The following is a 49801-nucleotide window of genomic DNA, read 5'->3' as shown; positions in this document are numbered from 1 at the left end:
GGCAACGACCCGAAGGGCGAGGCGCAACGCGCCGAGTAATCCTTCCCCCACCACCATCACTTCCCTGCAGTACCTCAGCAAAATCAAATTATCAAAACCGTCTTAGTTAGCTCTTTTATTTCTCCAGAACTGATTCTGTATTTCTGCCATATGTGCCCCGCCGGGAGCAGACCGCACAAATGAAAAACCCTGCCGCAGCAGGGTTTAGCTTTACTCGAAATAGAATTAGCGACGGGCGCGTACAATCTGGTATTTGCGCGTCAGGTACTCCACCGGCGCGCTCCAGATATGCACCAGACGGGAGAACGGGAACAGCACAAACAGCGTCATGCCCAGCACCAGGTGAACGCGGAAAATAAACGCCACGCCGTCCAGATGCTGCGAAGCCCCGCCGTGGAAGGTCACCACCGACTGCGCCCAGCCGACCAGCTTCATCATTTCGCTACCGTCCATATGCTGAGCGGAGAACGGAATAGTCAGCAGGCCCAGGGCGCACTGCACCATCAGCAGGGAGAGGATCAGAATATCCGCTCCGGTGGTGGTGGCGCGCACGCGCGGGCTCAGCAGACGACGTTTCAGCAGCAGCAGACCGCCCACCAGCGTCATCACGCCGCAGGCGCCGCCCGCAATCATCGCCATCTTCTGCTTCACGTCGACCGGCAGGAAGGATTCGTACATCCAGTGCGGCGTCAGCATACCGAGAAAGTGACCGGCAAAGATCCCCAGAATCCCGATATGAAACAGGTTCGAAGCCAGATTCATCCCTTTACGGTCCAGCATCTGGCTGGAGGCCGCACGCCAGGTATACTGCCCGTAGTCATAACGCAGCCAGCTTCCCACCAGGAACACCGTACCGGCGATATACGGATAGATGTCAAAGAAGAACATATTCAGGAAGTGCATTATTGCTGTCCTCCGTTAGAGATATTCAAATATTGCGGGGCAACGGCTCCGGCAAAACGACGCTGGTGAGCGGAGATCTCCGACTCGCCGCAGCCCTGATCGGCAAAGAATTTCACCTGTTCTTCTTCCCAGACGGCGTCCAGCGCCTGCGGCGTATCGTCGCGGGCTTCATCGGCGATTTTTTCCGCCACTTTCTGGCTATCGACCTGCGCGTTAGCCAGCTTGAGCAGCAGCTCAAACAGCGCCGCGTAGCCGCTCTCGCGCTGCTGCAGGCGAGCGCTGAGCAGGCCGAGAATCGGCGCGACGTCCTGCAATCCGCCGAGCGCTTCCGCTTCCGGCAGCTGCGCCAGATACTCCAGGTACAGCGGGAGATGATCCGGCAATTCGCGGCTATCCAGCTGCAGACCGTGGCGTTCATACTGCGCCATCAGGTCAACCATCGCCTGGCCGCGATCGCGGGATTCGCCGTGCACGTGCTCAAACAGCAGCAGCGAGGTCGCGCGGCCGCGATCGAAGAGTTCGCTGTAGCGAGACTGCGCGTCCAGCACATCCTGAGCGGTCAGGTCACGCAGGAAAACGCTCAGCTTATGGGCATCCTCCGGCGCGAGCTTTTCCGAAGCGGCGATAGCGTCAAACAGCTCCTGCTGATGCTGCCATAAGGCAGCGTCAGGGTACTCGAGAAGGCGCGACACAATGACGAGTTCAATCATGGGTGCGGCTCCGTTTTGCTGGTGACGTCGATAGCATCGATACGGCGGCTGTTAAACAGATTGAACTGGCTGTCAGAACCGTGGCAGCCGTCGCCGAAGGTAAAGCCGCAACCGTTTTTCTCAGGGAAGGCGTCGCGGGCCTGCTCGCGGTGGCTGCTCGGCACCACGAAACGGTCTTCGTAGTTAGCGATAGCCAGATAGCGATACATCTCCTGCGCCTGCGCCTCAGTGAGGCCTACCTCTTCCAGCGCCCGGGTATCCAGTACGCCGTCGACGGTTTCCGCGCGTTTGAAGTGGCGCATCGCCAGCATGCGTTTCAGCGCCAGCAGCACCGGCTGGGTATCGCCCGCGGTCAGCAGGTTGGCCAGATACTGAACCGGGATACGCAGGCTTTCCACGTCCGGCAGAATACCGTTGCTGCCCAGTTCCCCCGCGTCGGCGGCCGACTGAATCGGCGACAGCGGCGGCACGTACCAGACCATCGGCAGGGTGCGATATTCCGGATGCAGCGGCAGCGCCAGCTTCCAGTCCATCGCCATTTTGTACACCGGCGACTGCTGGGCAGCGTCGATAACGCCCTGCGGCACGCCGTCTTTCAGCGCTTGCTCAATCACTTTCGGGTCGTTCGGGTTGAGGAACACGTCCAGCTGACGCTGATACAGGTCTTTCTCATTCTCCGTGCTGGCGGCATTTTCAATGGCGTCCGCGTCGTACAGCAGCACGCCGAGGTAGCGAATACGCCCCACGCAGGTTTCCGAGCAAACGGTCGGCATCCCGGATTCGATACGCGGGTAGCAGAAGATGCACTTCTCCGATTTCCCGCTCTTCCAGTTGAAGTAGATTTTCTTGTACGGACAGCCGGTGATGCACATACGCCAGCCGCGGCACTTGTCCTGGTCGATCAGTACGATGCCATCTTCTTCACGTTTGTAGATGGCGCCGCTCGGGCAGGTCGCCACGCACGCCGGGTTCAGGCAGTGCTCGCACAGGCGCGGCAGATACATCATGAAGGTGTTTTCGAACTGGCCGTACATCGCCTTCTGCATGTTCTCAAAGTTCTGGTCTTTGGCGCGTTTCTCGAACTCGCCGCCCAGAATTTCTTCCCAGTTTGGACCGCTGGTGATTTTATCCATCCGCTGACCGGTGATCAGCGAGCGCGGACGGGCGATCGGCTGGTGTTTGCTTTCCGGCGCGTTGTGCAGGTTCTGGTAGTCGTAGTCAAACGGCTCGTAGTAGTCGTCGATGCCCGGCAGATGCGGGTTAGCAAAGATTTTACCGAGCAGCATCGCGCGGTTGCCCATGCGCGGCTGCAGCTTGCCGTTGATCTTACGGATCCAGCCGCCCTTCCACTTTTCCTGATTCTCCCAGTCGTTCGGGAAACCAACGCCCGGTTTACTTTCAACGTTGTTGAACCATGCGTACTCCATACCCTCGCGGCTGGTCCAGACGTTTTTACAGGTGACCGAGCAGGTATGACAGCCGATGCACTTATCGAGATTCAGCACCATGCCGACTTGTGAACGAATTTTCATTTTACGCTCTCCTGTACCTGGTCGTTACCTTCGCCATCTAACCAGTTAATATTCTTCATCTTACGTACCACCACGAACTCATCGCGGTTCGACCCTACCGTGCCGTAGTAGTTAAAGCCGTAGGCCAACTGGGCATAGCCGCCGATCATATGGGTCGGCTTCGGCGTAATACGGGTCACGGAGTTGTGGATCCCGCCGCGCTGCTCGGTGATCTCGGAACCCGGCAGGTTTACGATACGCTCCTGGGCGTGGTACATCATGGTCATCCCGGCCGGCACGCGCTGGCTGACCACCGCGCGGGCGGTCAGCGCGCCGTTGCTGTTGAACACCTCGATCCAGTCGTTATCCTTAATCCCCAGATCTTTGGCGTCCGCTTCGCTCATCCACACAATCGGGCCGCCGCGCGACAGCGTCAGCATCAGCAGGTTGTCGCTGTAGGTGGAGTGGATACCCCACTTCTGGTGCGGCGTCAGGAAGTTCAACGCCTTCTCCGGGTTGCCGTTGGATTTCGCCCCCATCACCGTTTTCACCGAACGGGTATCAATTGGCGGACGATAGACCAGCAGGCTTTCGCCGAAATCGCGCATCCACTGGTGATCCTGATACAGCTGCTGGCGGCCGGAAAGCGTACGCCACGGGATCAATTCATGAACGTTGGTGTAGCCGGCGTTATAAGAAACGTGCTCATCTTCGAGTCCGGACCAGGTCGGGCTGGAGATAATTTTGCGCGGCTGGGCCTGAATATCGCGGAAGCGGATTTTTTCCTCTTCTTTATTCGTCGCCAGGTGCGTATGGTCGCGACCGGTAAACTCGCTGAGCGCCGCCCAGGCTTTCACCGCCACGTGGCCGTTGGTCTCCGGCGCCAGGGTCAGGATCATCTCTGCCGCATCAATCGCAGTGTTAAGCATCGGCTGGCCTTTCGCCGGGCCGTCCGCTTTGGTGTAGTTGAGCTTGCGCAGCAGATCCATTTCGCTCTGGGTATTCCAGGCGATGCCTTTACCGCCGTTGCCGATTTTCTCCATCAGCGGGCCGATAGAAGTGAAGCGTTCGTATGTCGCCGGATAATCGCGCTCGACGGTCAGAATGTGCGGCGCGGTTTTCCCAGGAATCAGGTCACATTCGCCTTTTTTCCAGTCCTTAACGTCCAGCGGCTGCGCCAGTTCGGCGGCGGAGTCGTGCTGGATAGGCAGCGTCACCACGTCGGTCTCTTTGCCGAGGTGCCCCACGCAGACTTCAGAGAATTTCTTCGCGATATCTTTGTAGATATCCCAGTCGCTTTTCGATTCCCAGGCCGGGTCGACGGCGGCTGACAGCGGATGAATAAACGGATGCATATCCGAGGTATTCATGTCGTCTTTTTCATACCAGGTGGCGGTCGGCAGCACGATGTCGGAATAGAGGCAGGTGCTCGACAGACGGAAATCGAGTGTCACCACCAGATCCAGCTTGCCGTCGAGACCGTTGTCTTTCCACTCCACTTCTTCCGGCTTCACGCCGCCCTGCTTACCGAGATCTTTGCCCTGAATACCGTTTTCCGTACCCAGCAGGTACTTCAGCATGTACTCGTGGCCCTTACCGGAAGAGCCCAGCAGGTTAGAACGCCAGATAAACAGGTTGCGCGGATGGTTTTTACCGTTTTCCGGCTGCTCTGCGGCAAAGCGAATGGAACCCTCTTTCAGGGATTTGACGGTGTAATCGACCGGCGTCATGCCCGCTTTCTTCGCCTCTTCCGCGATGCGCAGCGGGTTGGTGCCCAACTGCGGCGCCGACGGCAGCCAGCCCATACGCTCGGCGCGCACGTTGAAATCAATCAGGTGGCCGCTGTACCGGGATTTATCCGCTAACGGCGACAGCAGTTCCTGCGCGGTTACGGTTTCATAGCGCCACTGGCTGGAGTGGTTATAGAAGTACGACGTGCTGTTCATATGGCGCGCCGGACGCTGCCAGTCGAGAGCAAACGCCAGCGGCTGCCATCCGGTCTGCGGACGCAGTTTTTCCTGGCCGACATAGTGCGCCCAGCCGCCGCCGCTCTGACCGACGCAGCCGCAGAAGATCAGCATATTGATAAGACCGCGATAGTTCATATCGAGGTGGAACCAGTGGTTCAGACCGGCGCCGACAATGATCATCGAACGGCCGTGGGTCTTATCGGCGTTATCGGCAAACTCCCGCGCGGTACGGATAATGTGCGCCCGGGAAACGCCGGTGATTTTCTCCGCCCATGCCGGGGTATACGCTTTGACGTCGTCGTAGCTGCTGGCGCAGTTTTCATCGCCAAGACCGCGATCCAGACCGTAGTTCGCCATGGTCAGGTCGTAGACGGTGGTGACCAGCACGCTAGAGCCATCGGCCTTCTGCAGGCGTTTGACCGGCAGTTTGTGCAGCAGCACATTTTCCAGCTCGACTTTATTAAAGTGCTCGGTACCTTCGCCGCCAAAATACGGGAAGCCGACGTTGGCGATATCGTCGTGGCCGCCCAGCAGGCTCAGGCGCAGCTCAACGTCTTCACCGGTTTTGCCGTCGCGCTGTTCCAGATTCCACTTGCCTTTGTCGCCCCAGCGGAAGCCGATAGAGCCGTTCGGTACGGTGATTTCGCCCTTCTCATCAAAGGCGACGGTTTTCCATTCCGGATTCGTTTCCTGACCTAATGCGTCCACCAGATCAGCCGCGCGCAGCATGCGGCCCGCGGCGTAATAGCCGTCGCGCTCTTCGAGCATCACCAGCATCGGCATGTCGGTGTAGCGGCGCACGTAATCGGTGAAATACTGGCTCGGTTTGTCGAGATGGAACTCGCGCAGCATGACGTGGCCCATCGCCAGCGCCATCGCCGCATCGGTACCCTGCTTCGGCGCCAGCCACAGATCGCAGAGCTTGGCGATTTCGGCGTAGTCAGGGGTGATGGCAACGGTTTTGGTACCTTTGTAGCGCACTTCGGTAAAGAAGTGGGCATCCGGGGTACGGGTCTGCGGAACGTTGGAGCCCCAGGCGATAATATAGCTGGAGTTGTACCAGTCGGCGGATTCCGGCACGTCGGTCTGTTCGCCCCAGGTCTGCGGTGACGCAGGCGGCAGGTCGCAGTACCAGTCGTAGAAGCTCAGGCAGGTGCCGCCGATCAGCGACAGATAGCGCGCGCCGGAGGCATAGGAGACCATCGACATCGCCGGAATAGGCGAGAAGCCCGCCACGCGGTCCGGGCCGTAGGTTTTGACGGTGTAGACGTTAGAGGCGGCAATCAGCTCGTTCACTTCCTGCCAGGACGAACGCACGAAACCGCCGCGGCCGCGCGCCTGCTTAAAGCTTTTCGCTTTGTCGGCGTCTTCAATAATAGAGGCCCAGGCATCCACCGGATCGCTGTGCTGAACTTTCGCTTCACGCCACATTTTCATCAGGCGTTTGCGCATCAGCGGATACTTCAGGCGGTTGGCGCTGTAAAGATACCAGGAGTAGCTGGCGCCGCGCGGGCAGCCGCGAGGCTCGTGGTTTGGCATATCCGGACGGGTGCGCGGATAGTCGGTCTGCTGGGTTTCCCAGGTAACCAGACCATTTTTGACATAAATCTTCCAGCTGCACGAACCGGTGCAGTTGACACCGTGGGTGGAGCGCACAACTTTATCGTGCTGCCAACGTTGACGGTATCCATCCTCCCAGTCCCGGTTGGTTTTTAGAAGCTGGCCGTGCCCATCGGAAAAGGTTTCACCCTTCTGTTTGAAGTAGCGAAACCGGTCCAGGAATTTACTCATCGGGTCTCTCCTGTGTGGAGCCTGACGGCTCTCTGATAAATCGACATTGCTGGATTTGCAGCGAAGGTAACGCTATGAAAGAGGGAGAGAATTGATAACGATCAAGACGATATGGCTTATAAAAACGGGTTAACACAGTAATTACCACCAAAGTGGTATTTATTTCTATTTTTTATTTTATTGATTAACAAAGATATTTTGCATAAAAGCCTGCGGAAAATAAGGATTAGCGATTCGCCATGGTATTAAGGGGTAGATACCCCTTAAGTCATTTTTTCTGTGACTTCAGGGGGCTTTTAAAATTACCCCACACCATTAGTATGTTGTAACTAAGAAATAAATACTAAAAAGGGCGCAAATACCGTTGCGCCCTTTGCAGAAACTCAGAAAGAAATATTATTTCTGCTTGCGTCCGTAGACTGCCCAGGTAATCACCACGCAGGCGATATAGAACACCAGGAAGACCTTCATGGCGCCGGCCGGTGAGCCGGTTAAATCCAGCGAAATACCAAACGCTTTTGGAATAAAGAAGCCGCCAATCGCGCCAATCGCCGAAATAAAGCCCAGCGCCGCCGCCGTATCGGTCGCCGCTTCACGCATGGCCTGCGCTTCGCTGCCGCCCTGCGCCTTAACGCGATCCATGGTCATTTTGCGGAAGATAACCGAGATCATCTGGAAGGTAGACGCGCTGCCCAGACCGGCGGTCAGGAACAGCACCATAAATACCGCGAAGAAGGCAATAAAGTTGCCGCCCTCGCCGTGGGTCGGCAGCGTCAGGAACAGCAGGCCGCAGAAGATAGCCATAACCACGAAGTTCACCAGCGTCACGCGAGTCCCGCCGAGGCGGTCGGAGATCGCCCCGCCGGTCGAGCGCGCCAGGGCGCCGATAAACGGCCCGAAGAACGCATAGTGCAGAATCTGCACATCCGGAAACTGGGTCTTCGACAGCATGGCGAAGCCCGCCGAGAAGCCGATAAACGAGCCGAAGGTGGCAAGATAGAGCAGCGCCATAATCCACAGATGGGCGCGCTTCAGTACCGGTAGCTGCTCGCTCAGCGACGCCTTCGACGCCGACAGATCGTTCATAAAGAACCACGCCGCCAGGGTGAAGATAATCAGGAACGGCACCCAGATCCACGCCGCGTTTTCCAGATACAGCATGGAACCGTCCGGCTGCTCGCTGCCGGTACCGCCAAAGACGGCGAAGATCGACAGCGAAACCACCAGAGGGGCAACCAGCTGCATTACGCTGACGCCCATGTTCCCGAGGCCGCCGTTGATGCCCAGCGCGCCGCCCTGCTTCTGCTTCGGAAAGAAGAAGCTGATGTTAGCCATACTGGAAGCAAAGTTCGCCCCCGCAAAACCGCAGAGCAGAGAAATAATCACGAAAACGCTGAAGGGCGTAGAGGTATCCTGTACCGCGAAGCCTAACCAGACGCAGGGCACGATCATGATCCCGGTACTGAACGCGGTCCAGCGACGTCCGCCGAACAGCGGTACCATAAACGCGTAAGGCACGCGCAGCAGCGCGCCGGAGAGCGCCGGGAGCGCGGTCAGCATAAACAGCTGGTCGGTGGTAAACTGAAAGCCGACTTTATTCAGGTTGACGGCAACGGCGCTGAACAACATCCAGACGCAGAATGCCAGCAAAAGACACGGAACGGAGATCCACAGATTGCGGCTGGCGACGCGATGACCGCGCTGCTGCCAGAATTCAGGATCTTCAGGACGCCAGTCGCTAATGACTGAACTGTTAGTCTTCTCCGGGATTGAAGAGTGACTCATAGACACCTCTAATAATTCATATTAACCCTGGCTACCTTATGGGTTACAGGCGGCGGTAAGTTGATATAAATCAAAGGAAAAGTTGGCGCTAATTTGGCTAAAAAAAACGCATCACCCGAAGTGAGTAGCTATTTCTGCGTAAAAAAGTGTGGTTTTTCACGTCAGTGCTGGCATTGCCCGAACGTCTGCCACCAATCCATCACACCCTGACAATTAAGGGGTAATCCTTTAGGGGTATGGGTATACTCCAGGGGATGTCCGAGAATAAGCGCCACTCCCGGATGATTTGCCGGTCAGGAGCCTCATACCCCATGTTGAAACGTCTTTTTACGCCGCTAACGCTGGTTAATCAACTCGCGTTAATCGTTCTGTTAGCCACGGTCATCGGCGTCGCCGGAATGGCGATCTCTTCTCGCCTGGTGCACGGCGTTCAGGGCAGCGCGCATGCGATTAACAAAGCCGGCTCGCTGCGCATGCAGAGCTACCGCCTGCTGGCGGCAGTACCGCTGGGCGAAAGCGATCAAAAGCTGCTCGATGAAATGACGGCAACCGTTTTTAGCCCGGAACTGCAGTACGCCGCTCGCCATGACGATCAGCAGCGCCAGCTTCAGGCGTTACAGCACTACTGGCAGCTGGAGCTGGCGCCGGGGATGCGCAGGGCGCAAAATCAGGCCTCGGTCGCGACGGATGTCGCCGGCTTTGTCGATCGCATCGACCAGCTGGTGACCGCTTTCGATCACACCACTGAGGAGCGGATTAAACACGTGGTCTGGATCCAGCGCATCATGGCCGTGGGGATGGCGCTGCTGCTGGTGTTTACCATCGTCTGGCTGCGCGCCCGCCTGCTACGCCCGTGGAAACAGCTGCTCGGCATGGCCCGAGCGGTGAGCCGTCGCGATTTTACCCAGCGCGCGCAGATTAGCGGACGCAACGAGATGGCGACGCTCGGTATGGCGCTGAACAATATGTCTGAAGAGCTGGCGGAGAGCTATTCGGTGCTTGAACGCCGGGTGCAGGAAAAAACCGCCGGTCTGGAGCAGAAAAACGAGATCCTCGCCTTCCTGTGGCAGGCCAACCGCCGACTGCACTCGAACGCGCCGCTCTGCGAGCGCATTTCGCCCGTTCTTAACGGGTTACAGGGGCTAACCCTGCTGCGCGATATTGAAGTTCGCGTTTACGATATGGAAGATGAAGACAACCATCAGGAGTTTTCCTGCCACTCCGATATTCAGTGCGACGACAGAGGCTGCTATCTGTGTCCGCGCGATCTGCCGCCGCTGCCGGATACCGGCACCACCTTAAAATGGCGGCTGTCGGATGCCCATAATCAGTACGGTATTTTGCTGGCCACCCTGCCCACCGGGCGGCATCTGAGCCACGATCAGCAGCAGCTGGTGGATACGCTGGTTGAACAACTCACCGGCACCCTCGCCCTCGATCGCCATCAGGAGCGCCAGCAGCAGCTTATCGTGATGGAGGAGCGCGCCACTATCGCCCGCGAGCTCCACGACTCCATCGCCCAGTCGCTCTCCTGTATGAAAATGCAGGTTAGCTGCCTGCAGATGCAGGGCGACGATCTGCCGGAAGCGAGCCGCCAGCTGCTGGGGCAAATCCGTAATGAACTCAATACCTCCTGGGCCCAGCTGCGCGAACTGCTGACGACCTTCCGGCTACAGCTCACCGAACCGGGGCTGCGCCCGGCGCTGGAGGCCAGCTGCCGGGAATACAGCGCCCACTTCGGTTTCACGGTACGCCTGGATTATCAGCTGCCGCCGCGTTTTGTTCCATCGCATCAGGCCATTCATCTGCTGCAAATCGCCCGGGAAGCACTCAGCAACGCGCTGAAACACGCCAATGCCACCGATGTCAGCGTTACCGTGGCGTTGCGGGACAATCAGGTCCGGCTGACGGTGGCCGATAACGGTCGCGGCGTGCCGGATCACGCGGAGCGCAGCAACCACTACGGCCTGATTATCATGCGCGATCGCGCGCAGAGCCTGCGCGGGGACTGTCAGGTTCGGCGTCGGGAAACCGGCGGTACCGAAGTGGTGGTCACTTTTATCCCTGAAAAATCGTTTTCAATCCAATAAGGAGAACTTCATGAGTCAACAGGAACGGGCAACCATCCTTCTCATCGACGATCACCCGATGCTGCGCACCGGCGTCAAACAGCTGATCAGCATGGCCCCGGACATCCAGGTTATCGGCGAAGCCAGCAACGGCGAGCAAGGGATTGCGATGGCGGAATCATTAGATCCCGATTTGATTCTGCTGGATCTCAATATGCCGGGCATGAACGGTCTGGAAACCCTCGACAAGCTGCGCGAAAAGTCGCTTTCCGGCCGCGTGGTGGTATTTAGCGTTTCCAATCATGAAGAAGATGTGGTGACCGCCCTGAAACGCGGCGCCGACGGCTACCTGCTGAAGGATATGGAACCGGAAGATCTGCTGAAGGCGCTGCAGCAGGCCGCAGCAGGCGAAATGGTGCTCAGCGAAGCGTTAACCCCGGTGCTGGCTGCCAGCCTGCGCGCTAATCGCGCCACCTCGGACCGCGACATCAGCCAGCTGACCCCGCGCGAGCGCGATATTCTCAAGCTGATTGCCCAGGGCCTGCCGAACAAAATGATCGCCCGCCGTCTGGACATCACCGAAAGCACCGTCAAAGTCCACGTCAAGCATATGCTCAAGAAAATGAAGCTCAAATCGCGCGTGGAAGCGGCGGTTTGGGTCCATCAGGAGCGCGTATTCTAGGGCAGATGCTGCCACGACACGCCCTCGGCCGGTACGCGTACCAACGGCTCAGTCAGCGCCAGTGCGATCTCATTGGATGAGACGCGCTGACCCGTTTTATCCTCCACCACCAGCGAAAGATGCCAGCGGTTGCTCGCCCCGGCTTCGCTGCTCCAGCGCGGCATAATCACGGTCCAGCCGTCCGTACTGTTCGCCTCAATTGGCGATGTCAGGCTTAGCGCCTGGGTGTCCCCCTGCCAGCTCAGCGACTTAATGCCGTGCAGGCTGCGAATCTGCAGTTTTAGCTGCACCGTTTCCCCGGGTTGAAGATCCCAGGGCGGCGTCGCCAGATAAACCGACAGCGTTTTACGCTGCCGATATTCAACGACCGGCAGGTTATCCCGTTCCGGGCTGTCGTAGCGGCTGCCGCGAAGCGATCGGCTAACGGCGACTTCATCGGCCGCCAGCTGCTGCTTCAGCGGGACGCCGAAGCGATAGTTCAGCTTCAGCCCGACATCATTTTGGCTGACGCCGCTCTCGCCCTGCTTATGCTTAGCCGTGACCGTCACCAGCGGAACGGGAGTGTAATTCAGCCCCACCGACACCGCGACCGGGTTATGGTAGCCGGTACCCGAATGGAACAGATCGACGCTATCGCCAAAATACTGCTCCACGCTGACGCTGGTATTAATGTGCTGATAAAACGGCAGCCGCGCCTGGGCGGTCACATCGTAGCCGCTCGCCATACGCTGCTGCTGGGTCAGGCTACTCCCCTGCTGCCAGCCGCCGAGCGGCTGGTAGTAGTTCGCCGACAGGCGCAGCGACTCGCCCCAGGCTTCGGCCCCGACGCTGCCGCGCGCCATCCGATCGTCCAGGGCTTTATCGTAGAAAGAGTTGTAGCCCAGCAGCCAGGAGCCCATCCGCCAGCGCTGGCCGAGACCAATATTGCCGACCAGACCCGTATCCCGCTGGGTGACCGAGTACTGATTCCAGGTAAGGTAGTCGCCGTTATCCTGCAGAGGGACAAACCAGCTCCCTTTGCTGCCGGTAAAATTGCCCTCTTTATCCACCAGCAGATCGACGTTGGCGTTGCCCCACGGCGAAAGCCAGCTCTCCAGCTGGTGGCTGACCTCGTTCCCCAGTTTACCGATGGCAAATACTCGCGCCTGTTCGCTGGTTGTCAGCCCGTTATCGCTCATACTGGCTTCGCCAAATTTCTTCGCCATCTCGGCAAAGTGCTTTGCGTCGTCGTCGACCTGCGGCGCCAGGCCGAGGTCAGGTAAGCTCTCAGGCGCGCCGGAGAACGCCTGATTATCCTGCAGCGCGCGGGCGGGCGCGCCTGCCAGCAGCAGGAGAAGCGGTAAATACGGGGTTATGCGGAACGACAAAGAGCTCAAATCGGTTACGTCTACTCACGAAGTGGTGGCGGCAAAACCTAAGTTTATCGTTTTTTCCCCGCCCTCGCAGCCTCTCGCGCGATTCCAGGAATATGCTGAATCTCAGGCCTCAACCTGCTTCGCCGCCAGCAGCGCCTTAAGCTCCGGGAGACAGGAACCGCAGTTGGTGCCGCATTTGAGTTTCGCCCCCAGCGCGGCAGGCGTACGGCAGCCGCTGGCAATCGCTTCGCCTATCGCCCGTTCGCCCACGCTAAAGCAGCTGCAGATAATGCGCCCGCGCGGCATCTCATCGCCGCCTTTTCTGCCGCTCAATAGTGCATGGCGCCGGGCGGCGTTCTGCGGCGGGGTGCGAAACGCGGCGTGAATCCACTCGGCATCAATAGCCGGCTCGCTGGCGTCGCTCCACCAGCCGAGCATCAGCTCTCCCCCCTGCCACGCCAGCAGGTTCCAGACGTTGCCGCCTTCGGCTACCTGCATCTGCCATCCCTGCCGCTGACACCAGCCCACAAGCCAGTCGCGGGAGCGGGTATCCCCCGCCAGCGAAAGATGGATAACGCCCTGCGCCGCCCGCCGCCGCCAGTGCAGCGAGGCGGGGAGCGGAACCGGCTGGCGAGCAAAAAGCTCGCCTTTCCACGCCGGCAGCCAGGCGGCTATCGCTACCGCCGCCTGTTTACTCTCCGGCTGCCCGGAGTGCGGGTCGGTGACCGCCCTCAGCAGGTTATTCACCCGTCCCTGGCGAGCATACTGATTATTCCAGTGCATCGGCACAAACAGCGATCCGGGACGCTGGCCAGCACTGATTGTCACTTTTGCTACCATCACCCCATTCGGTGAGTGGACCCGAGCCAGTTCACCTTCCAGCAGCTGATAGCGCGTCGCGTCCGCTGGCGCGACTTCCACCACCGGTTCGCTAATATGCTGCATCAGACGCGGCACCGCGCCGGTGCGGGTCATAGTGTGCCACTGATCGCGGATCCGCCCGCTGTTGAGGATCAGCGGATAGAACGCATCGGTGACCGCCCGAGTGGGCTGTGGGGTCACCGGGACCATGCGCAGTTTGCCGCTGCGGTGCCACCCCTTGAGCAAACCCCAGCTTGCATGGCTGCGGCTCACCGGCCAGCGCACCGGTTCCAGCGCATCCCACGCTTCGCGGCTGAGATCCGCCAGTCCGCCGATGTCAAACGCCCGCTGGCCATCGTTTTCATATCCTGAAAGCGCGGCGTGTTCGCTGAACACCTCGTGCGGATGCTGCCAGGCAAAGGCGGAGCCGAAGCCCAGCGCCTGGGCCACGCGGGCGACGATCCACCAGTCGGCTCTGGCCTCCCCCGGCGGCGGCATGAAAGCGCGCTGGCGTGAGATCCGCCGTTCGGAGTTGGTTACCGTGCCGCTCTTCTCTCCCCACGCCAGCGCGGGAAAGCGGATATGGGCAAAGCGTCCGGTATCGGTAGCGGCGGCGACGTCGGAAACGATGACCAGCGGGCAGGCCGCCAGCGCTTCGCTTACCGCATGGCTGTCCGGCAGCGACACCACCGGATTGGTGCCCATAATCCACACCGCTTTCACCTCGCCGCGGCCAATGGCGGCGAACAGATCCACCGCCGTCAGCCCCGGCGTTTGCGCCAGACGTTCGGTCCCCCAGAAGCGCGCCAGACGCCGTAAATCATCGGTTTCAAAATTCATATGCGCCGCCAGCATGGTCGCCAGCCCACCCACCTCGCGCCCGCCCATGGCGTTAGGTTGTCCGGTCAGCGAAAAAGGCCCACAGCCCGGGCGGCCAAATTTCCCGCTCGCCAGGTGAACGTTGATGATAGCGTTGCATTTATCGCTGCCGCTGGCGGATTGGTTAATCCCCATGGTATAGAGCGTGATGGCGCGCGGAGCGGCGATAAACTCGCTATAGAAATCGGCGACCTGCTGTCGCGGCAGGCCGCAGAACTGCGCTACTTTGTCGAGGTCCCAGTTCCGGGCAATAGCCAGCGCCTGCGGCGCATCGCTAAAATCACCGCTGATGGCGCCGCTGGCGGCAATGGCGTTCAGCAGGCCGACAAACAGCCCGCCGTCGCTGCCGGGAGCCAGCGCCAGATGCCGGTCCGCGATATCGCAGGTGGCGGTCCGACGCGGATCAATGACCACCACCCGCATCTGCGGATTGTCGCGCTTCGCCTGCGCCAGCCGCTGATAGAGTACCGGATGCGCCCAGGCGGCGTTCGACCCGACCAGCACCACCAGATCGCTGTTTTCCACGTCCTCATAGCTGCACGGCACCACATCAGCGCCCAGCGCCCGTTTGTAGCCGGTAACCGCTGAAGACATGCACAGCCGCGAATTGGTATCGATATTTGCCGCGCCGATAAACCCCTTCATCAGCTTATTCGCCGCGTAGTAGTCCTCGGTCAGCAGCTGGCCGGAGGCATAAAACGCCACCGCCTGCGGCCCGTGACGGTCGATAACCTCCCGCAGGCGCGAACCCGCCGCCGCCAGCGCCTGAGTCCAGGTTGCGCGCTCGCCGTCGACTTCCGGGAAGAGCAATCTTCCAGCCAGGCCGACGGTTTCGCCCAGCGCCGCCCCCTTCACGCACAGGCGGCCAACGTTTGCCGGGTGCTGCTCATCCCCGCGTACGGTAACCTGGCCATCGGCATTCAGGCTGGCGATAACGCCGCAGCCGACTCCGCAATAGGGACACGTGGTCCTGGTTTCCGTCATCAGGAAGCCTCCGCGCGCGCCAGCAGCTGCTGGTTGCCAACCCACACTTTACCGTTCTCCACTTTGACCGGCCAGGCGCGTACCGCCAGTTCGCCGCCGTCGCACTGGCGGCCATCGCGCAGGCGGATACGCTGCTTATACAGAGGTGAAATCACGATCGGTTCGCCGCCCGCATCGCCAAGCAGGCCGCGCGACAAAACGTTGGCCTCGCTGCCCGGCTCGAGGTTATCGAGGGCATACACCTGGTCGCCGAAGCGGAACAGCGCAATCTGCCGCTCGCCGAGCCGCGCGCCAATCCCCGCCTGCTGAGGAATGGCGTCGAGATCGCAAATGGCCTGCCACGGGCGGGACGGCAGCGCCGGTTCGGCCTGCGCCGCGAACGGGGCCAGCTGTGGCTGGCCGCGCAGGGTTTGCCGCTGTACGCTTTCGTCCGGCTCATCGCTGTTCACGTAGGAGCGGAACAGCGCCAGCCGCTGCGGATCGTTAAGGGTGGTTTGCCATTCGCACTGGTAGCTCTCGACCACCCGCGCCATCTCCTGCTCCAGCTCTTCGCCGATGCCGAGGCTGTCTTCGAGGATCACGTCGCGCAGATAGTCGACCCCGCCCTCAAGGTTATCCATCCAGGTACTGGTGCGCTGCAGGCGATCCGCGGTACGAATGTAGAACATCAGCAACCGATCAATACTGCGAATAAGGGTGGCTTCATCAAGATCGCTGGCGAACAGGTCGGCATGGCGCGGCTTCATGCCGCCGTTGCCGCAAACGTACAGGTTCCAGCCCTTCTCCGTGGCGATAACCCCAATATCTTTCCCCTGGGCTTCCGCGCATTCGCGGGTACAGCCGGAGACGGCCATTTTAATTTTGTGCGGCGCGCGCAGCCCCTTGTAGCGATGTTCGAGGGTGACCGCCAGGCCGGTGGAATCCTGGACGCCGTAGCGGCACCAGGTCGAACCGACGCAGGATTTCACCGTCCGCAGGGATTTGCCGTAGGCGTGGCCGGTTTCAAATCCCGCCTCGGCCAGCTCGCGCCAGATTGCCGGGAGCTGCTCCAGGCGCGCGCCGAACAGGTCGATACGCTGGCCGCCGGTCACTTTACTGTATAGCTGATAGCGTTTGGCGATCTGGCCGATCGCAATCAGCCCGTCCGGCGTCACCTCTCCCGCCGCCATGCGCGGCACCACCGAATAGGTGCCATCTTTCTGAATATTGGCGAAGTAGCGATCGTTGGTGTCCTGAAGCGGCAGATGCGCCGGCTTCAGCAGATATTCATTCCAGCAGGAGGCCAGCACCGAGGCCACCAGAGGTTTACAGACTTCACAGCCGTGGCCGTGTCCATAGCGGGCAATCAGCTGTTCGAAGGTGCGGATATGGTTGACGCGTACCAGGTGATAGATCTCCTGCCGCGACCACGGAAAATGCTCGCAGATATCCTTTTTGACTTCAACGCCCTGCCCGGCAAGCTGGTACTCCATCACCTGTTTCACCAGCGCGCTACAGCCGCCGCAGCCGGTCGCCGCTTTAGTGCAGCTTTTTATCGCCGCCATATCGCCCGCGCCGCCGCTCACCGCCTGGCAGATATCGCCTTTGCTGACGTTGTGACAGGAGCAAATCTGCGCGCTGTCCGGCAGCGCCGCTACCCCGAGCGCTTTTGGCGCGCTGCCCTCACGCGCCGGAAGGATCAGGCTTTCCGGGTGTTTGGGTAAAGCCATCCCGTTAAGCATCATCTGTAGCAGCGTGGCATAGTCGCTGGCATCCCCGACCAGCACCCCGCCGAGCAGTTTTTTGCCCTCCGCGCTGACCACGATTTTTTTGTAGATCTGCTGCGGCCCATCAGTCCACTGATAGCTCTGACAGCCCGGCGTGCGCCCCTGGGCGTCGCCGAACGAGGCGACATCGACGCCCAGCAGCTTAAGCTTAGTGCTCATATCCGCGCCGCTAAAGCAGCCCGCCTCACCCGCCAGGGTGGCCGCCGCGGCCCGCGCCATCTGATAGCCGGGCGCCACCAGACCATAAATTTTGTTCTCCCACAGGGCGCATTCGCCGATCGCCAGTACGTCCGGGTCGGAGGTACGGCACTGGTTGTCGATGCATATGCCGCCGCGTTCGCCTACGTTCAGTCCGCCGCTGCGCGCCAGCGCGTCCTGGGGGCGAATACCTGCGGAGAATACCAGCATATCAGTCGCCAGCGAGCTGCCGTCAGCGAAGTTCAGCTGCAGCCCCTGCTCATTGCGAACAATTTCCGTCGTCGCCTTGCTGGTATGCACCCCGACGCCCAGTTGGCTGATTTTTTCCCGCAGCATCGCAGCGCCGCCGTTGTCCAGCTGCACCGCCATCAGGTTCGGCGCAAACTCGACAACGTGAGTTTCCAGCCCCAGCTGCTTCAGCGCGTTGGCCGCTTCCAGCCCGAGCAGGCCGCCGCCGATCACCACACCCCGTCGGGCGGTTGCGGCGCGGGCGGCAATCTGGTCGAGGTCGTCTAGCGTACGATAAACAAAACAGCCCTCGAGATTATGACCCGGCACCGGCGGAACAAACGGGTAAGACCCCGTCGCCAGCACCAGCTTATCCCAGTGGGTTTCGTGGCCGAAGGCATCGCGCACCACCCGCGCTTCGCGGTCGATGCTGGCGACCGATTCGCTCAGGCGCAGCTCAATACCGTGCTGAGCGAAAAAATCGCCCTCAACCAGCGACAGCGATTCCGCGCTGCGTCCGGCGAAATATTCAGTCAGATGAACCCGGTCGTAAGCGGCATAGCGCTCCTCGCAGAACACCACAATCCGATACTGTTGATGAAGGTGACGGTCGACGCATTGCTCAAGAAAATGGTGGCCGACCATACCGTGTCCGACCAGCACTAATACAGGTTTTGTCATCGTAGTTTGTCCCGCAGCGCGCGGCTGCATCGTTGAAGAGGGATCGAAGAGCCACTCTGCCGGCGCCGGCGCATGCGCCCCCAGCAGAGCGGTGAGGGGCGCGGCGCTGCTGCAATCGCCCAGCAGCAGTACGCCGCGCAGCTTGCCGTCGCGCAGCAGCAGGCGACGGTAGTGGCGGTCCAGCGGATCCCAGCTGGTATATACGTCATCCTGTTCGGCGGCCCGCAGCTCGCCGGCGCTGAAGAGCTCAATGCCGGTGACCTTCAGGCGAGTGCCGCTGTCCTGCCAGCTGAAATCCTCGCCAGGGGTCGCGCACAGGCGGTCCGCCAGCACCTCCGCCTGGCGCAGACATGGCGCCACCAGCCCCCAGGTCTGACCGTCGATTTCACAGCACTCGCCGATGGCGCTGACGCCCGGCTGCGCGGTTGCCAGCTGGCGGTCAACGAGGATGCCGCGGGCGCAGGCCAGCCCGCTGCGCTCGGCCAGCCGTTTGTTCGGCTGCACGCCGGTCGCCAGCACCACCCGCGAGGCGGCAAACGCGCGCCCGTCCTCCAGCCGCACCTGATGTTCATCAATGGCGGCGATACGGCTCTCCATCACGCAGCGAATCCCGCGCTCGGCAAGCAGCATTTGCAGCTGCTCGCCGGCAAAAGCATCGATTTGCTGCTCCATCAGCCCGCTTCCGCGATGGAGTAAAGTGACACTGTCACCATGACACCGCAGCGCCGCGGCGGCCTCTACGCCGAGTACGCCGCCGCCAATGACCACCGCCGGGCCGTCGATGGCCAGGATGCCCTCAACGTCCGCCAGGGTGCGGAAAGCAAAAACGTGCGGCTGGGTGATGCCCGGCAGCGGCGGCAGAAACGGCAGTGAGCCGGTGGCGAACACCAGCTCATCCCAGCCCAGTTCGCCTGCGGTGGTTTGCAGCGTACGGGCCGCAATATCCACCGCCGTAACCGTTTCACCGGCGCGTACCGTCACGTTATGCCGCGGATACCATGACGCGGGCAGCAGCAGCGTCTCGCTTGCCGCTTTTTCGGCGCCAAGCACCGGCGACAGCTGAATGCGGTTATAGGCCTGGCACGGCTCATCGCCGATGAGGGTGATGCTAAACCGCTGCGCATCGCGCTCCACCAGCGCCTGCGCCAGGCGCGTGGCCGCCATACCGTTGCCAATAATCACCAGTTGCCGCCTCATCGCCGCCCCCTATGCCGCTTTCGGCTGTTTTTCATAGAGGAAGTGCAGGATCTGCTGGCGCAGATGGTGATAGCGGCTATCGTCCGCCAGCTGCACGCGATGGCGCGGTCGCGGCAGATTGACGTCGAGGATCTCCCCGACCGTCGCCGCCGGACCGTTGGTCATCATCAGCACCCGGTCGGAAAGCAGCACCGCTTCATCAACGTCATGGGTAATCATGACGATGGTGGTATTCAGCGACTGCTGGATCTGCATCACCGCGTCCTGTAAATGCGCCCGCGTCAGGGCATCAAGGGCGCCAAAGGGTTCATCCAGCAGCAGCACTTTCGGTTTCATCGCCAGCGCCCGGGCAATGCCAACGCGCTGCTTCATGCCGCCGGAGATTTCTCCCGGGCGCTTGTGCAGGGCGTGCCCCATCTGTACCCGCTCGAGGTTGTGCTCAATCCACTCTTTGCGCTCGCCTTTGCTCATGCTGCGGCGAAAGACCTGATCCACCGCCAGCGCCACGTTGTCAAAACAGGTCAGCCACGGCAGCAGGGAGTGGTTCTGAAACACCACCGCGCGTTCCGGCCCCGGCCCGGCGATTTCACGGTTGTCGCACAGCAGGCCGCCTTCCGTCGGCAGGGCTATCCCGGCTATCAGATTCAGCAGGGTTGATTTACCGCAGCCGGAGTGGCCGATCAGGCTGATGGTCTCCCCTTCGTAGATGTCGAAGGAGACGTTCTGCAATGCCAGGAATTCGCCGCTGGCGGTGTTAAAACGCTGGCTGACGCCCTGGACCTGAATTAATGGTTTCATCTGCGACTCCCTATTTTTCCTGCCAGCTAAAACGACGGGCGAGCAGCATCAGCCCCTGTTCCAGCAGCAGCCCGACCACGCCGATAATGACGATGGCGATGATGATGTTTTCGACGTTGAGGTTGTTCCACTCGTTCCAGATCCAGAAGCCGATCCCTAAGCCGCCGGTGAGCATTTCGGCGGCGACAATCACCAGCCAGGCGATACCGATGGAGAGACGAACCCCGGTCAGCACCGCGGGCAATACCGCCGGAAAGAGGATCTTGCGCATCACCGTCCACTCCGACAGCTGCAGCACCCGGGCGACGTTGAGGTAATCTTCCGGAATGCGCCGCACGCCCTCGGCGGTGTTAATGACCATCGGCCAGATCGAGCAGATAAAAATGGTCCAGCTGGAGGCGGGTTCCGCTTTCTGGAACAGCAGCAGGCCGATGGGCAGCCAGGCCAGCGGGCTGACCGGGCGCAGCAGCGCGATCAGCGGGTTAAACATGCGGGCGAAAAACAGCGAGCGGCCAATCAGGAAGCCGAGCGGAATTCCCGCCAGCGCGGCAAGGCCAAATCCCACCGCCACCCGCTGCAGCGACGCCAGCACGTTCCAGCCGATGCCCATATCGTTCGGCCCGTCCTGATAAAACGGGTCGGCGAAAAGGGTTAGCGCGGAATCCAGCGTGCTGAGCGGCGTCGGAAAGCCTTTGCTGTTCATCGCCGCCAGCTGCCAGCCCAGCAGCAGCAATCCCAGCCCGAGCAGCGGCGGCAGAAGACGTTGGGTGACATCCCGCAGCCAGCGGCTGAGCGAAGGCGTGGTTTTGCGCACCTGCAGCGGCGGCAGGGTAATGACTTCGCCGGGCGCGCTGTCGGCGCCGGCCTGCGGTTGCGGTTTATATGCGTGTTTCATCTCATGCCCCCTTACGTTGAATCGCGAAACTGCGGGCGTAGCCTTCCGGATCGGCCCCATTCCAGACCTTGCCATCGATCAGCGTGCTGCTGCGCATCGCCTGCGTCGGCGCGCTGATGCCGCCGACCGCCTGCGCGGCCTCTTTCCAGACGTCAATCCGGTTAATGCGCTGGGCCACCGCCAGATAATCCGGTGCCGACTTCAGCAATCCCCAACGGCGGAACTGGGTCAAAAACCACATGCCGTCCGAGAGCCACGGAAAACTCACTTCTCCCCGTTCGTAGAAGCGCATCGGGTGCGCGTCCTGCCAGCGGCGGCCGATACCGTTGTCGTATTCGCCGAGCATGCGCCCGCTGAGGTACTGCTCTTTGGTGTTCAGCCACGCGCGTCTGGCGAGAAGGCGCGCCGTTTCGCGGGTGTTCTCGGCGGATGCGTCAATCCAGCGCTGGGCCTCTATCAGCGCCGCCACCAGCGCGCGCGCGGTGTTGGGATGACGCTCAACCCATTCGCTGCGGGTGCCGAGAATTTTTTCCGGATGCTCCGGCCAGATATCCTGCGAAGTGGCGGCGGTGAAGCCGATACGATCGTTTATCGCGCGCGCGTTCCACGGTTCGCCAACGCAAAAGCCGCTCATATTGCCGATGCGCATGTTCATTACCATCTGCGGCGGCGGCACCACGACGGTGCGAATATCGTCAAAGGGATTAATTCCACCGCTCGCCAGCCAGTAGTAGAGCCACATCGCGTGGGTGCCGGTTGGGAAGGTGTGGGCGAAGGTGTAGCTGCCCGGCGCCTGCTGGTCGATCAGTTTTTTCAGCCCGCCCAGGTCGGTGACGCCCTTCTCCTGCAGCTCGCTGGAGAGCGTTATCGCCTGACCGTTGCGGTTAAGGGTCATCAGATTGGCCATCGCCTGCGGTTTACTGGCGATCCCCAGCTCAAGGCCGTAGAGCATGCCGTACAGAATGTGCGCGGCGTCCAGCTCCCCGGCAACCAGCTTGTCGCGCACCGCCGCCCAGCTGGCCTCCTTGCTCGGGACGAGGGTGATGCCGTACTTTTTATCGAATCCCTTCAGGGAAGCGATGGCTAAGGGGGCGCAGTCGGTCAGCGGAATAAAACCGACCCGCACGGTAGTCTGTTCCGGCTTATCCGACCCTGCCGCCCATGCCGCCTGCATCATGCCGGGGAGCAGCATCGCGCCGCCCAGCGCCGCCCCCGCCTGTAATAAACGCCGCCGTGAAATTGAAAACGTATCGCCCATACCCGCTCCAGAAACGCGCAAAAAAAAAGCGTCCGGCGGTGCTTACGCACCGCTGGACGCCTTTATCCTTAGACATACGTGCCGCCGTTGGCCCGCTGCCCAAAACCTTTATTCACTTGTTTTATTTAATGCAAAGCCAATGCCAGATTTGCGGAGGCCCGGTTCACGCGCGTTGGCTCATTTGCCGGGGGCGTTTGAGGCAAAAACTGCACCGTCGGCTGGCAACATATGCCCACTGATTGTGCATCTACTCCTTAGGTGGTACTTGCCATAGCGACTTCACCGTCAGCAGCGCGCGGGCTATCTCAACCATGCGCTGATTTTTGTCCATCGCCATTTTACGCAGCGCCTGCCAGGCCTGCTCCTCCTGCATTCCCTGGTGGGTCATCAGCACGCTTTTGGCTTTTTCAATCAGCTTGCGCTCTTCAAGCGCATCTTTTAAGGACGCGAGCTGGGCGGAGAGCTGCTGTAGCTCATGGGCCTGCTGGCGCACCAGCGGCAACAGCTGCTTATCCAGCCGCAGGGCTATACCGTCCTCCTGCCAGTCGGCGGGCGGCACCTGGACCTCCCGATCGTCTCCCTCCAGCAGCGCATCGGCCGCGTTAAGCAGGTCTGCGATCAGCCGCTCTTCCACGCCGCGCAGCTGCTCAAGACGCTGGGTCTGAACGCAAAACCAGCGCAGAGCCGTTTCTCCCTCGTCCGGCGGCGGCTGGCGGGTGCAGGCGACCCGCCGCAGCTGTTCAATTTCCAGACCGGCCTGGCACTGTTCAACAAACAGAACGGTTTGCGGCGAACTGGCTAAAGCCTGAAAAGTGTCAAAACAGGGCTGCTGGCCGTCAATGCGGTCCACCAGCTGCTGGCGCAGCTCATCGCTGAACTGTCCGCGAGCAAAGCCCAGCGCGCCCAGCGCGCGCTCCTGTCCGACCAGCTCTTTCCCCTGCATAAAGCTGTAAAGCGCGACCATCCGCCCGGCGATTTGCGGATCGTCGATACTGTCGTTGAGCTGCGGAACGATATTCAACAGGTGGCGGATAATGCGGCTAAACTGCCCGGTGGCCTCTTCTGCGGCAATCTCCAGGCCGCGCACGCGTTTACGCAACGCGACAAGCTGCGTCAGATACCACACCGCGCAGGCAATTCGCCAGCAGAGCGCGCTGCTGGCGGCATCGCGGGCAGGTTCCAGCGCCGCATAAAACCGCGTGAGCTGCTCATCAACCAGCGCCGCGCCCGCCCGGCACTCCGCCGCGTATAGTCTGCCGCCCGAGCATAGCCAGATATTTGACGCGCCGCGCTCGCACTGCAGCATATGCACCAGCGCGCTTATCTGGCCTGCCAGCGCCCCCTGCTGCGCCAGCTGGTGCAGCTGCCGCTTCTGTAAGCGACGCGCGCGCGCAAACCAGTCGACCACCTCAGGTGTATTACCCGCCACATTATTCATACCCTTCCCCCGGGTTAACGCTTTATACTTCAGCCAAGCAATAACCGTGCCTTATAGAAGGAGTCCTTATGCAACGTATTGTGATTATCGCTAACGGTGCCGCCTACGGCAGCGAATCCCTGTTCAATAGCCTGCGTCTGGCTATCGCCCTGCGCGAGCAGCAGTCTGACCTCGAACTGAAATTATTTTTAATGTCTGATGCGGTGACCGCCGGCCTGCGCGGACAGAAGCCAGCGGAAGGCTACAACATTCAGCAGATGCTGGAGATCCTCACCGCGCAAAACGTGCCGGTGAAGCTGTGTAAAACCTGCGCTGACGGCCGGGGGATCGGCGCGCTGCCGCTGATTGATGGCGTGGAGATTGGCACCCTCGTCGAGCTGGCGCAGTGGACGCTGGCGGCGGATAAAGTCCTGACCTTCTAAAAATCCGCCATTCAACGGGATTAAATATTAAGCTGGCGGCGTTTGTTAACCGAAAACAATGTCAGCTGAATGCTTTCAGGCACAACGTCATTTTTGTTTAATCTTTATTCCTTTTTTTGATCAAAATCAGCATCTGCCCCCCTCCCCTTTGGTGTTATGCACAGAGCAAAGTGTGAACAATATCACGCGGGTTAATGGGCTGGCAGGATGCTGTAGACAGAAACGGGGTCGAGATTAAATGGCAATGGTAAAAGCAAGTTTAACGTTGTTTGGCGGTGATACGTTGGTGGTGCGTTGTTCCGAACGCTGCCACATTCACCTGATGAGCGCCAAAGTGCCTGGCGATAGTCATGCGGATATTCTGAGTGTGCAGGACAGAGATAGCGCGTATCTGACCGTGCCTTACAGCGGCACCTGGAACGTTCTCATCGACAGCCACAGCCAGTCGCTGGAGCACTCCATCAGCTACGTTCCCGCCTGATAGCAAACGCCCGGGGAAACCCGGGCGATATACTCTTAAGCCAGCCCGGGCTGGCTGCTTTCCCCCAGCAGATGACGCACCTTGCCGACTAAATCGTCGAGGCAGGCATCGTACATCCCGAGTTTCCGCAGCTCCTGATCGAGCGAGAACAGATACTGAGCGTTGGTGCCAAGCGGGCCGCTGGCGCGGGCTATCAGCGGCGCAATCACCTGCGCGCTGGTATCCGCCTCAAACAGCGGATGACGCGGGTCCATAATAAAAACTAATGCATTGACGGTGCGGCCATCGTCCAGATCCAGCTTGCACCAGGTCGGCAGGTAGCAGCCGGTGATCATCTCCCGCTTCCACAGCAGGGTCAGCTCTTCTTCGAGAGTGTCATCAGGCAGGCGGTAGGCAACCCCGGTGGTGCGCCCGCCCTCTTTCAACGCCAGCATTCGACCCGGCTGAGTGGCGCTACCGCGCCCGGCGGTGAGCCGCAGGCAAAACGCGCGGTGCCAGCCCGGTAGCGTACCGGTACAGGACTCGCGATACTCCAGCGCCGGATTCCACATCAGCGAACCGTAGCCAAAGATCCACACCGAGCCATCGTCCGGACGACAGGCCAGGGTCGCCGCCAAAGAGGCTGCCCGCTGCTCTGCCGACCAAAGAAGCGATTCCTCAATAGCGCCAAACGCCGTTTTACAATCCGCATTCAGTAAGAAATCACGCGTTAACACTTTCTACTACCTCCGCCACTGCCCGCTTCCCGGCGATTATCTGGTGCCATCCGTGAAGTATTGCCGAATTATTATCCAGCTTTATTTGACAATAAGCAATGAACGAGCCGCGGGCAAGGGCTCAGGCAGCACATGACGTAGCAAAAGCGATTACTTCTTCTTATGCCACTTATCATCATCGCCTTTTTGGTACTCATTTTTCACCGCCGCCCAGGCGACTTTGTGCGCCGTCTCTTCACGGCTGGCGTCATCGCGTCGGTCTTCTTTATGCTTATACTGGCCCCAGGCGCTGTTAAAGGCCTCTTTGTAAATCTCCTGGGCATGCGCAGGCAGAACGTGCTGAACGCTGTCGGGTAATACACTTTTGTTGCTATAGGGCATGGCGACCTCCAGATTTAGGGTGAATAGTCAGTTTGTCAGGCGATTTACCGGCTGGCAAGGCGATGGATAAATGAGAAAGATGTTTTAGTAATTATCTGAATAATAAATACAAAACGAGAGTAACCGCAGTTTATGGCAATCTACCACTTTTCCATGGCCAGAGTGGTAAATTTAAGTAAAAAAACAAAGTAGTTCGATCAATGTCTGTTATTTTATTAACTTACAGTATCTATAATTATAACACCTGCACACCTGGAGATAATTCATGACCGATGCACATGAGGCGGTGAAAACCCGCCACAAGGAGACCACCCTCGCCTTTCCGGTTCTGGCGCTGGCGGTGCTGTTTTTCTGGGGAAGCAGCCAGTCACTGCCAGTGGTCGTTGCCATTAATATCCTGGCGCTGGTCGGGATCCTGAGCAGCGCGTTCAGCGTTGTTCGCCACGCCGACGTTCTGGCGCACCGCCTTGGCGAACCCTATGGTTCGTTAATTTTAAGCCTTTCAGTGGTTATTCTCGAAGTCAGCCTGATTTCCGCATTAATGGCCACCGGCGACGCCGCGCCGACCCTGATGCGAGATACGCTTTATTCAATCATCATGATTGTTACCGGCGGGCTGGTAGGTTTTTCTTTATTGTTGGGCGGGCGCAAATTCGCCACCCAGTATATGAATCTGTTCGGCCTTAAACAGTACCTCATCGCCCTCTTTCCGCTGGCGATCATCGTCCTGGTCTTTCCCATGGCGCTGCCCGGGGCTAATTTCACCACCGGCCAGGCGCTGCTGGTTGCGCTGATCTCCGCCGCCATGTACGGCGTGTTCCTGCTGATTCAAACGAAAACGCACCAGAGCCTGTTTGTTTACGAACACGAGGATGACGGCGACGACGATGACCCGCATCACGGCAAACCGTCGGCCCATAGCAGCAAGTGGCACACCGCCTGGCTGCTGGTACACCTGGTTGCGGTTATCGCCGTGACTAAAATGAACGCCAATCCGCTGGAGACGCTGCTGACCAGCATGAATGCCCCCGTCGCCTTTACCGGCTTCCTGGTCGCGCTGCTGATCCTCTCTCCGGAAGGCCTTGGCGCGCTGAAAGCGGTCCTGAACAATCAGGTCCAGCGGGCGATGAACCTGTTCTTCGGCTCCGTGCTGGCCACCATTTCCCTGACGGTACCGGTGGTGACGCTTATCGCCTTCCTCACCGGCAACGAACTGCGCTTTGGCCTTGGCGCGCCGGAAATGGTGGTGATGGTCGCCTCGCTGCTGCTGTGCCAGATATCGTTCTCTACCGGGCGTACCAATGTGCTGAACGGCGCGGCGCACCTGGCGCTGTTCGCCGCCTACCTGATGACCATTTTTGCCTGAACCTCCCCCGGCGGCGTCATGCCGTTCGGGGAGATCAAAAAAGCCTGCCGGTTATAAAACCGGCAGGCTTTTGTCGTTTCAGCAGCGATTACTTGCTGGTATCGAGCTCATCAAAGCTTTTAACAAGATCGTCGATGGCTTTCATCTGCTTGAGGAACGGCTCCAGTTTATCCAGCGGCAGCGCGGACGGACCGTCGCATTTCGCGTGTTCCGGATCCGGGTGCGCTTCAATAAACAGGCCGGCGATACCCACCGCCATCCCGGCGCGCGCCAGTTCGGCAACCTGCGCGCGGCGTCCGCCGGAAGCGGCGCCAAACGGGTCGCGGCACTGCAGAGCGTGAGTAACGTCGAAGATAACCGGTGAGTTATTGGAGGCCTTTTTCATCACGCCAAAGCCCAGCATGTCGACCACCAGGTTATCGTAGCCGAAGTTCGCGCCGCGATCGCAAAGGATCACTTTGTCGTTGCCGCCTTCGATAAACTTATCGACGATATTGCCCATTTGGCCCGGGCTCACGAACTGCGGTTTTTTCACGTTGATCACCGCGCCGGTTTTCGCCATCGCTTCAACCAGATCGGTCTGACGGGCAAGGAACGCTGGCAGCTGAATAACGTCCACCACGTCAGCGACCGGCTGAGCCTGGCTGGCTTCGTGAACGTCGGTGATGATTTTCACGCCGAACGTTTGTTTCAGCTCCTGGAAAATCTTCATCCCTTCTTCCAGCCCCGGCCCGCGATAGGAGTGGATGGAAGAACGGTTAGCTTTATCAAAAGAGGCTTTAAACACATAAGGAATGCCCAGCTTCTGCGTGACGGTCACGTAGTGTTCGCAGATACGCATCGCCAGATCGCGGGATTCCAGCACGTTCATGCCACCAAACAGCACGAATGGCAGGTCGTTTGCTACGTTGATATCACCAATGCTAACCACTTTTTGTTTCATAAGTTCGCCTTATCAGGGTGTAACCGGAATGGTTTCAGACTAATGCAATGTAATTTGTTTGTGCGAAATGGTGTTGATCTGCGCGCGGATCATCTCGCTGATGGGATCCTCCGGGCACTGTTCAACGAAGTAACTGAGGTCCTGCAGCGCCACGTGATCGCAATCCAGCTGGGCATATATCAGTCCCCGGTCGCGAATTTCGTACGGGTCTTCCGGATTGAACTGCAGCAGCGCTTCGCTGGTCCGTAACGCCAGCTCCATCTGCCGCTCTTCCATCAGCGCCGATTTGAGCGTGTCGAGCAGCTTGCGGATCACTTCCGCGTTGTCGGCTTCATCGAGGTCTTCGTTAAACAACTCGGCGACCGGACTAATATTGCCCTTCAGCCACACTTCCAGCGTATGCTCGTTGAGCGTTTCGCCGTTAAATGGATTAATGAGCCACATCTCTTCGCTCTCTTCAGGGTCGGCGCGCAGCAGCATCTGGGTCGGAAAAATCACCGGCACCACCGGCAGCGCCAGACGCTGAGCAATCCACAGCAGGATTGCGCCTAGCGATACCGCGCTACCCTGACGATTGTTCAGGACTTTATCAAGCCAGAGCACGTCGGACAGGCGGTAAACGCCGCGCGAATCGCTAAAGCCCCAGTCATGATAGAAAAGCTCCAGCAGACGTTCTATCTGGCGCTCCTGGTCCCACGAAGCGGCAATCTCCTCACGCGCCAGGCCCAGCAGCCGCTCCAGCTCATCCTGCACATAGTGCGTCGGAAAATCGTCGCGGATTAATTCAGAAATGAGGACCATGCCGTCGCATAACGGCGCTTTATTAAATTCGAAATCAGCTAACGACCTCATGCCTTACCCCAGTAACGGTGTTCTTGTGATGGCGAGTTGAATAATGATAAACAACACCACCAGGGCCAGCAGAAAGGCGACAAACCGGCTCTGCTGACTGCGCTGGCGACGACGGCCCAGCGCGATAAATCCCAATGCGATATAAATGATAACGCCAAACAGCTTCTCAGTCAGCCATGTACCCTCTTCGGTAAACGGCAGATAGTGCGTTATTGCCATTAGTCCGGCGCCGCTGAGAAACAGCAGCGTATCGCTACAGTGCGGCGCGATACGAACCCAGCGCTGGTCAAGCAGACGGTTACCGCTCCAGCTCCACCAGTAGCGCAGCACGAACAGGCTCACCGAAACCACCACGCAGGCGATATGCAGATACAGTACCGCGTTAAACAGATTCATACGCCTCCCTGATATTGCCCGAGCGTCAGACGCTCGTTGTCTCCGTAGTCGCGACAGGTGGCAATATTGCCATAACCCGCCGCGCGAAAGATTGCGCGCACCGCTTCCCCCTGCGTCCAGCCGTGTTCCAGCAGCATCACGCCGCCGGCAGCCAGATAGCGGCGGCCTTCGCGGATGATATGCGCCAGATCGGCCAGACCGCCATCGGCGGCGACCAGCGCCGTTTTCGGCTCAAAGCGCACATCACCCTGCGCAAGATGCGGGTCGGTTTCATCGATATAGGGCGGATTGCTGACGATGATGTCGAACTGCTGACCGGCGAGCGCGCTAAACCAGTGGCTTTGCAGTATCCTGACGTTAGGGATAGCGAGATGTTCAGCGTTACGCGCCGCCAGCGCCACCGCGTCGGGCATTACGTCAACGGCGGTGACGTGGCAATCGGGGCGTTCGCTGGCCAGCGCCAGAGCGATGGCGCCGGTGCCGGTGCCGAGATCGAGAATACGGCACGGCTTGTCGGATAACCGCGCCAGCGTCTGTTCAACCAGGCATTCGGTATCCGGACGCGGGATCAGCGTGGCGGGAGAAACGAACAGCGGCAGCGACCAGAATTCGCGCTGGCCCACCAGATGAGCCACCGGCTCGCCCCGGGCGCGACGGCTGAGCAGCGTTTCCAGCTCGGCGGCCTGCGCCGCCGTCAGCGCCGTTTCGCCAAAGGCGAGAATATAGGTCCGCGCTTTGCCGGTCACGTGACCCAGCAGGATTTCGGCATCCCGGCGCGGGCTTTCACTTTGGCTCAGGCGGACGATGGCCTGCGTCAGCCACTGCTGAAAAGTCATCATTCCTGCTCGGAAAGGGCGGCCAGCTGATCGGCCTGATATTCCTGAACGATCGGCTCAATCAGCATATCCAGCTTGCCTTCCATCGCTTCGTCCAGACGGTAAAGCGTCAGGTTGATGCGGTGATCGGTCACGCGGCCCTGCGGAAAGTTATAGGTGCGGTTACGATCGCTGCGATCGCCGCTGCCCAGCAGGTTACGGCGCTCTGAGGCTTCCGCCTGCTGGCGCCTGGAGACTTCCGCGGCGCGAATACGCGCGCCAAGCACCGACAGCGCTTTGGCTTTGTTTTTGTGCTGAGAACGTTCGTCCTGACACTCGACGACGATGCCGGTCGGCAGGTGGGTAATACGGATCGCCGAGTCGGTGGTGTTAACGTGCTGACCGCCCGCGCCGGAGGAGCGGAAGGTATCGATGCGCAGATCGCTCGGGTTGATATCCGGCATTTCGGCTTCCGGCAGCTCCGGCATCACCGCCACGGTGCAGGCGGAGGTATGGATACGCCCCTGGGATTCGGTGGCCGGTACGCGCTGTACGCGATGGCCGCCGGATTCGAACTTCAGTCGCCCATAGACGCCGTCGCCGCTGATTTTGGCAATCACTTCTTTAAAGCCGCCGTGCTCGCCTTCGTTGGCGCTCATGATTTCCACGCGCCAGCGGCGTGATTCCGCGTAACGGCTGTACATACGGAACAGATCGCCCGCGAACAGCGCCGCTTCATCGCCGCCGGTACCGGCGCGAACTTCAACAAACGCGTTACGCTCGTCGTCCGGGTCTTTTGGCAGCAGCAGAACCTGCAGCTGCTGCTCCATCTGCTCACCCTTTTCTTTCGCTTCGCGCAGCTCTTCCTGCGCCATTTCGCGCATTTCCGGGTCGTCGAGCATCATCTGCGCGGCTTCGATATCATCCTGCAGCTGACGCCAGTCGGTGTAGCAGCGGGCGACGTCGCTCAGCTGTGCGTATTCGCGCGACAATGCGCGAAATTTATCCTGATCGGCGATGGTTGCGGCATCGCCGAGTAGCGCCTGAACTTCCTCATGGCGTTCGTAAAGGGCTTCCAGTTTGGCAACAATAGAAGGCTTCATAGGCGTGAATTCACCCTGTCCTAAAAAGAGAGAAAGGTGCGCTATTCCAGCCCGAGGCTGTTGCGCAGAATATGCAGGCGTTCATCATCCCCGTCACGGGCGGCCTGCTGAAGAGATTTGGTTGGCGAGTGGATCAGGCGGTTAGTCAGCTTACGCGCCAGATCCTGCATGATTTCCTGCGCATCGCCGCCCTGATTGAGCGCAGCCAGCGCTTTTGCCGTCAGCTCCTCGCGGACCTGTTCGGCCTGGGAGCGATATTCGCGGATAGTCTCGCTGGCGCTCTGAGCGCGCAGCCAGGCCATAAATTCGCTGGCTTCCTGCTCGACAATGGTTTCCGCCTGTACCGCCGCGGCTTTACGCTGCGCCAGATTGTGCTGAATGATGTTTTGCAGATCGTCCACGCTGTAAAGATAGGCGTTCGCCAGCTTGCCAACCTCCGGTTCGACATCGCGCGGAACGGCGATATCCACCAGCAGCATCGGCTGATTGCGGCGCGCCTTCAGCGCGCGCTCCACCATCCCTTTGCCAATAATCGGCAGCGGGCTGGCGGTAGAACTAATAATGATATCCGCTTCTTTTAGCCGTTCGTCGATATCGCTCAGGGCGATCACCTCCGCGCCGACTTCATCGGCCAGCGCCTGAGCGCGCTCGCGGGTGCGGTTAGCAATCACCATCTTGCGCACCTTATGCTCGCGCAGATGGCGGGCCACCAGCTCGATAGTCTCACCGGCGCCAACCAGCAGCACGGTCACGCTGGAGAGTGATTCGAAGATTTGTCGCGCCAGGGTACAGGCGGCAAACGCCACGGAGACCGCGCTGGCGCCGATATCGGTTTCGGTACGCACGCGTTTGGCCACCGAGAACGACTTCTGGAACATGCGCTCCAGCTCGCTAACGTTCAGGTGACCACGGCTGGAGTCGGCAAAGGCTTTTTTCACCTGCCCGAGGATCTGCGGCTCGCCCAGCACCAGCGAATCCAGGCCGCTGGCGACGCGCATCAGATGGCTAACCGCCTCGTTGTCCTGATGCCAGTAGAGGCTTTTGCGCAGGTCGTCTTCATTTAAACCGTGGTAGTCGCACAGCCAGCGGATAAGCACTTCCTGAAGGTTATCCTGCTCTTCGACGCTGAGATAGAGTTCCGTGCGGTTACAGGTCGACAGCACCACCCCGCCCTGCACCATTGGCTGGGCCAGCAAGCTCTCCAGCGCCTGATCGAGCGTATCCGGCGAAAACGTTACGCGTTCTCGCAGCGCTACAGGAGCTGTTTTGTGGTTAATGCCAAGAGCTAAAAGCGTCATTGTGAGGGAGTAGTACCAGCGTTGCTAAGGTTAGTCTGCAGGCATCATACAGGATGCGCGTAATCAATAAAAGAGAGGCTCCCCTTTTGGAGTAATAGCTAATCTGTAATAGCCATTAACGGTAATTTTTTGATTTCAGACAACTTGAACGTAGACGCTACCGTCCGGCAACGCTAGCATTAATGGTTATAATTGTAACCCGCTACACAAATCGGCCGCCTGTTTCTCCCATTCGCCGCATTTCACTGTAGACATCAAGGATTTGTCATCATTATGAATCGACTGTTCCGCCTGTTGCCGCTGGCAAGCCTCGTTCTGACCGCCTGTGCGATTAATGCTCCGAAAGGGCCGGGTAAAAGCCCGGATTCTCCACAGTGGCGTCAGCACCAGCAAGATGTCCGCAATCTTAATCAGTTCCAGACGCGCGGCGCTTTTGCTTATCTTTCTGATGAGCAAAAAGTCTATGCCCGCTTCTTCTGGCAGCAAACCGGCCAGGACCGCTACCGCCTGCTGCTGACTAACCCCCTCGGCAGCACCGAGCTGTCGTTAACCGCCCAGCCGGGCAGCGTGCAGCTGATTGACAATAAAGGCCAGACCTACACGGCGACCGATGCCGAAGAGATGATTGGCCGCCTGACCGGCATGCCGATTCCGCTCAACAGCCTGCGCCAGTGGATTATTGGCCTGCCGGGCGAGGCCACCGACTACTCGCTTGACGACCAGTACCGCCTGCGCGAGCTGAACTACACGCAAAACGGCAAAACCTGGCACGTCACCTACGGTGGCTACACCTCGGACACCAAACCTTCGCTACCGGCCAATATGGAGCTTAACGACGGCAGTCAGCGCATCAAGCTGAAAATGGATAACTGGATTGTGAAATGATGACCCGCTGGCCTTCTCCCGCAAAGCTGAATCTGTTTTTGTATATTACCGGGCTGCGCGCCGACGGTTACCACACCCTGCAGACGCTGTTTCAGTTTCTGGATTATGGCGACACGCTGACGATTGAACCGCGCGACGATGGCCAGCTGCGTCTGCTGACGCCGGTTGACGGCGTGCCGGATGAAGAGAACCTGATTATTCGCGCGGCCAGGCTTTTAATGCAGGCCGCAGCCCAGGCCGGGAAGCTTCCTGCGGGCAGCGGCGCCGATATCAGCATCGACAAGGTTCTTCCGATGGGCGGCGGCCTCGGCGGCGGTTCGTCCAACGCCGCGACCGTACTGGTGGCGCTGAATCACTTATGGGGCTGCCATCTCTCGGAAGATGAGCTGGCGGCGTTGGGTCTGCAGCTGGGCGCCGACGTGCCGGTGTTCGTGCGCGGCCATGCGGCCTTTGCCGAAGGCGTCGGGGAAATTCTCACCCCGGCCGAACCGGAGGAAAAGTGGTATCTGGTGGCCCATCCGGGAGTGAGCATTCCCACGCCGATCATTTTTCGCGATCCGGAACTCCCGCGCAATACCCCGTCAAGGTCAATTAATACGTTATTAAAATGTAAATTCGGCAATGATTGCGAGGTTATCGCAAGAAAACGTTTTCGTGAGGTTGATGCAGCGCTTTCCTGGCTGTTAGAATATGCGCCGTCGCGCCTGACTGGCACCGGTGCATGTGTGTTTGCTGAATTTGACACTGAATCCGCCGCTCGTCAGGTGCTTGAAAAAGCCCCGGCATGGCTGCATGGCTTCGTAGCGCGAGGTGTTAATATCTCTCCGCTCAAGCAGGCGCTGCGCTAAGTTCTGCTCATTATAGCAAATTTGGTGAAAACGCCGGGGAAACTGAGTTACGGTGACAACGTCACCCTGTTCCAGACGTTGCATCGGGCTCTTTAAATACACCGCCTGGATGAAATCGTGCCCACCCGCACCGTTTTTGGCCCATTTCATCCACCACTGGACGCATGCCTGAGGTTCTTCTCGTGCCTGATATGAAGCTTTTTGCTGGTAACGCCACCCCGGAACTAGCACAACGTATTGCCAACCGCCTGTACACTTCTCTTGGCGACGCCGCTGTAGGTCGTTTTAGCGACGGCGAAGTCAGCGTACAAATCAATGAAAACGTACGCGGTGGTGATATTTTCATCATCCAGTCCACTTGTGCTCCCACCAACGACAACCTGATGGAACTGGTTGTTATGGTTGATGCTCTGCGTCGTGCTTCGGCAGGTCGTATCACCGCTGTTATCCCCTACTTCGGTTATGCTCGCCAGGACCGTCGTGTTCGTTCTGCTCGTGTGCCTATCACCGCGAAAGTGGTTGCTGACTTCCTGTCCAGCGTCGGCGTTGACCGCGTTCTGACCGTTGACCTGCACGCAGAACAAATTCAGGGCTTCTTTGACGTTCCGGTGGATAACGTATTCGGCAGCCCGATCCTGCTGGAAGATATGCTGCAGCTGAACCTGGATAACCCTATCGTGGTTTCTCCGGACATCGGCGGCGTGGTTCGCGCTCGCGCTATCGCCAAGCTGCTGAACGATACCGATATGGCTATCATCGACAAACGCCGTCCGCGCGCTAACGTTTCTCAGGTGATGCACATCATCGGTGACGTCGCCGGCCGTGACTGCGTAATGGTTGACGATATGATCGATACTGGCGGTACCCTGTGTAAAGCTGCGGAAGCGCTGAAAGAGCGCGGCGCGAAACGCGTATTCGCCTACGCCACGCACCCGATCTTCTCCGGCAACGCCATCCAGAACATCAAAAACTCTGTGATTGACGAATTCGTCGTCTGCGATACTATTCCGCTGACGCCGGAAATCAAAGCGCTGGAAAAGGTACGTACTCTGACGCTGTCTGGTATGCTGGCCGAAGCGATTCGTCGTATCAGCAACGAAGAATCTATCTCTGCTATGTTCGAACATTAATCGAGCCCGGCTCAAAAACCCGCTGCGGCGGGTTTTTTTGTCTCTGAACCTTTTATTCTCCACAAAATCATTCGGCATGCGTCAAGGCGGCAAGTGAATGAATCTCCGGCAGCGTACAGGCAGTACGAGACCGGGGTAAATGAACGCAGCCAACACAGAGGCATCCCGAAGGATGACGTGGAAATGACCGATGCCTCCTTCACCTGCCATTTAGTTGACAGATGATGCGCTCATGGATGAAACATTATTGTGAACAGATTATTTTCCTCACATGTGATGCCTTTCCGCGCCCTCATCGACGCTTGTTGGAAAGAAAAATATACCGCTTCGCGGTTTACTCGTGATGTGATTGCCGGAATTACCGTCGGGATTATCGCTATCCCGCTGGCGATGGCGCTGGCAATTGGCAGCGGGGTGGCGCCGCAGTACGGTCTCTATACCTCCGCGGTGGCGGGGATCGTAATTGCTTTAACCGGCGGCTCGCGCTTCAGCGTGTCCGGGCCAACCGCCGCTTTCGTGGTGATCCTCTACCCGGTCTCGCAGCAGTTCGGGCTCGCCGGGCTGCTGGTCGCCACCTTGATGTCGGGGATCTTCCTGATTCTTTTCGGCCTGGCGCGCTTTGGCCGCCTGATTGAGTATATTCCGCTATCGGTCACCCTCGGCTTCACCTCCGGGATCGGTATCACCATCGGTACCATGCAAATTAAAGATTTTCTCGGTCTGCAGATGGCCCACGTGCCTGAACATTATCTGCAGAAAGTCGGCGCGCTGGCGATGGCGCTGCCGACCATTAACCCCGGCGATGCCGCCATCGGCGTTGTCACGCTGGGCACGCTGATTATCTGGCCGCGTCTGGGGATTCGTCTGCCGGGCCACCTGCCGGCCCTGCTGGCGGGCTGCGCGGTGATGGGCGTGGTCAACCTGCTTGGCGGGCACGTCGCCACCATCGGCTCTCAGTTCCACTATATTCTCGCCGACGGCAGCCAGGGCAACGGTATTCCGCAGCTGCTGCCGCAGCTGGTGCTGCCGTGGGATATGCCCGGTTCGGACTTCACCCTCAGCTGGTCCTCGCTGCAGGCGCTGCTGCCGGCGGCGTTTTCCATGGCCATGCTCGGGGCGATTGAGTCCCTGCTGTGCGCCGTGGTGCTGGACGGCATGACCGGCACCAAACACAAGGCCAACAGCGAGCTGATTGGCCAGGGGCTCGGCAATATCGTCGCGCCGTTCTTCGGCGGCATTACCGCCACCGCCGCTATCGCCCGCTCGGCGGCCAACGTTCGCGCCGGGGCGACCTCGCCGGTTTCCGCCGTGATCCACGCGCTGCTGGTGATCATGGCGCTGCTGGTGCTTGCCCCTCTGCTCTCCTGGCTGCCGCTTTCCGCGATGGCGGCGCTGCTGCTGATGGTGGCATGGAATATGAGCGAAGCGCACAAGGTCGTTAACCTGCTGCGCTATGCGCCAAAAGACGACATTATCGTCATGCTGATGTGTATGTCGCTGACCGTCCTGTTTGATATGGTCATCGCTATTAGCGTCGGTATTGTGCTGGCTTCCCTGCTGTTTATGCGCCGGATCGCGCGGATGACCCGCCTCGCGCCGGTCAACGTTGAGGTTCCCGATGACGTACTGGTGCTGCGCGTCATTGGTCCGCTGTTTTTCGCCGCCGCGGAAGGGTTGTTTACCGATCTGGAAACGCGGATTGCTGGCAAGCGTATCGTCGTGCTGAAGTGGGATGCGGTGCCGGTGCTGGATGCCGGCGGGCTGGATGCCTTCCAGCGCTTAGTGAATAAGCTGCCGGAAGGCTGTGAGCTACGCGTGTCGAACCTGGAATTTCAGCCGCTGCGTACCCTGGCGCGGGCAGGCGTTAAGCCGATTCCGGGCCGCCTGAGCTTCTACCCGGACCGCAGCGCCGCGCTGGCGGATATTTAATTACCCGGCGGCAGGCCCCGGCGCCTGCCGCATCATTACGCCAATCGCCTGCTGAAGCCAGCCAAGCACCTCCGGCGTCATCCACGTTCCCTTCATTAAATGCGGCTCCCGCTCCATGGCATAACGAAACTTCTGCTGCGTGTGCGGATCCTTTCCCGCGTAAGACTGGAACAGCGCCAGCCAGCGCTGCGCCAGCTGCTGACCCTCCGCGGAGGCAGGCTCCCGCTTCTCACGACAGGCCCGATGCAGCTCGGCCACCAGCGCCGGCCACTCCATCAGGCGATCGAAATAGTGCTGCCGTGTAAAAGCCAACTCTTCGGCGTTCAGATAGCGCGCCCAGATGGCCAGCTTGCTTTCGGCAAAAGCACGGGTAATGAAATCAATCATCTCCGGCGTCACCCCGGTTTGTTCGCGCATCTGCGGTTCGGCGGCGTGCATCTCATTCAGGCGAGTGAGAAACTCCGGCCTGCCGGCGGTATCCTGCTCCAGCTGCGCCATCCAGCGGGTGGCCAGCGCAATCGCCCGAGGCTCATCGGCCGGACAGCGTTCGCCCATAAGCTGCTGCGCTTCACCCACCAGCTCCAGCCATATCTGGTTACGCTGCGCATCCTGCTCTGCGAACGGCAGCACCTGTAATTCCTGTTGACTAAACCAGCGATCGTACATTTTCATTAGCTCCAGCGTTTGTAGCCAGGACTCCAGGTCGGGCTCGTCTCCGCAGTCCAGCTCTTCACGCAGCAGCGCCAGGCGCTGGCGCAGCGTGGAGAGGGTTTGCAGCTGCCGGTCGAGGGTGGCGATCTGCTTGACCAGCAGGTCGGACAGCGAGAAGGCGTCCTGGTCGAGATAGTCCTTGATAGTGGCGAGTTCCAGCCCGGCCTGCGCCAGCGCTTTGATCATATGCAGTCGCTGAACGGCCGCCAGATTATAGAGCCGGTAACCCGCCGCGCTTCTGGCCGAAGGCGTCAGCAGTCCCGTTTGTTCATAGTGATGTAGCGTGCGGACGGTTATGCCGGCGCGCTTCGCCAGTTCACCCACCTGAATTAACATGACTGCTCCTTTCGTTTACCAGTGGCGCCACTCTGCTGCCTGACGTGACGTCAGGGTCAAGCGTTCTGTACAGGAATTGTATTAGGCAGACGGTGGCGAAGAAAGACGAAGAGAGAAAGGAGAATTTGAGACACCAACAAGCGGGCAGCCTGAACGGGCGGCATGAAAACGCACCAGCCGTTCACAACGGCTGGCGGTCTGGAATTCACTCAGCTGTGGCGATGCTGATCGCGGCGGCAGCGTTTATCGTAGTGGCGAACCCACCAGTATCTGTCGCTAACCTGTTCATGACCGCCGATACGGGCGCCAGCCAGCCACAGTACCGCGCCGACAAAGATACTCAAGATCGCGCCGTGTGCGAAAAACTGCGGCAGGTCAAGCTGCGGAAGCTGGTTTAAAATAGAATAACCAACGCCGACAACCATGACGACCAACCCCAACCCCATCAGCACATTACCGAGTAACGAAGCGTTTCTGCGTTTCATATGTCACCTCCGGAACCTTGGGTTGCATGGGAATATCCCCAAATCTTATAGGTGTAGTATAGACAATGGCCAATATAGCGATTGCGTGGACGATCACAGAAGCGAACATCTTGCCAACAAAAGTTTACAAATAACCCACTGAACAACATCAAATTCTAATTATTCAAACCCGTGATTATCTGTGGCAGGTGCGTTTCGCTGGCAGAATTTTGTCAACCGCGCGCGCAGACAGTACACTACGCGCCAGAGAACGATCCAAGCAGGATAAAAAAGTGAGCATAAAATTAATTGTCGGCCTGGCGAACCCCGGCGCAGAATACGCAGCGACCCGACATAACGCCGGCGCCTGGTACGTGGATTTACTGGCTGAACGCCACCGCGCGCCGCTGCGCGAAGAGAGCAAATTCTTCGGCTACACCTCGCGGATTAACCTTGCCGGCGAGGATGTCCGCCTGCTGGTGCCGACGACCTTTATGAACCTGAGCGGCAAAGCCGTCGGCGCGATGGCGACTTTCTTTCGCATCAACCCGGACGAAATCCTGGTCGCCCACGATGAGCTCGACTTACCGCCAGGCGTGGCTAAGTTTAAGCTGGGCGGCGGCCACGGCGGCCATAATGGCCTGAAAGACATCATCAGCAAGCTGGGCAATAACCCGAACTTTCACCGCTTACGCGTGGGAATCGGCCATCCGGGCGATAAAAATAAAGTTGTCGGTTTTGTGCTGGGCAAGCCGCCCGCCAGCGAACAGAAGCTGATTGATGAGGCCGTTGACGAAGCGGCGCGCTGCACCGAGGTGTGGCTGAAGGATGGCCTGACCAAGGCGACCAACCGTTTACACGCTTTTAAAGCGCAATAACCGGTCGGCGTGCGGAATTTTTGTCACGCACCGTGTATAATAGGCGAAGCTATTTACTTTTCTGCAATCTGTTCACTGTAACAGGTTGATTATCCAAAGATTAAGGTGATTTAAATCATGGGATTCAAATGCGGTATCGTCGGTTTGCCCAACGTCGGCAAATCCACCCTGTTCAATGCGCTCACTAAAGCGGGTATTGAAGCGGCCAACTTCCCCTTCTGTACCATTGAGCCGAACACCGGTGTCGTGCCGATGCCCGATCCGCGTCTGGACAAACTGGCTGAAATCGTCAAACCACAGCGTATTCTGCCGACCACGATGGAATTCGTTGATATCGCAGGCCTCGTTAAAGGCGCGTCGAAAGGTGAAGGCCTGGGCAACCAGTTCCTGACCAACATCCGCGAAACCGAAGCTATCGGTCACGTGGTGCGCTGCTTCGAAAACGACAACATCATCCACGTTAACAATAAAGTGGATCCGGCTGACGATATTGAAGTGATCAATACCGAACTGGCGCTCTCCGACCTGGATACCTGCGAACGCGCCATCCATCGCGTGCAGAAGAAAGCCAAAGGCGGCGATAAAGACGCGAAAGCCGAGCTGGCGGCGCTGGAAAAATGCCTGCCGCACCTTGAGAATGCCGGTATGCTGCGTTCGTTGAAAAATCTGACCGACGAAGACAAAGCGGCGATTAAATATCTGAGCTTCCTGACCCTGAAGCCGACCATGTATATCGCCAACGTCAACGAAGACGGCTTTGAGAACAACCCTTATCTCGATAAAGTCCGCGAAATCGCCGCCGCCGAAGGTTCGGTGGTGGTCGCCGTTTGCGCCGCCGTTGAGTCCGATATCGCCGAGCTGGACGATGCCGACCGCGATGAGTTTATGGCCGAGCTGGGTCTCGAAGAGCCGGGCCTGAACCGCGTTATCCGCGCCGGCTACGAGCTGCTGAACCTGCAGACCTACTTCACCGCAGGGGTGAAGGAAGTGCGCGCCTGGACTATCCCCGTCGGCGCCACTGCCCCGCAGGCCGCGGGTAAAATCCACACCGACTTTGAAAAAGGCTTTATCCGCGCGCAGACCATCGCCTATGAAGACTTTATTACCTATAAAGGCGAACAGGGTGCCAAAGAAGCCGGGAAAATGCGCGCTGAAGGTAAAGACTACATCGTGAAAGATGGCGATGTGATGAACTTCCTGTTCAACGTCTAAATAAAATTTGTTGTCTCATGAGGTTTCATTGAACCTCATGAACATCGAAAAAAACCACAAAATCCACGCAATTGCGTGGATTTTTCATTTCAGCAAGCGCGTAAGCAAGTCGCAGATGGAGTTAGCCCGACACAGGCTCGCCAGTTAGATAAGATCCGCAAGGTCAACGACGTCTCCAACACCTTTAAGCTGATCGCTAAAGAGTGGTTGCAGATGAAAGACTGGGCCGAAATTACCAAAACGCGCCGACTGGATATGCTTGAACGTGTGGTTTTCCCCGCAATAGGTAAGCTCCCAATCAGAGAGGTCACTCCACACCACATCCTTAGAATTCTTCAAGAAACTGCTAAACGAGGAGCACCGACAGTTGCCGCTGAAGCTCGCCGCACCGTTTCATCAGTTTTTGAGTTAGCAGTTGCAACGCTTAGAGCTGATAGCGATCCTGTACGGCCTGTGCGCAAGGCCCTTCCGGCCAATAAGACACAGCACAAACAAGCACTGAATCCTCAGCAAATCGGAAAGTTATTAAACTGTTTTGATAATAGTCGTGGCTCGTACCAGGTTAACTATTGTATGTGGCTTATGTGGTGGACATTGACGCGTCCTGCAGAAGCCACCGAAGCAGAATGGACAGAATTCGATCTTGATAACGCCCTGTGGACAATTCCGGCAGCGCGAATGAAAGCCCGCAGAGAACACGTTATTCCCCTACCCTCCCAAGCTATCAAAATGCTCAGAACACTACAGGGATTAACCGGGCATCGGCAGCACCTTTTCCCGGGCAGGGATAATCCGTTAGGTCCAATGACATCGCACTCGCTGCGCCAGCTACGTAAAAGCCTCGGCTGGAGTGGTACATATAGCCCACATGCAACCCGAACCACAGGAAGTACCCGTTTAAACGAGATGGGCTATCGACCTGATGCTATTGAGGCCCAACTTGCGCACGCTGATACCAACAATGTTCGTCGCACATACAACCATGCAACTTATCTTGATGAGCGAAAGGTTATGATGCAGGACTGGGCAAATAAACTTGAAGAATGGGTAGGAAGCGCGCGCAGCACTATTGATGTTTCGTAAACCATGATGTATTGGTCTGTTAATGCTGATTATTAACGATAATTTCCCATCAGATTATAAAAACTATATTTCAGTCTACATTTTTGTAACTATCTGATTATACGACCATTGTACTCTCCTCACCCAGCGTTATAATTTCTTAGCACCCATTAGCGCAGGATGTTCCCATGAGCCGATACCGTGTCTCTGGCAGTGAAGGACAATATGAGAAAAACTCCGATGAGCAAGTTCTGGCAAATAAGCTGGGGATTGCTGATTCTGGTGAGATGGACGAAGCGGAGCTTGTGCTGTTAGAGAAGCTCTATCACTGCATTTTTGAAGAGCAGTTTCCAGCAGGGCAGATCACCGTTGCTTTGCTGAAAAGCTGGCATCGCCGCTGGCTGGGAAATATCTATGAGTGGGCCGGGCAAGAAAGGACTGTCAATATCAGCAAAGGGGGCTTTATGTTCGCGCCCTCTGCACAGTTGCCAAAACTAATACACGAATTCGACGCTAAATACCTTGCCCGATATACACCATGCACTAACATGAGCGAAGAACAGATCATAGAGGCTATTGCTGTAACCCATGTAGAGCTGATACTCATCCATCCATTCCGGGAAGGCAATGGACGTTTATCACGACTTTTAGCTGATGTGATGGCAGTTCAGGGGGGACACAGGCCGCTGGATTATCAAAGCTGGGAGCAAAACAAAGCCGAATATATTTCGGCTATCCACGCAGGTATGTCAATGGACTACGGCCCGATGTGTTATTGGGTCGGTACTGCGTTAAGACGTGATTAAACAGCAAGACGAAGATGGGCGAACTTTTTGCGCGTCGCTTCAAGCGAAGCTTCGATCTTCTCAGAAGACTGCCCCGTCTCAACGGCGGTTGACGTTGCTACCGAGCGAACAATGTCAGCGCGAGACGGTTTAACGTAATACACCTGCGTTTTCTTGTCATTGCTCATCGCGATTCCTCAGCTATCGAATGTGTAATCTGTACTCATTATATCAAGGTTTCGACACGACTTCACATCATCTGTAGCCCGACGTCATCAAGGGGCCATCTAGCTCTGATTTAGCACTGCACTGAATTTGGGCCAGGGTCAGTGGTAACTAGCCTCAGATAGCAGCATCAACTAAAGTGAGTACAGACATGAGTATGAAAATAAAAATCAAAAATAAAAACATTAAATATCAATTCAATAAATATCAAATCACGATTCAACGTCTAAGCGTTTCTTCGCCGTCATGCCATCCACAAAATCCACGCGCTCGCGTGGATTTTTTATTGCCCGCCGTTCCCGTCAGTTCTGACCCGCCGCCAGCGAATATTTCTTTATTTTGCGATACAGCGTGGCGATGCCGATGCCCAGCTCATCCGCCGCCTGCTTTTTATTACTGTAGCGAGAGAGCGCATCGCGGATCATCTGCCGCTCCATCTCCTCCAGCGCCGTCACGTTCTCCTCCTGAGTGAGGGTCGCTGGCGCTGAAGCCGACGACGTCGCCTGGCTCGCCGCTTCTCCGCTGCTTAACAGATTCGGCGGCAGCAGCGACATATCGATGATTTCTCCCGACGGCACCACGTTGACCAGGTACTCCATCAGGTTGCTGAGTTCGCGAATATTGCCCGGCCAGCGATAGCGCTTAAGGAAATCGATCACGTCCTGCGCGACGCCGGGATAAACCAGATTGAGACGACCGGTATGCAGATGCAGGAAATAGTGAATCAGCAGTTCAATGTCGTCCTGACGTTCGCGCAGCGGCGGCAGGCGCAGCGGAATCACGTTCAGACGATAGTAGAGATCTTCGCGGAACTTCCCTTCCGCGATGTACTGTTCCAGGTTTTGATTGGTCGCGGATATGATACGAATATCGACCTGAACCGGATGGCTGGCGCCCACCGGCTGAATCTCACGTGACTCAATGGCCCGCAGCAGCTTGGCCTGCAGAGTGAGCGGCATATCGCCAATTTCGTCAAGAAACAGCGTCCCGCTATTGGCCGCCTGAATCAGGCCGGTCTTACCGTTTGCCGATGCGCCGGTAAACGCCCCCTTCACGTAGCCAAACAGTTCGCTTTCTAACAGCTGCTCGGGTATCGCGGCGCAGTTAATCGCGATAAAGGGCTTCGCGTGGCGATCGCTGAGCTTGTGGATAGCGCGGGCAACCACCTCTTTCCCGGTCCCGCTTTCACCGGCAATCATCACGCTGGAGGGGCTCGGGGCCACGCGGCTGATCAGCTTTTTAAGCTGCCGCATAGGTCGACACTCCCCCACCATCGCCTCAATCTGCGGCCCTTCCTGCCCGCAGCTGAAATCGGCCGAAGAGTGCGACTGATGGAACGCCATTAAAAATAACCACTGATCCTGCACCGCGTGCAGCTGGCCGATAATGAGCTCCTTGCGATCGTCAAAGGAGATAATGTGCTGCATATGGCCGTGCTTGAAATTATCTTCGAAGGTCAACGGCTGAAACTGGATTGACTTACCAATCACCTGTCCCTGAGTGACGCTCATTATTTTCAAAGCGGCCTGGTTGGCAAATTTGACTCTTTGATCGTTGCCCACGACCAATACGCCCTGATCCATATTTTCGATCATGGTTAAAAATATTTTATGGATATTGTCGCCGACCGCCCGCTCCTGCAAAAAGCGGGAAACGAATATGGTTGAGACATGACGAACATAATCAGAAAACTCCTGGATATTCGCATTTATACGTTCCTGCTGCTCGCGCGTCAGCGCAACCAGGCTAATAACGCCGACGCAGCGGTCGTGATACATCACCGGCGTGCCAAGAAAGGCTTTCTCTTCGCATTTCTCCTTATTGTTACAGTCTTTACACAGGGGGTCGAAGCGGGAGTGGGTAACGACCTTCTCGGTCTGTGTTTCAATAATGTAACGCAGAAGCCGTGAATTTGAATTTAATTTATAGCCAATCTGTTTACTATAAGCGCCAGTTCCGGCGACCCGGTATAATTCGTTATCAACAATCTCGACCTCCAGCTGCAGCACGCTGGATAGCATCCTTGCAAACTTTTGAATTGTAGGCTGAATCTGCATTAAAATGGAGGGTGCTTTGGACGGTATCATGTCTATCGGCCTTCTATTATTGCTCACCTGTTCGGCGTCAAGCGAAGCGGCTTTATTTATCTGCGGGGAATGATACCACTCCTTTTAGCCACCCGCGTTGATATAGATAGGGCCAATTCCCCCACCTTATCTTAAATATGCAAGAGCTATCACAGTTTCTTATCATTATGATAAATTTGCCGCGGTTTTTATCATATTGGCGCAATGTGAAGATGATAATCGCATTATTTACGGCGGCAACCCGCGCCTGTCCCGCAGAAATGGACGGCGGGGGGGAAATTTTCACCTTTCTCTTTCCGGGATAACTCGCCTGAATTCGTGACAGACCTGGCATAATCTTAACTATTCAATCCTCTCCGCCGCCTCTCCCGGAGGATTTGGCACGCTTATTGTTAGTGGTAATACAGCGCTGGCAGTCGCTAATTCGGCAACTCTGCATATCCGACCGCACAGCAATCAATAAGCCGTCATTCACGACCAGGATTGAAACATGAAAACTGTTAACGAACTGATTAAGGATATCAATAAACTTAACTCTCATCTCAGTGAGAAAGACTTTCTGCTGACCTGGGAACAATCGCCGGATGAGCTGAAACAGGTGCTGGACGTCGCCGCCGCGCTAAAAACGCTACGCGCTGAAAATATCGCCACCAAAGTGTTTAACAGCGGATTGGGTATTTCCGTGTTCCGCGATAACTCAACCCGTACCCGCTTCTCCTACGCTTCCGCACTTAATCTGTTAGGGCTGGCGCAACAGGATCTGGATGAGGGGAAATCGCAGATTGCCCACGGCGAAACGGTCCGTGAAACCGCCAACATGATCTCCTTCTGCGCCGACGCCATCGGCATTCGCGATGACATGTTCCTTGGCGCGGGCAACGCCTACATGCGCGAAGTCGGCGAAGCGCTGGACGACGGCCACAAGCAGGGCGTCCTGCCGCAGCGACCGGCGCTGATCAATCTGCAGTGCGATATCGACCACCCGACGCAATCCATGGCCGATCTCGCCTGGCTGCGCGAGCACTTCGGTTCGCTGGAGAATCTGAAAGGTAAAAAGATCGCCATGACCTGGGCCTACTCGCCGAGCTATGGCAAACCCCTCTCGGTGCCGCAGGGCATTATCGGCCTGATGACCCGCTTCGGTATGGACGTCACCCTCGCCCACCCGGAAGGGTACGACCTGATCCCTGACGTTATCGAAGTGGCAAAAAACAATGCCCAGGCCTCCGGCGGCAGCTTCCGCCAGGTGAACAGCATGGAGGAAGCCTTTAAAGACGCCGATATCGTCTATCCGAAATCCTGGGCGCCGTACAAGGTAATGGAAAAACGCACCGAGCTGCTGCGCGCAAATGACCATGAAGGTCTGAAGGCGCTGGAGAAAGCCTGCCTTGAGCAGAACGCCGGCCATAAAGACTGGCACTGTACGGAAGAGATGATGAAGCACACCCGCGACGGTGAAGCGCTGTATATGCACTGCCTGCCGGCGGATATCACCGGCGTCTCCTGCGACGCGGGCGAAGTCACCGAAGGAGTCTTCGAGAAGTACCGGATCCCGACCTACAAAGAGGCCAGCTGGAAGCCGTACATCATCGCCGCGATGATCGTCTGCCGCAAATACGCGAACCCGGGCAAGGTGCTGGAGCAGCTGCTCAAGGAAGCGCAGAAACGCATCAAATAATCCCCAGGCTGGCCTGCGGGCCAGCCCCACGACTTTCGCATTTCAAAAAGGATAAGGATCGAGTATGTCTGCTTTCTCACTGAAAATGGATATTGCCGAAAACCGTTTTTTTAACGGAGAGATTTCACCGCTGTTTTCACGCCAGCAGGCGCAGCAGGCTCGCCGCTTTCATCAAAAGATCGCCGGCTATCAGCCTACGCCGCTGGTGGCGCTGAACGAACTTTCCGCGCTGTTTGGGGTACAAAAAATCCTCGTTAAAGATGAATCCCGGCGCTTTGGCCTCAACGCCTTCAAAATGCTCGGCGGCTCTTATGCTATCGCCCGGCTGCTGTGTGAAAGATATCATTTAGATATCAACGATCTCTCCTTCGAAACGCTCAAATCCAGCATCAAAGAGAAGATGACGTTCGCCACCACCACCGACGGCAACCACGGCCGCGGCGTGGCGTGGGCAGCCCGCCAGTTAGGCCAGAACGCCGTCATCTATATGCCGAAAGGCTCCGCGCAGGAGCGGGTTGACGCCATACTGCGCCTCGGCGCCGAGTGTATCGTCACCGACATGAACTACGACGACACCGTCCGCTTTACCATGCAGACCGCGCAGAAAAACGGCTGGGAGGTGGTGCAGGACACCGCCTGGGAAGGCTACACGAAAATTCCGACCTGGATTATGCAGGGCTACGCCACCCTCGCCGATGAAACGGTAGAACAGCTCTCCTCAATGGGTATCGCCCGTCCGACGCACGTGCTTCTGCAGGGCGGCGTGGGGGCGATGGCGGGCGGCGTGCTGGGCTACCTGGCCGATGTCTACGGCGCGAAGCATCTCCATTCCATTATCGTCGAGCCGGAGCTGGCCGACTGTCTCTACCGCTCTGCGCTGAAGGGCCAGATCGTCAACGTCAGCGGCGATATGGCCACCATTATGGCCGGTCTCGCCTGCGGTGAGCCCAACCCGCTGGGCTGGGAAGTGCTGCGCAACTGCGCCACGCAGTTCGTCTCCTGTCAGGACGCCGTCGCCGCCCTCGGCATGCGGGTGCTGGGAAACCCGGCGGGCCAGGATCCGCGCGTTATTTCCGGCGAATCCGGCGCCGTCGGTCTCGGCCTGCTGGCGGCGATTTATTTCCATCCGCAGCGCGAAGCGCTGATGCACAAGCTCAAGCTGGATAGCGATTCCGTGGTGCTGGTGATTAGCACCGAAGGCGACACCGACGTTAAGCACTATCGTGAAGTCGTCTGGGAAGGCAAACATCCGGCCGCGCAGTAGCCGATTGATCAACATTCCTCCCGCCCGGCGGGACCCCCGTATTCAGAACTGGAGAACATCCTTATGGCTAAGCAAATTCCGTTCAACGCGATCCTGGAAAAATCAAAACAATACGAAAAAGAGATGACCCGCTTCCTGCGCGATATGATCGCCATCCCCTGCGAAAGCAGCGATGAGAAGCGCGTGGTGCACCGTATCAAAGAGGAGATGGAGAAAGTCGGGTTCGACAAAGTGGAAATCGATCCGATGGGTAACGTGCTGGGCTACATCGGTCACGGCCCACGTCTGGTCGCCATGGACGCGCACATTGATACCGTCGGCATTGGCAACATCAAGAACTGGAACTTCGACCCGTACGAAGGTATGGAGACCGATGAGCTGATCGGCGGACGCGGCGCGTCTGACCAGGAGGGCGGAATGGCCTCCATGGTTTACGCCGGTAAAATCATTAAAGATCTGGGCCTGGAAGATGAGTATACCCTGCTGGTGACCGGTACCGTTCAGGAAGAGGATTGCGACGGCCTGTGCTGGCAGTACATTATTGAACAATCCGGCATACGTCCGGAATTCGTGGTCAGCACCGAACCTACCGACTGCCAGATTTACCGCGGCCAGCGCGGGCGTATGGAGATCCGCGTGGAGGTTCAGGGCGTCAGCTGCCACGGCTCCGCCCCGGAGCGCGGCGATAACGCCATCTTCAAAATGGCGCCCGTTCTCACCGAGCTGGAACAGCTTTCGCACAAGCTGGGCGATGACGAGTTCCTCGGCAAAGGCACCCTGACCGTTTCCGAGATTTTCTTCACCTCGCCGAGCCGCTGCGCGGTAGCGGATAGCTGCGCCGTCTCCATTGACCGCCGTCTGACCTGGGGCGAAACCTGGGAAGGCGCGCTGGAAGAGATCCGCGCGCTGCCGGCGGTGAAAAAAGCCGCCGCGGTGGTCTCGATGTACAACTACGAACGCCCCTCCTGGACCGGCCTGGTCTACCCGACCGAATGCTACTTCCCGACCTGGAAAGTGGAAGAGAACCACTTCACCGTTCGCGCCCTGAGCAACGCCTATGAAGGTCTGTTCGGCAAAGCGCCGGTGGTGGATAAGTGGACCTTCTCCACCAACGGCGTCTCCATTATGGGCCGCCACGGCATTCCGGTTATCGGCTTTGGGCCTGGGAAAGAGCCGGAGGCGCATGCGCCGAATGAGAAAACCTGGAAATCGCATCTGGTGACCTGTGCCGCGATGTATGCCGCTATCCCGCTGAGCTGGCTGGCCACGGAGTAATTGTTCGTCCTGTCTGCCGCCGCGCTCTGCGGCGGTATGTTGAGGTTTCTATGCGCGTACTGATTAAAAATGGCCTCGTCGTCAACGCCGACGGACAGGTAAAGCAGGACCTGCTCATTGAAGATGGCCTCGTCAAGCGCCTTGCCAGTTCTATTGAGGCAGAACAACCCTGCGAAGTGATTGACGCCGAGGGCTGCTACGTGATGCCCGGCGGCGTCGACGTTCATACGCATTTCAATATTGATGTGGGTCTCGCCCGCAGCTGCGATGATTTCTTTACCGGCACCCGGGCCGCGGCCT

At 58.2% G+C, this 49801-nt stretch carries 41 protein-coding genes and 1 other RNA gene (2 of these 42 only partly in view); 18 read left to right on the top strand and 24 right to left on the bottom strand.

The genetic code is table 11. The features are described 5' to 3' along the window. A non-coding RNA gene (locus F8562_RS18425) (RtT sRNA) lies at window positions 1-56 on the top strand; it begins 114 nt to the left of the window's first position. A gap of 169 nt (window positions 57-225) precedes the next feature. Here F8562_RS18425 and narI read toward each other — a convergent pair. The 5 genes from narI to F8562_RS18400 form a co-directional block, all read right to left on the bottom strand. Then, a complete protein-coding gene (gene narI, locus F8562_RS18420; RefSeq protein WP_004103123.1) occupies window positions 226-903 on the bottom strand; it encodes a respiratory nitrate reductase subunit gamma in 678 nt (225 codons plus the stop codon). Next, window positions 903-1613 (bottom strand): nitrate reductase molybdenum cofactor assembly chaperone, encoded by a 711-nt coding sequence (gene narJ / locus F8562_RS18415; RefSeq protein ID WP_014229743.1) that lies wholly within the window; start codon window positions 1611-1613, stop codon window positions 903-905. Before narJ ends, narI begins: the two co-directional genes overlap by 1 nt. Next, window positions 1610-3145 carry a nitrate reductase subunit beta gene (narH, locus tag F8562_RS18410; RefSeq protein WP_014838755.1) on the bottom strand — a complete coding sequence of 512 codons (1536 nt, stop codon included), beginning with the start codon at window positions 3143-3145 and terminating at the stop codon, window positions 1610-1612. Before narH ends, narJ begins: the two co-directional genes overlap by 4 nt. Continuing rightward, entirely contained in the window at window positions 3142-6885 is a 3744-nt protein-coding gene (locus tag F8562_RS18405) for a nitrate reductase subunit alpha (protein ID WP_094909330.1), read from the bottom strand. The genes narH and F8562_RS18405 overlap by 4 nt, the downstream gene beginning before the upstream one ends. A gap of 396 nt (window positions 6886-7281) precedes the next feature. Next, complete coding sequence (locus F8562_RS18400; protein ID WP_014229746.1) at window positions 7282-8670, bottom strand: NarK family nitrate/nitrite MFS transporter; 1389 nt, start codon at window positions 8668-8670, stop codon at window positions 7282-7284. A 311-nt stretch (window positions 8671-8981) separates the two neighbouring features. Between F8562_RS18400 and narX the strand changes: the two genes are divergently transcribed. Beyond that, window positions 8982-10760, top strand: coding sequence for a nitrate/nitrite two-component system sensor histidine kinase NarX (gene narX / locus F8562_RS18395; protein ID WP_014838757.1), 1779 nt, complete (start codon window positions 8982-8984; stop codon window positions 10758-10760). 10 nt (window positions 10761-10770) lie between these two features. Continuing rightward, window positions 10771-11421 (top strand): two-component system response regulator NarL, encoded by a 651-nt coding sequence (narL, locus tag F8562_RS18390; protein WP_004103129.1) that lies wholly within the window; start codon window positions 10771-10773, stop codon window positions 11419-11421. Here the strand turns inward: narL and F8562_RS18385 are convergent. The 7 genes from F8562_RS18385 to nasR form a co-directional block, all read right to left on the bottom strand. Then, window positions 11418-12797, bottom strand: coding sequence for a YchO/YchP family invasin (locus tag F8562_RS18385; protein WP_014838758.1), 1380 nt, complete (start codon window positions 12795-12797; stop codon window positions 11418-11420). The genes narL and F8562_RS18385 overlap by 4 nt on opposite strands. Before the next feature lie 102 nt (window positions 12798-12899). Beyond that, window positions 12900-15500 (bottom strand): nitrate reductase, encoded by a 2601-nt coding sequence (locus tag F8562_RS18380; RefSeq protein WP_014838759.1) that lies wholly within the window; start codon window positions 15498-15500, stop codon window positions 12900-12902. Continuing rightward, the gene (gene nirB, locus F8562_RS18375) at window positions 15500-19570 is read right to left on the bottom strand and encodes a nitrite reductase large subunit NirB (protein ID WP_094909331.1); all 4071 of its coding nucleotides are present in this window, start codon (window positions 19568-19570) and stop codon (window positions 15500-15502) included. Before nirB ends, F8562_RS18380 begins: the two co-directional genes overlap by 1 nt. A 9-nt stretch (window positions 19571-19579) precedes the next feature. Further along, window positions 19580-20368: an ABC transporter ATP-binding protein gene (locus F8562_RS18370; protein WP_014838761.1), complete on the bottom strand. Its 789-nt coding sequence runs from the start codon at window positions 20366-20368 to the stop codon at window positions 19580-19582. Between the two features lie 10 nt (window positions 20369-20378). After that, window positions 20379-21263: a nitrate ABC transporter permease gene (gene ntrB, locus F8562_RS18365; protein ID WP_014838762.1), complete on the bottom strand. Its 885-nt coding sequence runs from the start codon at window positions 21261-21263 to the stop codon at window positions 20379-20381. A 1-nt stretch (window position 21264) separates the two neighbouring features. Next, window positions 21265-22521: a CmpA/NrtA family ABC transporter substrate-binding protein gene (locus tag F8562_RS18360; protein ID WP_014838763.1), complete on the bottom strand. Its 1257-nt coding sequence runs from the start codon at window positions 22519-22521 to the stop codon at window positions 21265-21267. Between the two features lie 247 nt (window positions 22522-22768). Continuing rightward, window positions 22769-23959, bottom strand: a complete 1191-nt coding sequence (gene nasR, locus F8562_RS18355) for a nitrate regulatory protein NasR (RefSeq protein ID WP_014838764.1) — start codon at window positions 23957-23959, stop codon at window positions 22769-22771. Window positions 23960-24027: 68 nt separating this feature from the next. Here nasR and F8562_RS18350 point away from each other — a divergent pair, with 68 nt between their 5' ends. Together F8562_RS18350 and F8562_RS18345 are read left to right on the top strand one after the other, a co-directional pair. Then, window positions 24028-24381: a DsrE/DsrF/TusD sulfur relay family protein gene (locus tag F8562_RS18350; RefSeq protein ID WP_014229754.1), complete on the top strand. Its 354-nt coding sequence runs from the start codon at window positions 24028-24030 to the stop codon at window positions 24379-24381. Window positions 24382-24619: 238 nt separating this feature from the next. Then, on the top strand, window positions 24620-24862 hold the full coding sequence (locus F8562_RS18345; RefSeq protein WP_002910387.1) for a DUF1883 domain-containing protein: 243 nt from the start codon (window positions 24620-24622) through the stop codon (window positions 24860-24862). Between the two features lie 35 nt (window positions 24863-24897). Here F8562_RS18345 and F8562_RS18340 read toward each other — a convergent pair whose 3' ends face one another. Both F8562_RS18340 and chaB read right to left on the bottom strand, forming a co-directional pair. Beyond that, the gene (locus F8562_RS18340) at window positions 24898-25578 is read right to left on the bottom strand and encodes a gamma-glutamylcyclotransferase (RefSeq protein ID WP_004851874.1); all 681 of its coding nucleotides are present in this window, start codon (window positions 25576-25578) and stop codon (window positions 24898-24900) included. 150 nt (window positions 25579-25728) lie between these two features. Beyond that, complete coding sequence (gene chaB / locus F8562_RS18335) at window positions 25729-25959, bottom strand: putative cation transport regulator ChaB (protein ID WP_094909333.1); 231 nt, start codon at window positions 25957-25959, stop codon at window positions 25729-25731. A gap of 265 nt (window positions 25960-26224) precedes the next feature. Between chaB and chaA the strand changes: the two genes are divergently transcribed. Then, complete coding sequence (gene chaA, locus F8562_RS18330; RefSeq protein WP_004121802.1) at window positions 26225-27325, top strand: sodium-potassium/proton antiporter ChaA; 1101 nt, start codon at window positions 26225-26227, stop codon at window positions 27323-27325. An 88-nt stretch (window positions 27326-27413) separates the two neighbouring features. Here the strand turns inward: chaA and kdsA are convergent, their stop codons facing one another. Genes kdsA through hemA form a run of 6 tightly spaced genes read right to left on the bottom strand, consistent with a single transcriptional unit; the run spans window position 27414 to window position 32732 of the window. Continuing rightward, window positions 27414-28268, bottom strand: coding sequence for a 3-deoxy-8-phosphooctulonate synthase (gene kdsA / locus F8562_RS18325; RefSeq protein WP_004103146.1), 855 nt, complete (start codon window positions 28266-28268; stop codon window positions 27414-27416). Window positions 28269-28307: 39 nt separating this feature from the next. Further along, on the bottom strand, window positions 28308-29120 hold the full coding sequence (gene sirB1, locus F8562_RS18320) for an invasion regulator SirB1 (RefSeq protein WP_004851879.1): 813 nt from the start codon (window positions 29118-29120) through the stop codon (window positions 28308-28310). 3 nt (window positions 29121-29123) lie between these two features. Next, on the bottom strand, window positions 29124-29516 hold the full coding sequence (gene sirB2 / locus F8562_RS18315; protein ID WP_004851880.1) for an invasion regulator SirB2: 393 nt from the start codon (window positions 29514-29516) through the stop codon (window positions 29124-29126). Then, a complete protein-coding gene (gene prmC, locus F8562_RS18310; protein ID WP_014229755.1) occupies window positions 29513-30352 on the bottom strand; it encodes a peptide chain release factor N(5)-glutamine methyltransferase in 840 nt (279 codons plus the stop codon). Before prmC ends, sirB2 begins: the two co-directional genes overlap by 4 nt. Next, the gene (gene prfA / locus F8562_RS18305; protein ID WP_004851884.1) at window positions 30352-31434 is read right to left on the bottom strand and encodes a peptide chain release factor 1; all 1083 of its coding nucleotides are present in this window, start codon (window positions 31432-31434) and stop codon (window positions 30352-30354) included. Before prfA ends, prmC begins: the two co-directional genes overlap by 1 nt. Before the next feature lie 41 nt (window positions 31435-31475). Continuing rightward, window positions 31476-32732, bottom strand: a complete 1257-nt coding sequence (hemA, locus tag F8562_RS18300) for a glutamyl-tRNA reductase (RefSeq protein ID WP_004851885.1) — start codon at window positions 32730-32732, stop codon at window positions 31476-31478. 273 nt (window positions 32733-33005) lie between these two features. Between hemA and lolB the strand changes: the two genes are divergently transcribed. The 4 genes from lolB to dauA all read left to right on the top strand — a co-directional run bounded on the left by lolB (window position 33006) and on the right by dauA (window position 37524). Further along, on the top strand, window positions 33006-33617 hold the full coding sequence (gene lolB, locus F8562_RS18295; RefSeq protein ID WP_004851888.1) for a lipoprotein insertase outer membrane protein LolB: 612 nt from the start codon (window positions 33006-33008) through the stop codon (window positions 33615-33617). Continuing rightward, on the top strand, window positions 33617-34465 hold the full coding sequence (gene ispE / locus F8562_RS18290) for a 4-(cytidine 5'-diphospho)-2-C-methyl-D-erythritol kinase (RefSeq protein WP_014838765.1): 849 nt from the start codon (window positions 33617-33619) through the stop codon (window positions 34463-34465). The genes lolB and ispE overlap by 1 nt, the downstream gene beginning before the upstream one ends. A 182-nt stretch (window positions 34466-34647) precedes the next feature. Further along, window positions 34648-35595 (top strand): ribose-phosphate diphosphokinase, encoded by a 948-nt coding sequence (gene prs, locus F8562_RS18285; protein ID WP_004103157.1) that lies wholly within the window; start codon window positions 34648-34650, stop codon window positions 35593-35595. 249 nt (window positions 35596-35844) lie between these two features. Then, complete coding sequence (dauA, locus tag F8562_RS18280) at window positions 35845-37524, top strand: C4-dicarboxylic acid transporter DauA (protein ID WP_025108450.1); 1680 nt, start codon at window positions 35845-35847, stop codon at window positions 37522-37524. Here the strand turns inward: dauA and F8562_RS18275 are convergent, their stop codons facing one another. Then, window positions 37525-38571: a MerR family transcriptional regulator gene (locus F8562_RS18275; RefSeq protein WP_014838767.1), complete on the bottom strand. Its 1047-nt coding sequence runs from the start codon at window positions 38569-38571 to the stop codon at window positions 37525-37527. Between the two features lie 209 nt (window positions 38572-38780). Then, the gene (gene ychH / locus F8562_RS18270) at window positions 38781-39056 is read right to left on the bottom strand and encodes a stress-induced protein YchH (RefSeq protein ID WP_004103160.1); all 276 of its coding nucleotides are present in this window, start codon (window positions 39054-39056) and stop codon (window positions 38781-38783) included. A gap of 272 nt (window positions 39057-39328) precedes the next feature. Between ychH and pth the strand changes: the two genes are divergently transcribed. The 4 genes from pth to F8562_RS18250 all read left to right on the top strand — a co-directional run bounded on the left by pth (window position 39329) and on the right by F8562_RS18250 (window position 42993). Further along, a complete protein-coding gene (gene pth / locus F8562_RS18265; RefSeq protein ID WP_004121831.1) occupies window positions 39329-39913 on the top strand; it encodes an aminoacyl-tRNA hydrolase in 585 nt (194 codons plus the stop codon). A 117-nt stretch (window positions 39914-40030) separates the two neighbouring features. Continuing rightward, a complete protein-coding gene (ychF, locus tag F8562_RS18260; protein WP_004103162.1) occupies window positions 40031-41125 on the top strand; it encodes a redox-regulated ATPase YchF in 1095 nt (364 codons plus the stop codon). A gap of 75 nt (window positions 41126-41200) precedes the next feature. Next, window positions 41201-42208, top strand: coding sequence for a tyrosine-type recombinase/integrase (locus F8562_RS18255; protein ID WP_014838768.1), 1008 nt, complete (start codon window positions 41201-41203; stop codon window positions 42206-42208). A gap of 167 nt (window positions 42209-42375) precedes the next feature. Continuing rightward, window positions 42376-42993: a Fic/DOC family protein gene (locus tag F8562_RS18250; protein WP_014229759.1), complete on the top strand. Its 618-nt coding sequence runs from the start codon at window positions 42376-42378 to the stop codon at window positions 42991-42993. On the opposite strand, the gene F8562_RS29310 is transcribed toward F8562_RS18250, so the two are convergent. Together F8562_RS29310 and F8562_RS18245 are read right to left on the bottom strand one after the other, a co-directional pair. Beyond that, window positions 42990-43160, bottom strand: a complete 171-nt coding sequence (locus tag F8562_RS29310) for a hypothetical protein (RefSeq protein WP_004900141.1) — start codon at window positions 43158-43160, stop codon at window positions 42990-42992. The genes F8562_RS18250 and F8562_RS29310 overlap by 4 nt on opposite strands. A gap of 339 nt (window positions 43161-43499) precedes the next feature. After that, entirely contained in the window at window positions 43500-45284 is a 1785-nt protein-coding gene (locus tag F8562_RS18245; protein ID WP_025108444.1) for a sigma-54 interaction domain-containing protein, read from the bottom strand. 490 nt (window positions 45285-45774) lie between these two features. On the opposite strand from F8562_RS18245, the gene ygeW reads away from it, so the two are divergent. From ygeW to hydA, 4 genes are all read left to right on the top strand, one after another. Next, complete coding sequence (gene ygeW / locus F8562_RS18235; protein ID WP_014838770.1) at window positions 45775-46962, top strand: knotted carbamoyltransferase YgeW; 1188 nt, start codon at window positions 45775-45777, stop codon at window positions 46960-46962. 64 nt (window positions 46963-47026) lie between these two features. Beyond that, window positions 47027-48226: a diaminopropionate ammonia-lyase gene (gene dpaL, locus F8562_RS18230; protein WP_014838771.1), complete on the top strand. Its 1200-nt coding sequence runs from the start codon at window positions 47027-47029 to the stop codon at window positions 48224-48226. Window positions 48227-48289: 63 nt separating this feature from the next. Next, a complete protein-coding gene (locus tag F8562_RS18225; protein ID WP_094909334.1) occupies window positions 48290-49501 on the top strand; it encodes a YgeY family selenium metabolism-linked hydrolase in 1212 nt (403 codons plus the stop codon). Window positions 49502-49551: 50 nt separating this feature from the next. Beyond that, a protein-coding gene (hydA, locus tag F8562_RS18220; protein ID WP_004851908.1) for a dihydropyrimidinase crosses the window boundary here: on the top strand, window positions 49552-49801 show its start. Its footprint extends 1157 nt past the window's final position; the window shows 250 of its 1407 coding nt (coding positions 1-250); the start codon lies at window positions 49552-49554; its stop codon lies off the right edge, out of view.

Origin of the sequence: Klebsiella sp. RCJ4, assembly GCF_009025755.1 — a bacterium.
In the GTDB taxonomy this organism is placed as follows: Bacteria; Pseudomonadota; Gammaproteobacteria; order Enterobacterales; family Enterobacteriaceae; genus Klebsiella; species Klebsiella michiganensis.
This window is presented reverse-complemented; position numbering and strand designations above follow the sequence as displayed.

Bases quoted from the DNA above. Each gene is read 5' to 3' on its own strand.
- F8562_RS18225 (WP_094909334.1), top strand. From the start codon at position 48,290: ATGGCTAAGCAAATTCCGTTCAACGCGATCCTGGAAAAATCAAAACAA.
- narJ (WP_014229743.1), bottom strand. From the start codon at position 1,613: ATGATTGAACTCGTCATTGTGTCGCGCCTTCTCGAGTACCCTGACGCT.
- F8562_RS18350 (WP_014229754.1), top strand. From the start codon at position 24,028: ATGCAACGTATTGTGATTATCGCTAACGGTGCCGCCTACGGCAGCGAA.
- sirB2 (WP_004851880.1), bottom strand. From the start codon at position 29,516: ATGAATCTGTTTAACGCGGTACTGTATCTGCATATCGCCTGCGTGGTG.
- prfA (WP_004851884.1), bottom strand. From the start codon at position 31,434: ATGAAGCCTTCTATTGTTGCCAAACTGGAAGCCCTTTACGAACGCCAT.
- narH (WP_014838755.1), bottom strand. From the start codon at position 3,145: ATGAAAATTCGTTCACAAGTCGGCATGGTGCTGAATCTCGATAAGTGC.
- F8562_RS18370 (WP_014838761.1), bottom strand. From the start codon at position 20,368: ATGAAACCATTAATTCAGGTCCAGGGCGTCAGCCAGCGTTTTAACACC.
- narX (WP_014838757.1), top strand. From the start codon at position 8,982: ATGTTGAAACGTCTTTTTACGCCGCTAACGCTGGTTAATCAACTCGCG.
- dpaL (WP_014838771.1), top strand. From the start codon at position 47,027: ATGTCTGCTTTCTCACTGAAAATGGATATTGCCGAAAACCGTTTTTTT.
- ychH (WP_004103160.1), bottom strand. From the start codon at position 39,056: ATGAAACGCAGAAACGCTTCGTTACTCGGTAATGTGCTGATGGGGTTG.
- F8562_RS18380 (WP_014838759.1), bottom strand. From the start codon at position 15,500: ATGACGGAAACCAGGACCACGTGTCCCTATTGCGGAGTCGGCTGCGGC.
- hemA (WP_004851885.1), bottom strand. From the start codon at position 32,732: ATGACGCTTTTAGCTCTTGGCATTAACCACAAAACAGCTCCTGTAGCG.
- F8562_RS18245 (WP_025108444.1), bottom strand. From the start codon at position 45,284: ATGATACCGTCCAAAGCACCCTCCATTTTAATGCAGATTCAGCCTACA.
- narL (WP_004103129.1), top strand. From the start codon at position 10,771: ATGAGTCAACAGGAACGGGCAACCATCCTTCTCATCGACGATCACCCG.
- nasR (WP_014838764.1), bottom strand. From the start codon at position 23,959: ATGAATAATGTGGCGGGTAATACACCTGAGGTGGTCGACTGGTTTGCG.
- ychF (WP_004103162.1), top strand. From the start codon at position 40,031: ATGGGATTCAAATGCGGTATCGTCGGTTTGCCCAACGTCGGCAAATCC.
- F8562_RS29310 (WP_004900141.1), bottom strand. From the start codon at position 43,160: ATGAGCAATGACAAGAAAACGCAGGTGTATTACGTTAAACCGTCTCGC.
- chaA (WP_004121802.1), top strand. From the start codon at position 26,225: ATGACCGATGCACATGAGGCGGTGAAAACCCGCCACAAGGAGACCACC.
- ygeW (WP_014838770.1), top strand. From the start codon at position 45,775: ATGAAAACTGTTAACGAACTGATTAAGGATATCAATAAACTTAACTCT.
- chaB (WP_094909333.1), bottom strand. From the start codon at position 25,959: ATGCCCTATAGCAACAAAAGTGTATTACCCGACAGCGTTCAGCACGTT.
- sirB1 (WP_004851879.1), bottom strand. From the start codon at position 29,120: ATGAGGTCGTTAGCTGATTTCGAATTTAATAAAGCGCCGTTATGCGAC.
- narI (WP_004103123.1), bottom strand. From the start codon at position 903: ATGCACTTCCTGAATATGTTCTTCTTTGACATCTATCCGTATATCGCC.
- F8562_RS18400 (WP_014229746.1), bottom strand. From the start codon at position 8,670: ATGAGTCACTCTTCAATCCCGGAGAAGACTAACAGTTCAGTCATTAGC.
- lolB (WP_004851888.1), top strand. From the start codon at position 33,006: ATGAATCGACTGTTCCGCCTGTTGCCGCTGGCAAGCCTCGTTCTGACC.
- kdsA (WP_004103146.1), bottom strand. From the start codon at position 28,268: ATGAAACAAAAAGTGGTTAGCATTGGTGATATCAACGTAGCAAACGAC.
- F8562_RS18250 (WP_014229759.1), top strand. From the start codon at position 42,376: ATGAGCCGATACCGTGTCTCTGGCAGTGAAGGACAATATGAGAAAAAC.
- ispE (WP_014838765.1), top strand. From the start codon at position 33,617: ATGACCCGCTGGCCTTCTCCCGCAAAGCTGAATCTGTTTTTGTATATT.
- ntrB (WP_014838762.1), bottom strand. From the start codon at position 21,263: ATGAAACACGCATATAAACCGCAACCGCAGGCCGGCGCCGACAGCGCG.
- F8562_RS18360 (WP_014838763.1), bottom strand. From the start codon at position 22,521: ATGGGCGATACGTTTTCAATTTCACGGCGGCGTTTATTACAGGCGGGG.
- nirB (WP_094909331.1), bottom strand. From the start codon at position 19,570: ATGAGGCGGCAACTGGTGATTATTGGCAACGGTATGGCGGCCACGCGC.
- F8562_RS18345 (WP_002910387.1), top strand. From the start codon at position 24,620: ATGGCAATGGTAAAAGCAAGTTTAACGTTGTTTGGCGGTGATACGTTG.
- F8562_RS18405 (WP_094909330.1), bottom strand. From the start codon at position 6,885: ATGAGTAAATTCCTGGACCGGTTTCGCTACTTCAAACAGAAGGGTGAA.
- prmC (WP_014229755.1), bottom strand. From the start codon at position 30,352: ATGACTTTTCAGCAGTGGCTGACGCAGGCCATCGTCCGCCTGAGCCAA.
- F8562_RS18275 (WP_014838767.1), bottom strand. From the start codon at position 38,571: ATGTTAATTCAGGTGGGTGAACTGGCGAAGCGCGCCGGCATAACCGTC.